Origin of the sequence: Mariniflexile sp. AS56 (assembly GCF_030552475.1) — a bacterium.
Lineage (GTDB): Bacteria > Bacteroidota > Bacteroidia > Flavobacteriales > Flavobacteriaceae > Mariniflexile.
This window is the reverse complement of record NZ_JAUPED010000008.1, coordinates 1-57,671: the sequence shown is the minus strand read 5'-3', so window position 1 is coordinate 57,671 and position 57,671 is coordinate 1. Positions and strand designations below refer to the sequence as shown.

Annotated in this window: 58 protein-coding genes and 1 pseudogene (1 of these 59 running past the window's edge); 50 read left to right on the top strand and 9 right to left on the bottom strand. The window is 32.1% G+C overall.

Annotated features, from left to right (window positions below; genetic code table 11):
• The 26 genes from Q5N74_RS11060 to Q5N74_RS10935 all read left to right on the top strand — a co-directional run.
• Nucleotides 1-480, top strand: the 3' portion of a protein-coding gene (locus tag Q5N74_RS11060) for a glycosyltransferase family 2 protein (RefSeq protein WP_304388869.1). The gene continues 300 nt to the left of window position 1, outside the view; the window shows 480 of its 780 coding nt (coding positions 301-780); its start codon lies off the left edge, out of view; its stop codon occupies nucleotides 478-480.
• A 15-nt stretch (nucleotides 481-495) separates the two neighbouring features.
• Complete coding sequence (locus Q5N74_RS11055) at nucleotides 496-1,539, top strand: acyltransferase (RefSeq protein WP_304388868.1); 1,044 nt, start codon at nucleotides 496-498, stop codon at nucleotides 1,537-1,539.
• 78 nt (nucleotides 1,540-1,617) lie between these two features.
• Complete coding sequence (locus Q5N74_RS11050; RefSeq protein ID WP_304388866.1) at nucleotides 1,618-2,478, top strand: glycosyltransferase family 2 protein; 861 nt, start codon at nucleotides 1,618-1,620, stop codon at nucleotides 2,476-2,478.
• Nucleotides 2,462-3,550, top strand: a complete 1,089-nt coding sequence (locus tag Q5N74_RS11045) for a glycoside hydrolase family 99-like domain-containing protein (RefSeq protein WP_304388865.1) — start codon at nucleotides 2,462-2,464, stop codon at nucleotides 3,548-3,550. The genes Q5N74_RS11050 and Q5N74_RS11045 overlap by 17 nt, the downstream gene beginning before the upstream one ends.
• A 14-nt stretch (nucleotides 3,551-3,564) precedes the next feature.
• On the top strand, nucleotides 3,565-4,479 hold the full coding sequence (locus Q5N74_RS11040) for a glycosyltransferase (RefSeq protein WP_304388864.1): 915 nt from the start codon (nucleotides 3,565-3,567) through the stop codon (nucleotides 4,477-4,479).
• Nucleotides 4,476-5,543, top strand: coding sequence for a glycosyltransferase family 2 protein (locus Q5N74_RS11035; RefSeq protein ID WP_304388863.1), 1,068 nt, complete (start codon nucleotides 4,476-4,478; stop codon nucleotides 5,541-5,543). Before Q5N74_RS11040 ends, Q5N74_RS11035 begins: the two co-directional genes overlap by 4 nt.
• Entirely contained in the window at nucleotides 5,540-6,691 is a 1,152-nt protein-coding gene (locus Q5N74_RS11030; RefSeq protein ID WP_304388862.1) for a glycosyltransferase, read from the top strand. Before Q5N74_RS11035 ends, Q5N74_RS11030 begins: the two co-directional genes overlap by 4 nt.
• Nucleotides 6,692-6,894: 203 nt before the next feature.
• On the top strand, nucleotides 6,895-7,953 hold the full coding sequence (gene gmd / locus Q5N74_RS11025) for a GDP-mannose 4,6-dehydratase (RefSeq protein ID WP_304388861.1): 1,059 nt from the start codon (nucleotides 6,895-6,897) through the stop codon (nucleotides 7,951-7,953).
• 3 nt (nucleotides 7,954-7,956) lie between these two features.
• A complete protein-coding gene (locus Q5N74_RS11020; protein ID WP_304388860.1) occupies nucleotides 7,957-9,003 on the top strand; it encodes a GDP-L-fucose synthase in 1,047 nt (348 codons plus the stop codon).
• A 98-nt stretch (nucleotides 9,004-9,101) separates the two neighbouring features.
• A complete protein-coding gene (locus tag Q5N74_RS11015; protein WP_304388859.1) occupies nucleotides 9,102-10,256 on the top strand; it encodes an acylneuraminate cytidylyltransferase in 1,155 nt (384 codons plus the stop codon).
• A gap of 15 nt (nucleotides 10,257-10,271) precedes the next feature.
• Entirely contained in the window at nucleotides 10,272-11,147 is an 876-nt protein-coding gene (locus Q5N74_RS11010; protein ID WP_304388858.1) for an N-acetylneuraminate synthase family protein, read from the top strand.
• A 2-nt stretch (nucleotides 11,148-11,149) separates the two neighbouring features.
• Nucleotides 11,150-11,971: a polysaccharide pyruvyl transferase family protein gene (locus tag Q5N74_RS11005; protein ID WP_304388857.1), complete on the top strand. Its 822-nt coding sequence runs from the start codon at nucleotides 11,150-11,152 to the stop codon at nucleotides 11,969-11,971.
• Nucleotides 11,972-11,977: 6 nt separating this feature from the next.
• Nucleotides 11,978-13,372, top strand: a complete 1,395-nt coding sequence (locus Q5N74_RS11000; protein WP_304388856.1) for a UDP-glycosyltransferase — start codon at nucleotides 11,978-11,980, stop codon at nucleotides 13,370-13,372.
• A gap of 30 nt (nucleotides 13,373-13,402) precedes the next feature.
• Nucleotides 13,403-14,863: an MBOAT family protein gene (locus tag Q5N74_RS10995; protein ID WP_304388855.1), complete on the top strand. Its 1,461-nt coding sequence runs from the start codon at nucleotides 13,403-13,405 to the stop codon at nucleotides 14,861-14,863.
• Between the two features lie 20 nt (nucleotides 14,864-14,883).
• The gene (locus Q5N74_RS10990; protein ID WP_304388853.1) at nucleotides 14,884-15,834 is read left to right on the top strand and encodes a hypothetical protein; all 951 of its coding nucleotides are present in this window, start codon (nucleotides 14,884-14,886) and stop codon (nucleotides 15,832-15,834) included.
• A gap of 1 nt (nucleotide 15,835) precedes the next feature.
• The gene (locus Q5N74_RS10985; RefSeq protein ID WP_304388852.1) at nucleotides 15,836-16,981 is read left to right on the top strand and encodes a glycosyltransferase family 4 protein; all 1,146 of its coding nucleotides are present in this window, start codon (nucleotides 15,836-15,838) and stop codon (nucleotides 16,979-16,981) included.
• Nucleotides 16,978-18,504 carry a glycosyltransferase family 2 protein gene (locus Q5N74_RS10980; protein ID WP_304388851.1) on the top strand — a complete coding sequence of 509 codons (1,527 nt, stop codon included), beginning with the start codon at nucleotides 16,978-16,980 and terminating at the stop codon, nucleotides 18,502-18,504. Before Q5N74_RS10985 ends, Q5N74_RS10980 begins: the two co-directional genes overlap by 4 nt.
• A 3-nt stretch (nucleotides 18,505-18,507) precedes the next feature.
• The gene (locus Q5N74_RS10975) at nucleotides 18,508-19,308 is read left to right on the top strand and encodes a glycosyltransferase family A protein (protein ID WP_304388850.1); all 801 of its coding nucleotides are present in this window, start codon (nucleotides 18,508-18,510) and stop codon (nucleotides 19,306-19,308) included.
• Nucleotides 19,309-20,334, top strand: a complete 1,026-nt coding sequence (locus Q5N74_RS10970; protein WP_304388849.1) for an exostosin family protein — start codon at nucleotides 19,309-19,311, stop codon at nucleotides 20,332-20,334.
• A gap of 1 nt (nucleotide 20,335) precedes the next feature.
• A complete protein-coding gene (locus Q5N74_RS10965; protein ID WP_304388848.1) occupies nucleotides 20,336-21,343 on the top strand; it encodes a glycosyltransferase family 2 protein in 1,008 nt (335 codons plus the stop codon).
• Nucleotides 21,344-21,895 (top strand): serine O-acetyltransferase, encoded by a 552-nt coding sequence (locus tag Q5N74_RS10960; protein WP_304388847.1) that lies wholly within the window; start codon nucleotides 21,344-21,346, stop codon nucleotides 21,893-21,895.
• Nucleotides 21,895-23,010 carry a glycosyltransferase family 4 protein gene (locus Q5N74_RS10955; RefSeq protein ID WP_304388846.1) on the top strand — a complete coding sequence of 372 codons (1,116 nt, stop codon included), beginning with the start codon at nucleotides 21,895-21,897 and terminating at the stop codon, nucleotides 23,008-23,010. The genes Q5N74_RS10960 and Q5N74_RS10955 overlap by 1 nt, the downstream gene beginning before the upstream one ends.
• The gene (locus Q5N74_RS10950) at nucleotides 23,007-24,083 is read left to right on the top strand and encodes a glycosyltransferase (protein WP_304388845.1); all 1,077 of its coding nucleotides are present in this window, start codon (nucleotides 23,007-23,009) and stop codon (nucleotides 24,081-24,083) included. Before Q5N74_RS10955 ends, Q5N74_RS10950 begins: the two co-directional genes overlap by 4 nt.
• A gap of 1 nt (nucleotide 24,084) precedes the next feature.
• The gene (locus Q5N74_RS10945; protein ID WP_304388844.1) at nucleotides 24,085-25,467 is read left to right on the top strand and encodes an O-antigen ligase; all 1,383 of its coding nucleotides are present in this window, start codon (nucleotides 24,085-24,087) and stop codon (nucleotides 25,465-25,467) included.
• A gap of 19 nt (nucleotides 25,468-25,486) precedes the next feature.
• Nucleotides 25,487-26,497: a glycosyltransferase family 4 protein gene (locus tag Q5N74_RS10940; protein ID WP_304388843.1), complete on the top strand. Its 1,011-nt coding sequence runs from the start codon at nucleotides 25,487-25,489 to the stop codon at nucleotides 26,495-26,497.
• Nucleotides 26,498-26,554: 57 nt separating this feature from the next.
• Nucleotides 26,555-27,946, top strand: a complete 1,392-nt coding sequence (locus tag Q5N74_RS10935) for an exopolysaccharide biosynthesis polyprenyl glycosylphosphotransferase (protein WP_304388842.1) — start codon at nucleotides 26,555-26,557, stop codon at nucleotides 27,944-27,946.
• A 74-nt stretch (nucleotides 27,947-28,020) separates the two neighbouring features.
• Here Q5N74_RS10935 and Q5N74_RS10930 read toward each other — a convergent pair whose 3' ends face one another.
• Nucleotides 28,021-29,196: a DUF4105 domain-containing protein gene (locus tag Q5N74_RS10930; protein WP_304388841.1), complete on the bottom strand. Its 1,176-nt coding sequence runs from the start codon at nucleotides 29,194-29,196 to the stop codon at nucleotides 28,021-28,023.
• Between the two features lie 10 nt (nucleotides 29,197-29,206).
• Nucleotides 29,207-30,193, bottom strand: a complete 987-nt coding sequence (locus Q5N74_RS10925) for a PorV/PorQ family protein (RefSeq protein ID WP_304389041.1) — start codon at nucleotides 30,191-30,193, stop codon at nucleotides 29,207-29,209.
• Between the two features lie 198 nt (nucleotides 30,194-30,391).
• Between Q5N74_RS10925 and Q5N74_RS10920 the strand changes: the two genes are divergently transcribed.
• Both Q5N74_RS10920 and Q5N74_RS10915 read left to right on the top strand, forming a co-directional pair.
• The gene (locus Q5N74_RS10920; RefSeq protein ID WP_304388840.1) at nucleotides 30,392-31,135 is read left to right on the top strand and encodes a phosphatidylcholine/phosphatidylserine synthase; all 744 of its coding nucleotides are present in this window, start codon (nucleotides 30,392-30,394) and stop codon (nucleotides 31,133-31,135) included.
• A 12-nt stretch (nucleotides 31,136-31,147) separates the two neighbouring features.
• Nucleotides 31,148-32,023 (top strand): DUF808 domain-containing protein, encoded by an 876-nt coding sequence (locus Q5N74_RS10915; RefSeq protein ID WP_304388839.1) that lies wholly within the window; start codon nucleotides 31,148-31,150, stop codon nucleotides 32,021-32,023.
• Nucleotides 32,024-32,101: 78 nt separating this feature from the next.
• On the opposite strand, the gene lptB is transcribed toward Q5N74_RS10915, so the two are convergent.
• The 3 genes from lptB to Q5N74_RS10900 form a co-directional block, all read right to left on the bottom strand.
• Entirely contained in the window at nucleotides 32,102-32,842 is a 741-nt protein-coding gene (gene lptB, locus Q5N74_RS10910; protein WP_304388838.1) for an LPS export ABC transporter ATP-binding protein, read from the bottom strand.
• A 114-nt stretch (nucleotides 32,843-32,956) separates the two neighbouring features.
• A complete protein-coding gene (gene tatC / locus Q5N74_RS10905; protein ID WP_304388837.1) occupies nucleotides 32,957-33,790 on the bottom strand; it encodes a twin-arginine translocase subunit TatC in 834 nt (277 codons plus the stop codon).
• The gene (locus Q5N74_RS10900; RefSeq protein WP_304388836.1) at nucleotides 33,790-34,755 is read right to left on the bottom strand and encodes an SIS domain-containing protein; all 966 of its coding nucleotides are present in this window, start codon (nucleotides 34,753-34,755) and stop codon (nucleotides 33,790-33,792) included. The genes tatC and Q5N74_RS10900 overlap by 1 nt, the downstream gene beginning before the upstream one ends.
• 202 nt (nucleotides 34,756-34,957) lie before the next feature.
• Between Q5N74_RS10900 and Q5N74_RS10895 the strand changes: the two genes are divergently transcribed.
• The 5 genes from Q5N74_RS10895 (at nucleotide 34,958) to Q5N74_RS10875 (ending at nucleotide 39,949) form a co-directional block, all read left to right on the top strand.
• Nucleotides 34,958-37,162 carry an ATP-dependent DNA helicase RecQ gene (locus Q5N74_RS10895; protein WP_304388835.1) on the top strand — a complete coding sequence of 735 codons (2,205 nt, stop codon included), beginning with the start codon at nucleotides 34,958-34,960 and terminating at the stop codon, nucleotides 37,160-37,162.
• 159 nt (nucleotides 37,163-37,321) lie between these two features.
• A complete protein-coding gene (locus Q5N74_RS10890) occupies nucleotides 37,322-38,254 on the top strand; it encodes a peptidylprolyl isomerase (protein ID WP_304388834.1) in 933 nt (310 codons plus the stop codon).
• Nucleotides 38,255-38,472: 218 nt separating this feature from the next.
• On the top strand, nucleotides 38,473-38,895 hold the full coding sequence (locus Q5N74_RS10885; RefSeq protein WP_304388833.1) for a hypothetical protein: 423 nt from the start codon (nucleotides 38,473-38,475) through the stop codon (nucleotides 38,893-38,895).
• Between the two features lie 19 nt (nucleotides 38,896-38,914).
• Entirely contained in the window at nucleotides 38,915-39,460 is a 546-nt protein-coding gene (locus Q5N74_RS10880; RefSeq protein ID WP_304388832.1) for a YfiT family bacillithiol transferase, read from the top strand.
• Nucleotides 39,461-39,949 carry a GNAT family N-acetyltransferase gene (locus Q5N74_RS10875; protein ID WP_304388831.1) on the top strand — a complete coding sequence of 163 codons (489 nt, stop codon included), beginning with the start codon at nucleotides 39,461-39,463 and terminating at the stop codon, nucleotides 39,947-39,949.
• 30 nt (nucleotides 39,950-39,979) lie between these two features.
• Here the strand turns inward: Q5N74_RS10875 and Q5N74_RS10870 are convergent, their stop codons facing one another.
• Nucleotides 39,980-40,543: a thioredoxin family protein gene (locus Q5N74_RS10870; RefSeq protein ID WP_304388830.1), complete on the bottom strand. Its 564-nt coding sequence runs from the start codon at nucleotides 40,541-40,543 to the stop codon at nucleotides 39,980-39,982.
• 47 nt (nucleotides 40,544-40,590) lie between these two features.
• Here Q5N74_RS10870 and Q5N74_RS10865 point away from each other — a divergent pair, with 47 nt between their 5' ends.
• Entirely contained in the window at nucleotides 40,591-40,926 is a 336-nt protein-coding gene (locus tag Q5N74_RS10865; RefSeq protein ID WP_304388829.1) for a tRNA-binding protein, read from the top strand.
• A 55-nt stretch (nucleotides 40,927-40,981) separates the two neighbouring features.
• On the opposite strand, the gene Q5N74_RS10860 is transcribed toward Q5N74_RS10865, so the two are convergent.
• Both Q5N74_RS10860 and Q5N74_RS10855 read right to left on the bottom strand, forming a co-directional pair.
• A complete protein-coding gene (locus Q5N74_RS10860) occupies nucleotides 40,982-41,371 on the bottom strand; it encodes a PUR family DNA/RNA-binding protein (RefSeq protein WP_304388828.1) in 390 nt (129 codons plus the stop codon).
• 143 nt (nucleotides 41,372-41,514) lie between these two features.
• A complete protein-coding gene (locus tag Q5N74_RS10855; protein WP_304388827.1) occupies nucleotides 41,515-43,278 on the bottom strand; it encodes an ABC transporter ATP-binding protein in 1,764 nt (587 codons plus the stop codon).
• Between the two features lie 227 nt (nucleotides 43,279-43,505).
• On the opposite strand from Q5N74_RS10855, the gene nusB reads away from it, so the two are divergent.
• The 8 genes and pseudogenes from nusB to Q5N74_RS10810 all read left to right on the top strand — a co-directional run bounded on the left by nusB (nucleotide 43,506) and on the right by Q5N74_RS10810 (nucleotide 49,233).
• Entirely contained in the window at nucleotides 43,506-44,450 is a 945-nt protein-coding gene (nusB, locus tag Q5N74_RS10850; RefSeq protein WP_304388826.1) for a transcription antitermination factor NusB, read from the top strand.
• 78 nt (nucleotides 44,451-44,528) lie between these two features.
• Nucleotides 44,529-44,993 (top strand): DUF1573 domain-containing protein, encoded by a 465-nt coding sequence (locus Q5N74_RS10845; protein WP_369686031.1) that lies wholly within the window; start codon nucleotides 44,529-44,531, stop codon nucleotides 44,991-44,993.
• Between the two features lie 48 nt (nucleotides 44,994-45,041).
• Nucleotides 45,042-45,323, top strand: a complete 282-nt coding sequence (gene yajC, locus Q5N74_RS10840; protein ID WP_304388825.1) for a preprotein translocase subunit YajC — start codon at nucleotides 45,042-45,044, stop codon at nucleotides 45,321-45,323.
• A 190-nt stretch (nucleotides 45,324-45,513) separates the two neighbouring features.
• A complete protein-coding gene (locus tag Q5N74_RS10835; RefSeq protein WP_304388824.1) occupies nucleotides 45,514-45,960 on the top strand; it encodes a hypothetical protein in 447 nt (148 codons plus the stop codon).
• Between the two features lie 398 nt (nucleotides 45,961-46,358).
• Nucleotides 46,359-46,799 (top strand): GNAT family N-acetyltransferase, encoded by a 441-nt coding sequence (locus Q5N74_RS10830; RefSeq protein ID WP_304388823.1) that lies wholly within the window; start codon nucleotides 46,359-46,361, stop codon nucleotides 46,797-46,799.
• Between the two features lie 252 nt (nucleotides 46,800-47,051).
• Nucleotides 47,052-47,879 (top strand): annotated as a pseudogene (proC, locus tag Q5N74_RS10820) (pyrroline-5-carboxylate reductase); the annotation flags it as partial.
• A 4-nt stretch (nucleotides 47,880-47,883) separates the two neighbouring features.
• Nucleotides 47,884-48,654, top strand: a complete 771-nt coding sequence (gene proB / locus Q5N74_RS10815) for a glutamate 5-kinase (RefSeq protein ID WP_304388821.1) — start codon at nucleotides 47,884-47,886, stop codon at nucleotides 48,652-48,654.
• Nucleotides 48,655-48,774: 120 nt separating this feature from the next.
• The gene (locus Q5N74_RS10810; RefSeq protein ID WP_304388820.1) at nucleotides 48,775-49,233 is read left to right on the top strand and encodes a hypothetical protein; all 459 of its coding nucleotides are present in this window, start codon (nucleotides 48,775-48,777) and stop codon (nucleotides 49,231-49,233) included.
• Between the two features lie 39 nt (nucleotides 49,234-49,272).
• Here the strand turns inward: Q5N74_RS10810 and Q5N74_RS10805 are convergent, their stop codons facing one another.
• On the bottom strand, nucleotides 49,273-49,872 hold the full coding sequence (locus Q5N74_RS10805; protein WP_304388819.1) for a YdeI family protein: 600 nt from the start codon (nucleotides 49,870-49,872) through the stop codon (nucleotides 49,273-49,275).
• Between the two features lie 228 nt (nucleotides 49,873-50,100).
• On the opposite strand from Q5N74_RS10805, the gene Q5N74_RS10800 reads away from it, so the two are divergent.
• The 8 genes from Q5N74_RS10800 (at nucleotide 50,101) to Q5N74_RS10765 (ending at nucleotide 57,449) form a co-directional block, all read left to right on the top strand.
• Nucleotides 50,101-51,759, top strand: coding sequence for a tetratricopeptide repeat-containing sensor histidine kinase (locus Q5N74_RS10800; protein ID WP_304388818.1), 1,659 nt, complete (start codon nucleotides 50,101-50,103; stop codon nucleotides 51,757-51,759).
• Nucleotides 51,760-51,763: 4 nt separating this feature from the next.
• On the top strand, nucleotides 51,764-52,429 hold the full coding sequence (locus tag Q5N74_RS10795) for a response regulator (RefSeq protein ID WP_304388817.1): 666 nt from the start codon (nucleotides 51,764-51,766) through the stop codon (nucleotides 52,427-52,429).
• A gap of 263 nt (nucleotides 52,430-52,692) precedes the next feature.
• Nucleotides 52,693-52,830, top strand: coding sequence for a hypothetical protein (locus tag Q5N74_RS10790; protein WP_304388816.1), 138 nt, complete (start codon nucleotides 52,693-52,695; stop codon nucleotides 52,828-52,830).
• A gap of 292 nt (nucleotides 52,831-53,122) precedes the next feature.
• The gene (gene msrA, locus Q5N74_RS10785; RefSeq protein ID WP_304388814.1) at nucleotides 53,123-53,629 is read left to right on the top strand and encodes a peptide-methionine (S)-S-oxide reductase MsrA; all 507 of its coding nucleotides are present in this window, start codon (nucleotides 53,123-53,125) and stop codon (nucleotides 53,627-53,629) included.
• A 15-nt stretch (nucleotides 53,630-53,644) separates the two neighbouring features.
• The gene (locus Q5N74_RS10780; protein WP_304388813.1) at nucleotides 53,645-54,604 is read left to right on the top strand and encodes an aldo/keto reductase; all 960 of its coding nucleotides are present in this window, start codon (nucleotides 53,645-53,647) and stop codon (nucleotides 54,602-54,604) included.
• Nucleotides 54,601-55,113 carry a peptide-methionine (S)-S-oxide reductase gene (locus Q5N74_RS10775; protein ID WP_369686030.1) on the top strand — a complete coding sequence of 171 codons (513 nt, stop codon included), beginning with the start codon at nucleotides 54,601-54,603 and terminating at the stop codon, nucleotides 55,111-55,113. Before Q5N74_RS10780 ends, Q5N74_RS10775 begins: the two co-directional genes overlap by 4 nt.
• A gap of 5 nt (nucleotides 55,114-55,118) precedes the next feature.
• Nucleotides 55,119-56,339, top strand: coding sequence for a bifunctional alpha/beta hydrolase/OsmC family protein (locus tag Q5N74_RS10770; RefSeq protein WP_304389037.1), 1,221 nt, complete (start codon nucleotides 55,119-55,121; stop codon nucleotides 56,337-56,339).
• 285 nt (nucleotides 56,340-56,624) lie between these two features.
• The gene (locus Q5N74_RS10765; protein ID WP_304388812.1) at nucleotides 56,625-57,449 is read left to right on the top strand and encodes a hypothetical protein; all 825 of its coding nucleotides are present in this window, start codon (nucleotides 56,625-56,627) and stop codon (nucleotides 57,447-57,449) included.
• The last annotated feature ends 222 nt before the right edge of the window (nucleotides 57,450-57,671 follow it).

Below are 57,671 nucleotides of genomic sequence, written 5' to 3'. Positions count from 1 at the left end.
TTTAAAAAGAATTCAAATCTAGCAGGCTTAAGATGTTTACATAGTACGAACGACTATAGAAATTATATTAATAAAGTCCCAGCGACGGTAGATCCCAATAAATCAGGATTAATTTTTTCAGGCTCCGCTTTCAGTAAAAAAGTATGGGGAAAATACCCCTTCAAAGAGGATGTGGCTACTTTTGAAGATAAAGAATGGACTGTAAGGGTTTTAAAAGCAGGGTTTGATATTGAGTTTGTGCCATCTATTTTTTGTTATCAAATTAGGAGAACCAAGAAGCAACTTTTTTTTAGGTTTAAGAATGATGTGGTTGGTAATTACCAGTTATGGCACCAAGATGTTAATTTATATAGTGCAACCAGAGCCATTTTTGGAGCCATTTTAAGCGCGGTTAAAACCTTTTTGTCTGATTTGAAATATGCTTTATTAAGGTATTTTTATCTTATAAAGTTTGTTTTCAACAAACCCAAAAAGTTTTAATAGCGAATTATAAGCATGCATAAAAATAATAATTTCGACTTTTTAAGATTTCTATTCGCGGTATTTGTTGTTATATCACATGCTTACCCATTATCTGGCGTAGATGAAGGTTCACAATGGGTTTACCAAGTTTCAAACGGGCAAATAGTATGGGCTCAATTAGGCTTAAGTGGCTTTTTCGTTATTAGTGGTTATTTCATATTTCAAAGTTTACAGCGTAGTAAAAGTGTTTTGAGTTATTTTAAAAAGCGCTTTTTAAGATTGTTTCCAGCTTTATTTTTTGTTTTACTACTAACTGTCTTATTAACTCCCTTTGTCTATCATGGAAATGTGTCTTATTTCTACAATACCGAAGTATATACATATTTACCTAGAAATATAGTACTGTACGGGTTTCAGTCTGGAATTAAAGGTGTTTTTGATTCAAATTTTTATCATGCTATAAATGGCTCCTTGTGGACGATCCGTTATGAATTTTCCTTATATATAGCTATTGGTTTTTTATATATTTTCAGAAAAAACATTAAAGTCGTTAGACTTCTTCTTTCACTTGTTTTTATAATATTATTTGTTACCTATAATTTTTTTATTGACAGATTTGCTGGATCGTCTATTTTAGGAATGCAGGGGTATCATATTTTAAACTTGGGTACATTTTTTATTTGCGGTAGTTTATTTGCGTCTTTCAGCTTTGAAAAAATAATTAGTAAATTTCATCTAATTATTGCAATAGCCGTTTTTATACTGGCAATTTACTTTAACTTTTTCAATGCCATAAAGCATATCCCGTTCCCTGTTATTGTTTTACTTATAGGTTTTAATGCATTACCATTTTTTAGTACTTTTGGCAAAATTGGTGATATGTCTTATGGTATTTATATCTACAGTTTTCCAGTTCAGCAAACTTTAGTGTATTTTTTCAAATTAAACACGTACCAATTAATGATTTATTCGCTACTTATTTCGATAATATGTGGTTTTTTATCATGGCATTTAATAGAAAAGAAAGCATTAGTGTATAAAAATAAAAAGCTATTTAACCTATCGTTTAAAAAATAGAAGTGCACCTTAAATGGGTAAACTAACTATGGTTACTTAACCTGTGAACTTTTAATGACTATTTAAAATGATTAGTTAATGAAAAAAATATCCGTAATTATACCTTGTTTTAACCAAGGGCCGTATTTAGATGAAACACTGCAATCGGTTTTAAATCAAACTTATCCTAATTGGGAATGTATAATTATAAACGATGGAAGTACAGACAATACAGAAGTAATCGCAAAAGAGTGGATAAATCAAGATCAACGTTTTGTATATGTTTATAAAGTTAATGGAGGTTTAAGTAGTGCTAGAAATTCGGGGTTAAATGTTGCTACAGGTCATTATATCCAATTATTAGATGCAGACGATTTAATTAAACCTACTAAGTTTGAATTGCAATTACAAGATTTGCAGAAGGCTCAAATATCAATTTCAAACTATTTTTCTTTTATAGACGGTAATAAAGAACAACCGGCGAAACACAGATATTTATCACCTTTTCTTTCTGAAATTGATTTTAAAAAGGAAGTCATTTTAGACTGGGAGTATCGAAAGTCAATTCCCTGCCATGCAGTATTATTTGAAAAGCAGTTAATAGACACACATCGTCTTAGATTTGATGAAGATTTACCAAACCATGAAGATTGGGTGTTTTGGGTTAAACTGTTTTATTATTCAAAGGGGATTAAAAACAGAAAGGAAGTATTGGCGCTTTATAGAATAAGAACAAATGCCATGAGTGTAGATTTTAAATTAATGAAATCTGGATTTTTAAAAGCAGCTAAAAACTTGGAAGCTTTTTTTAAAGTAGAAAAACAACAGGAGTTACTTAGGCTCACTAGAGAAAAACATAAAGAAGTTTATAATAAAAACAGAACCTCAATTCAAGAAAAAATAAAATCTAAAATTTATTCTAAACTTGCTTATTTTTACAAATATGTCAAAACAAATTAAACCCATTGCAATATACCTTCCTCAATTTCATCCCATACCGGAAAATGATGAATGGTGGGGAAAAGGCTTTACCGAATGGACCAATGTAACGAAAGCGAAGCCACTTTTTAAAGACCATTACCAACCTCATTTGCCAGCAGATTTAGGTTTTTATGATTTACGTTTAGAAGAAGCGAGGTTAGCACAAGAAGAACTTGCAAAATCCAAAGGAATACATGGTTTTTGTTATTATCATTATTGGTTTAATGGTAAACGTGTTCTGGAAGAACCTCTAAAACGAAAGCTAAATAACCCTAAGGAAGATTTACCATTTATGATGTGTTGGGCAAATGAAAACTGGACACGTATTTGGAATGGTGGTGAATCTGATGTATTGCTAAAACAAGAGTATTCAGCAGAAGATGATTATACTCATATTCAAGAACTTATAAAGCATTTTAAAGATTCACGATATATTAAAGTAAATGGTAAACCCATGTTTATAATATATCGTCCTAATTTGTTTCCTGATATTAGAAGCACCATTGCGCTTTGGAGGGCTGAAGTTAAAAAAGCGGGTTTCCCTGATTTGTATATTGGTTGTACAAAAACTACAGATTATGAAAATTTGTTAAATGAATCGGGTTTTGATTTTGCATTTGAATTTCAGCCAAGTTTTAGCAACAGACCTGAATCTATTAAAAATACGCTGTTAAGACGTTATTTCAATGAGTTCTTAAGAAAAATAAAAGCAACCGTAAAAAATAAATATGAATTGGTTTATGATTATGAAGCATTTTCTAATCTACAAATTAACAGGGGGTTTAAAGCCAATTGTTATCCAACAATTACCCCAATGTGGGACAATTCCTCTAGAAGAAAAGTAAATTATTTTATCCTTCATAATTCAACGCCAGATAAATATAAACATTGGTTAAAGCATATAAAAGAAAATTACCCTTGGGAGGAAATGCCCGAGCCTTTTTTGTTTATAAATGCTTGGAACGAGTGGGCCGAAGGGAATCATATAGAGCCTTGTCAAAAATGGGGGACTGCCTATTTAGATGCCACTAAAGAAATACTTTCTAAATAGCATATTTGTTTTAAATGAATCAAATTACTGTCAGCATCTTTTTGCTCACCTATAATCAAGAACACTTTATAGCACAAACTATAGAGAGTATATTGATGCAAAAAACAAACTTCAATTTCCAAATTGTAATAGGTGAAGATTGCAGTACAGATAGCACGAGAGCCATATGCGAAACTTACGCTAATAAGCATTCAAACAAGATTAAATTATTACCTGCGTTAGAAAAGAACATCGGGTTAATTGCTAATTATATGCGAACCATTAAAGCATGCGATGGTAAGTATATCGCTATTTGTGATGGTGATGATTATTGGATTGATGAGGATAAACTACAAAAACAAGTCGATTTTTTAGAGGAAAACTCAGATTATTCTATAGTTTATTCCAAACTACAAAAACTTTTTCCTGATGGTACATTTAGAGAGTCTGTTGCAAAACATTCTAGGCTATCCAATGGTTTCGATGATTTAATTTTTGAAAATGTTATTCCATCAGTAACAGCTTTATTCAGAAATAAACAAAATAGTGGAGATCTACCGTCTTGGATTTTAAATTTTCCGTATGGTGATTGGCCTACCTATTTATGGACTCTAAAAGATGGAAGTAAAATTCATTTTATTAATGACGTAACAGCGGTTTATAGAATGCAAATTGGGGTTTCAGCTAAAGTCAGGAAATCAGGCAGTAATACCTTATTGGTGAATTTAGGTGTATTAAAAAGTATTTGGAAGGATCCTGATTTTTATCACAAAAAAAGCATCGTGCTAAAAGCCATCCAAAAACATGAATTAGGGCTAATGACCAGCTATAACAGAGAAAAAAAATATCTAAAAGCACTGAGGCAATATATATTCAATCTAAAGCATGAGACGCTAAACTTTAAATTAACAAAGCTATATTTGTATTCAATCTACAAAAGTGTTGCATGATAACCATCGTATTAACTTATAGAAATAGAGATTTAAATAGTGTTGAAACTTGTTTGAATTCTTTAAAAGCACAAACTAATAGCGGGTTTGAGGTTGTTTTTGTGGATTATGGTAGTCAAAATAGATATAAAGTCCAACTTAATACATTGGTCCAATCCTATAACTTTGTTAAGTTGCTAAGGTTCGAAACCGAGCAGCAACTTTGGTGTAAATCGAAGGCTATAAATATGGTTTTAAAACAAACGGATACCCCATATTTTTTTGTGGGTGATGTTGATATGATTTATCATCCCAATTTTATTGAAACTCTCGATAGTTTAAAGCAAAGTAAAGAAGTTGTATATTTTCAAGTGGGCTTTTTAGGTGAAGAAGAATCAAGAATAAGCAAAGAATTTGATGCTTATAAGCTGAGCTTTAAATCGAATGCAGAAGCAACTGGTATGACTTTGTTTAATACTAAAATTTTAAAGTCCATAAATGGCTATGATGAATTTTATCATGGTTGGGGAGCTGAAGATACCGATGTGCATATGAGATTAAATAATGCAGGTTATAACGTTTCTTTTTACACGGATTCTATTTTAATGTTGCATCAATGGCATCCAAAACATTATAGAGAAGTGAATGATTTAACACCGTTTCACTCATCATTAGAGCAAATAAATCATCAATATTTAGAATTATCTAAGGAAACGAAGAGAGTAAAAGCTAATGAGAATTTTAATTGGGGAGTATATAGAGAACTCGATTATTTAGCTTTAAAATCGGTTGATTTAAATTTTAAACTCACAAATAAGGAGGCAGAAATAAAAGCGTTTATAAGTAATGTTTTATTAACTCTCACAGGTAAAGTACTAACAGTTGCCATAACGCATGATGTAAACTACAATTCCATTAAACAAAAAACAAAGAAATTACTAGGTAAAAAAACGGTGTCGTTTTTAACTATGCAAATTATAAACAATATACTTTTAGAATGTATTGTGAATAATTTGAGGACTAATGCCTATATATTGCAGTATAACTCCAATAATCAAACCATTCATTTTACCATTAAGTTATGAAGATATTAATGGTTTCTATGAATTCGATTCACTTTGTAAGGTGGACAGAACAATTAAAGGATTCTGGTCATGAGGTGTTTTGGTTCGATATTCTAGATGGTGGTAGGGCAGAAGGTTTGCCTTGGGTGCATCAAATTACAGGATGGAAACAAAAGTATCCCAGTTTTAAAGGCCGCTATTTTTTGAAAAAAAGGGTGCCTTTTTTATATAAAAAATTAAGTTTTTTATTCGAAAACAATACAGAGAAAGTGTTTGAAAAGGTATTACAAGACATTAAACCGGATGTGGTTCATAGTGTGGTCATGTATATTTCATGCACTCCTATTTTAAACGTTATGCAGAAACACAGTCATTTACCTTGGATATATTCTTCATGGGGAAGTGATTTGTATTATTTTAAAAACATCCCTTCATATAAAGAGGATATTTTAAGGGTTTTGCCAAGAGTAAATTATTTAATTACAGATTGTAAACGTGATATTTCGATAGCACGAGAGTTAGGTTTCAAAGGGCAAGTTTTGGGGACCTTTCCTGGCGGCGGCGGATTTGATTATAATGAAACGGATGCGTATATAAAACCAATTACGGAACGAACTACAATTCTTGTAAAAGGGTATCAAGGACGTTCTGGTCGAGCTATTGAGGTTATCAAGGCTTTGGAATTAATTAAAATTGAATTAGAACTATATCAAATTATAGTATTTGGAGCCGATAAAGAGGTTGAAAATTATATTACGGAGCATGGCATTTCGCAGAAAGTGGCTGTTAAGGTACTTCCTAGAAGTAATTTTTTAACTCATGCTGCTATTTTAAAACTTATGGGAGAGGCATTGGTTTATATTGGAAATAGTAATTCCGATGGTATGCCTAACACTCTTTTAGAGGCGATTGCACAAGGTGCATTTCCCATTCAGTCTAATCCTGGAGGCGCATCATCAGAAGTTATTAAACATGGTGAAAATGGATTTTTAATTGAAGACTGTAATGATTCAGAAGCGATCAAGGAATTAATTGTTAAAGTGGTTTCAAATTCAGGTTTAATAGAAAAGGCTTTTATAAAGAATCAAAACAATATCAAGCCTCGCTTTGAAATAACACGTATTAAAACTCAAGTTTTGAATGCTTATAATGAAGTTTTAAAAAGTTGATTTGACAAATTTTTCAAGGTTTCAAATACAAAAAGTGTATTTTAGCATATGCTTTTAAACTGTTAAACTTAACTGATTTGTAGCTGTTATAAATTAGTCCTTAATTTTTTTATAATGCGTAAATATAATTTGAAATAAGGGTCATATATAATTGTATTCAGTTTTAAAAGGTATTTATATAGATTAATTACTAAAATGTTTCAATGAAAATAGCCTTAATTACAGGTGTAAATGGACAAGATGGTTCATATTTAGCAGAATTTTTACTTGATAAGGGGTATATAGTGCATGGTATTATTAGACGAAGTTCTACGTTTAATACCGAGCGAATTGAACATTTATATATAGATAAAGTTCTTAAGGATATTCATAAAAAGCAAAATATAAAATTGCATTATGGAGATATGACAGATGGTTCGAATCTTATTCGCTTAGTTCAAGAAATACAACCAGACGAGATATATAATCTTGCTGCTCAATCGCATGTCAAAGTTTCTTTTGATATGCCAGAATATACGGCAGAAACTGATGGTGTTGGCACTTTAAAAATTTTAGAAGCTATTCGGATTTGTGGTTTAACACATAAAACAAGAATATATCAAGCATCAACATCCGAATTATTCGGTAAAGTTCAAGAGACACCTCAAACGGAAACGACACCATTTTATCCGCGTTCTCCTTACGGAGTTGCCAAATTATACGCTTTCTGGATTACTAAAAACTATAGAGAATCTTACGGGATGTATGCTGTTAATGGTATTTTGTTTAATCATGAGTCAGAGCGCAGAGGTGAAACTTTTGTTACCAGAAAAATCACATTAGCAGCAGCAAGAATAGCTCATGGTATTCAAGATAAATTATATTTAGGAAACTTGGATGCTAAAAGAGATTGGGGATATGCCAAAGATTATGTTGAGTGTATGTGGTTGATGCTGCAACAAGACATTCCTGAAGATTATGTTATAGGTACAGGAGAGCAACATTCGGTAAGGACGTTTTGTGAACTCGCTTTTAAGGAAGCTGATATTATTATAGAGTGGCAAGGCCAAGGGGCAGATGAAAAAGGCTTATGTAATAAAACGGGTAAAACATTGATTGAAATAGATTCAAATTATTACCGCTTGGCGGAAGTAGAAACGCTTTTGGGAGACCCAACAAAGGCAAAAACCAATTTAGGCTGGAATCCACGAAAAACATCGTTTAAGGAGTTGGTTAAGATTATGATGAATCACGACTTAAAACACGTATTAAATAAAGCTTAGTTTATGGACTTAAATGCCAAAATATTTGTGGCCGGTCATAATGGTTTGGTTGGAAGTGCTATTTTAAAGACTTTGAATAGAGAAGGTTATTTAAATATTGTTGTAAGAAATAGGGCGGACTTAAATTTAATGGATTACAATGCTGTTGCTGATTTTTTTGAAAAGGAACAACCAGAATTTGTGTTTTTGGCAGCTGCAAAAGTTGGAGGTATTTTAGATAACAATATTAGAAGGGGGGCTTTTATTTATGAAAATTTAATGATTCAAAATCATGTAATTCATCTAAGTCATATTCACAAAGTTAAGAAACTACTTTTTTTAGGAAGTACCTGTATTTATCCTAAAGACTGCCAACAGCCCATTAAGGAAGAGTATTTATTAACAGGGCCATTGGAGTATACTAATGAACCTTATGCAATCGCTAAAATTGCAGGTATAAAACTATGCGAAAGTTATAATATACAGTATGATACTAATTTCTTATCAGTTATGCCAACAAATCTGTATGGTCCAAATGATAATTTTGATTTAGAAAGATCACATGTGCTTCCTGCATTAATCAGGAAGATTCATTTGGCTAAGTTATATCAGGAATCTAATTTTAACGGGTTGATTGCAGATTTGAGAATTCCTGATATTGACGAAATTCATAGTGTTTTATCGAACTATGGCATTACTAAAACAAGTGTTGAAATTTGGGGGAGTGGCAAACCAATGCGAGAGTTTTTATGGTCTGAAGATATGGCAGCAGCATGTGTGTTTGTTATGAAAGAGGTGAACTTCAAAGCTTGTGTTTCAAATTCTAAAGATATTAGGAATACTCATATCAATATTGGCACAGGTGAAGATATCTCTATAGAAAATATGGCACAATTAATTAAGAGTGTTATTGGTTATAAAGGCAATTTTACTTTTAATTTATCTAAACCTGATGGCACCTTTAGAAAGTTAACGGATTGTTCTAAAATTAATACTCTAGGTTGGAAGCATACTGTAAATTTACAAGATGGTGTAAAAAGGTTGTATGATTGGTATTTACAAAATAAATAATAAATTCTGTTTTACATTTCAGTTTTATTTCTTAACCTTTCTTTTCAAAAAGTGTATTTTAGCACATGCTTTTAACCAGCTAAATGATATTAGAATAGATGAAAAAAATAGGTTTTATACCACTTAGAAAAAATTCCAAAGGAATCCCTAATAAAAATAAACGAAAAATGGTTGGTAGACCCTTGTTTACTTGGGTTTTAGCGGAAGCTATTTTTTCAAATTTAGATACCGTGTTTGTTTATACAGATGATTCTGATATTATTGATTTTATAAATAAAGAATACTATTGGACGCCTAAAGTAAAAGCTGTTTTACGTAGTGACGAAAGCGCTACCGATACGGCTTCAACGGAATTCGCCATGCTCGAATTCTGTGATAAAATAAATTATGATTTTGATGTGTTTTGTTTACTTCAAGCCACATCACCTTTTACTAAAAAAGAGGATATAAATACCTGTTTAGAGAAACTTGACACGGGGTTCGATTCGGCATTAACGGTCGTAAATACACATCGTTTCTTATGGAATGAAAACGGAACGGCTATTAATTATAATCCACATGAACGACCTAGACGTCAAGATTTTGAGGGGTTGTTGGTTGAAAATGGAGCCGTTTATACTACAACAAAGGAAGCTTTACAGAAACATAAAAACAGAATAGGAGATAAAGTGGCGGTAGTTAAAATGCCAGAAGATACTTTATTAGAAATTGACTCGGAAAACGATTGGATGGCTGTTGAAACGTTACTAATTGAACGCCAAAAACGAGCTAAAGAGTCTAAGAAAATCACTCATATTGTTCTTGATGTAGACGGTGTTTTTACCGATGGAACTATTACATATACCAAAGACGGCGAGCATACGAAAGGTTTCGATATGCGTGATGGTATGGGACTAGAAATACTCCGTCAATTTAATATTGAGGTGATGATCATGACGTCGGAGCAGTCTGAATTGGTAGCAAAACGTATGCAGAAACTAAAAATTAATCATGTGTTTTTAGGAGTTAAAGATAAATATAGTTTATTACAGCATGTTTTAAAGGACCAAAATATATCACTTAACAACGTAGCCTATTTAGGTGATGATGTTAACGATTTAACCAATATTTGTAGTGTGGGATGGTCATTAACCCCAAATAATGCGACTGATGTTGTGAAACAGCATGCGGATATTGTGCTTTCTAAAAATTCGGGAGCAGGTGCTATTCGTGAAGCTTGTCAGTTCATTTTTAATTATAATAAACGGTTTTAATAGCCTCCAATAGTCATGAACACTTATAAAAAACCCTACATCATTGCTGAAATTGGCTGCAACCATAAAGGTGATATGGAAATAGCTAAAGAACTTATTAAAGTAGCAAAAATATTTTGTAATGCTGATGCCGTCAAGTTTCAGAAGCGAAATAATAAAGAATTATTAACTGAAGAACAATACAACCAACCGCACCCGAATCCCGCTAATTCTTATGGCGACACCTATGGGGAGCATCGCGAGTATTTAGAGTTTGATGTAGATCAACATCAAGAATTGAAATCATATTGTGAAGAAATAGGAATTACCTATTCTACATCCGTTTGGGATGTTACTTCGGCTAAAGAAATAGCGTCTTTAAATCCTGAGTTTATTAAAATTCCTTCTGCATGTAATAACAATATGAAAATGCTGGAGTGGTTGTGTGAAAATTACCAAGGAGAGCTTCATATTTCAACCGGTATGACTACCAAAAATGAAATTGAAGATTTGGTGCAGTTTTTTAAAAAATTCAACAGAAATAAAGATTTAGTATTATACAATTGCACATCAGGGTATCCAGTACCGTTTGAAGATGTGTGCCTTTTAGATATTAATTTATTGATTGATAAATATCAAGATGAGGTAAAGCATATTGGTTTTTCTGGCCATCACTTGGGGATTGCTGTTGATATTGCTGCCTATACTCTAGGGGCAAACATTATAGAACGTCATTATACAATTGATAGAACTTGGAAAGGAACCGATCACGCAGCCTCTTTAGAGCCTATGGGGTTACGTAAATTGTCAAGAGATTTAAATGCGGTTTATAAAGCGCTTAGCTACAAAGCGCAAGACATTTTACCTATTGAACAAGTGCAACGGGATAAATTAAAAAATCAAAAAGGCTAGGCATGTTATTTTCAAATAGAATTAGATTGTTTTGGTGGAATGAGATAAAAATCCAAAAAAAATCTAAAGAAAATTATGGTGATCTTTTAGGGAGGTATCTGGTTGAAAAAATATCTCAAAAAAAAGTGGTTTGGGCGAAACCCGCAACGTTTTCAATTCACAATTTGTTATCCCCCATTTATGTAACCATTGGTAGTATTTTAGCCCACGTAAATAGCAAATGTATAGTTTGGGGAAGTGGGATTATATCAAAAGAATACACCGTTAATAACGCAACGTTTTTAGCAGTTCGAGGCCCGCAAACACGGCAACATTTATTAAACCAAGGGTACAACGTTCCTGAGGTGTATGGTGATCCAGCCTTGTTATTGCCAAAGTATTACAATCCAGAAATAGATAAAGAATTTAAAATAGGTGTGATTCCGCATTACAGAGATTTTAAAAAAGTGGAAGCATTTTATAAGGATGAACGATCTATTTTATTGATAGATTTAATGACGAATGATGTTGAAAAAACCACCAATGAATTTTTGAGATGTGAGAAAATCGTATCATCATCATTACATGGTGTTATTGTGGCACATGCTTATGGCGTTCCTGCTGTTTGGCAAAAATTTTCTAATGATGTTTTTGGTGACGATATAAAATACCAAGATTATTTTGAATCGGTTGAAATTCCTAATTATAAGTTAGAAATGAAAGAAGAGAAAATGAATATAGAGGAGTTACTTGGCCTTTTTACTGGCGTAGAATCCATTCCTAAAAGTGGTAAAATAGAATCATTGTGTTCTAACTTAATGTCGGTTTGTCCATTTAAAGCCTAATAAAATATGAAAAAGAAAGTATTCGTTTTTTTTCCTGATGGTGTTGGTTTAAGAAACTTTGCATTTACAGATTTTAAACAGATTGGTGAAAACATGGGGTATGACATCCATTATTGGAATAATACTGTTTTTTCACTTAAAGATAATTTGGGTTTTAATGAAGTTAAAATTGAAAATCATAAAATTCATCCATTAACGCCTTTATATTCTAGAGCTCGAAAGCGCATTGAATTAAACGTGTCTGAAAAGAAGTTTAATGATGAAGTATATCCAACTTACAAGTTTCCGTTTAATTACAACGGACTGAAAAACACATTCAAAAGTGTTTTTACCAAAGTTTTAATAGGTTTAAATAATTCTGAAAAAGGCATTGAACGTATTCGAAAAAAGATAAATGATTTAGAGCGTTCAACATCTAAATACAACTATTGTAAAGCGCAGTTATTGGAGCATAAACCAGATTTGGTGTTTTGCACGACGCAACGTTCAACACAATCTATAAGTGCTTTGTTGGCAGCAAAAGATTTGGGAATACCAACGGTAGCCTTTGTTTATTCGTGGGATAATGTCCCAAAAGCGATGCAAGTAGTAGAAACCGATTATTATTTTGTTTGGAGCGATTTAATGAAACAACAAGTGCTACAATATTACCCATTTGTGAAAGCTGAACAAGTTTTTGTTACAGGTACGCCCCAGTTTGAACCTCATTTTGATACTAGTTTAAAGGATAGTAGAGAAGCTTTCTTTAAACAGTATGGACTTGATATTAATAAAAAATATATCTGTTATTCTGGTGATGATGAAACAACCTCACCATTAGATCAATATTATTTAGAAGACTTAACAAATGCAGTTCGAGGCTTAAACTCTAAAGGATATAATTTAGGTGTCATTTATAGGAAATGTCCAGTAGATTTTACGAAAAGGTACAATGCAGTTATTGAGGCAAACAAAGACATTATTGAAGTTTTAGACCCTATTTGGAAACAAGTTGGTACCATGTGGAACGAGGTATTGCCAGCAAAGGAGGATTTTAGAATGTTGTATAATGTGTGTGAACATAGTGAGTTTGTTACTAATGTTTGCTCATCTACCGTATTTGATTTTGTAGCACATAATAAGGCCTGTATATATTATAATTATGAACAACCTCAGTTACAAAAAGGCATCCGGGATATTGGTCAGAATTATAAATATGTCCATTTTAGAAGTATGCCAAGTGATAAAGCCGCTGTTTTTTGTACAGATAAAAATGACTTAGAAAATTTAGTAAAACAAATTCTAGATGCTAAATTATCCAATGTAAAAGAAGGGTTAAAGTGGTTTGAAGTTGTGGCTGGTAAAACACCAACAAAAGCTTCAGGAAATATTTGGGAATCTTTAAATAAAATTTTAAACTAAATTATTTTTTTAAGATTAATAATATACTGAATGCTTTTTAATTCCCTTGATTTTGCGATTTTTTTACCAATAGTATTTATACTTCACTGGTTTGTTGCCAAAAAAAGTTGTAATCATCAAAACCTTGTATTGCTACTAGCAAGTTATGTGTTTTATGGTTGGTGGGATTGGCGATTTTTGTTTTTAATATCGTTTAGCACTGTTGTCGATTTTTTTATTGGAATTTACTTATCAAAAGAGTCCCATTTAAGAAAAAGGAATGCTTTATTGCTAATAAGTGTATTTGTTAATTTAGGATTATTAGGTTTCTTTAAATATTACAATTTCTTTATAGATAATTTTATAACGGTATTTTCATTTTTCGGACATCCAATTAGTTCTAGTTCGCTTCATATTATATTACCCGTTGGAATTAGTTTTTATACGTTTCAAACATTGAGTTATACTATCGATGTTTATAGAAAAAAACTGGAACCTGTAAAGAATTTTATAGCTTTTTCAGTATTTGTTTCTTTTTTTCCTCAGTTGGTAGCTGGACCAATTGAGCGAGCAACAAAATTGTTGCCTCAGTTTTATAAAAAGCGGAAATTTGAATATAATAAAGGTATTGAAGGTGTTCAACTTATTTTGTGGGGTCTGTTTAAAAAAATTGTTATAGCAGATTCTTGTGCACCTTTTGTTAATGACATTTTTGCTAACTATTCAAATAGCTCGGGAAGTGTTTTAATAATTGGAGCAGTTCTTTTTGCCTTTCAGATTTATGGAGATTTTTCTGGGTATTCAGATATGGCAATAGGTGTTTCTAAATTTTTTGGTATTGATTTAATGACTAATTTTAGAACACCCTATTTCTCCAAGAATATTCCTGAATTTTGGAGACGATGGCATATATCGTTATCAACTTGGTTTAGAGATTATCTATATTTGCCATTAGGTGGTTCAAGAAAAAAAACAATTATTGTAATTAGAAATATCTTTGTTGTTTTTATCGTTAGTGGGTTTTGGCATGGTGCTAATTGGACTTTTGTTTTTTGGGGAGCACTAAATGGAGTTTATTATTTACCTTCATTTTTTATTAAATCTTTGGAATTAAATAAAATTGTTTTATTTAAAAATTCATTTTTTAGCAGACTGCTAGATTTTTTAGGTATACTTATAACCTTTTCGCTAACTGTTTTTGCTTGGGTGTTTTTTAGGTCAGACAATATATCCATGGCTTTTATATATATTAATAATATCTTTAAAAAATCTAATTTTTTTGATTTAGGTCATCTACAATTAAGTGGTCATAGCATTAAAGTGTTGTTTTTTTATCTTATATTTTTTGTTATTATTGATTGGATTTATAGAAATAAATCGCATGTTTTTGTGGATAATAATAACTTTTTACATGATAGAATATTTAAACCATTTATTTATCTAATTGGAATTCTAGCTATAATTTTATCAACTAATAATAATGCTAATTCGTTTATTTATTTTCAATTTTGAGAGATTTTCTTGTTAAAATAGTGGTTGGCTTTTTATTGTTTTACTCCGTATTATTTATAATTCAATTGGTTTTGGACAGGGTTTTAGATAATGAAAGTGTATGTGATAATACTTGGAATAAAGTATTTAATGGAAAGATAAAATCAGACATTGTTATTTTAGGGAATTCAAGAGCCGAAGCACACTATAGCCCGATAATTATTGAAAATAAAACGAAGCACTCAGTTTATAATTTAGGATTAAGTGGAACGCCTCTAAACATTTTAAAAATAAGATGGCAAGCTTATGTTAATAGAAATAAATTACCAAAGTTATTAGTAATTGATATAGATAAAAGTGTTTTAGGAACTTCAAAAAATCTATTTGAAAAATTTCAATATTTACCTTATTCAAATAAGCATGAATATCAAGAAGTAGCAAAAGAAGTTGATAAGGATTTTTATCATGAAAAATTAATACCCATGTATAAATACCGTGGTTATGAAATGCAGATTATTAAAAAAATTAAACTAATTGCAGGTGAATCGAATTGTAAGAACTCTTATAATGGATATAAACCACAAGATAAGCCATGGGATGAAAATAATTGGAATATATTCAGAAAACGTATCCTTGCCGATAATGCAGTTGAAAAAGCATATTCGATAGCTTATTTTAAAGGGATTGATGAATTAAATGAAATTATTCACTTTTGTAAACTAAATAAAATAGAAGTTTGTTTAGTTTGGTCTCCTCAATATTATGAAATGGATAATTATAAAAAAGAGCAAAGAAAATTTGTAGATAGTATTGTTTCAGAAATAGCAATTAAAAATAATATTTATTACGTTAACTTTTTAAGAGATAGCCTGTCTTTTGATAAAACTAATTTTTATGACAAATCTCATTTGAATTTAAAAGGATCAATGGCTTTTTCTGAAAAAATGGGAGATTATATTATGAAGTATTTTTTATTAAATGTAAATCATTAAAATGAAGCTAGGTTTTATTACTTCCGAATACCCACATCCTAAGATATCCCATGCGGCGGGTATTGGCACAAGCATTAAAAACTTGGCCATTGCTTTAGTCGAAAAGGGCGTTCAGGTTATAGTGTTTGTATACCATCAAGAAGAAGATGTGATTGTTATAGATGAAGGAGTTACTATTCATTTAATTTCAAAAAAAAGATACAAACTATTTACTTGGTACCATTACAGAAAACAGCTTAATTGGTATGTAAATAGTGTCGTAAAAGAAGAAGGTATTGATTTATTAGAAGCTCCAGATTGGACAGGTATCACTGCATTCATGCGTTTTAAAGTACCATTAGTAATACGGTTTCATGGTAGTGACGCCTATTTTTGTAAACTCGATAAGCGCAAACAAAAATTTAAAAACTTTCTATTTGAGAAGTTGGCATTAAAAGGTGCTTCGGCTTATATAGCACCCACAACATACGCGGGTATCGAAACACAGAGAATTTTCGGTTTAAACAAAAAGAAAATTAAAACCATTCACTATGGTTTGCAGTTAAAAGACTTTGAAAACGAAACCCCTTCGATTTACAACAGAAACACCATACTTTATATAGGGACTATTATACGAAAAAAAGGCGTTTTAGAACTGGTTGCAATATTCAATAAAGTAATAGCATCAAATCCTGATGCACAATTAATATTAATAGGAAATGATGCCCCAGATTTAAAAACCGGATCATCATCAACCTATGCCTTGGTAGAAAATTTGTTTTCCAATGAAGCTAGAAAGCAAGTCAATTATTTAGGAAAAGTGCCTTATTCCGAAGTCAAAAATCATATTAAAAATGCACATGTGTGTGTGTTTCCTAGTTTTGCTGAAACTTTAGGAATGGTTACAATCGAATCGATGGCTATGCAAAAACCAGTGGTGAATACGAGTATTGGTTGGGCGCAAGAATTAATTGATGATGGCGTGAATGGCTTTTTAGTAAATCCATCCAATATAGAATTATATGCACAACGTATTTTAGAAGTATTAAATGATACATTGTTGACAGAGAAACTAGGTAGTGGAGCAAGAGAAAAAGTAGAAGCCTTGTTTGATATCAATAAAATTGCAGACATTAATATTGATTATTATAAATCTATAATAGAATGATTTATTTAATACACAGAGATAATACAATATTAAAAGTCCTTAACAGTGAGTTTAAGGAGGTTGCTTTTGAAATAAAGGCATCTATATCAATTACTTTATTCGAGCTCGCTATAAAGCATCCTGAAGAATTAATTCTTTGGTGCCATGAAGCCTATGTGTCGTATATAAATAAAGTTGATTTAGATGTTATTTTTCATCATAAACAGATTTTGGCATCCTTTTCAGTAAGTGGAAAATATTATATTTCGGATGATATTGGATATATCGACCAGTCCGTTTTTGTTAATGTGAATAAGGAGGTATGTTATCCAACTTGGTTGATGAGTAGTGATGTTGGTGGCGTTTCTGCTCAATTTTTAAATTCAATTACTAAAGAGGTAATCAAATTTGAAAATTTTGATTATTTTCTAACTTCCATGGCGAAATTAACAATGTCCGAAGGCGTGTTTTGTTATTCGGAACCTAAATTGTTGATAGAAAAACCTTCTGTTTTAGTGGAGGTTCAAGAGATTTCAAAACATGAATTATTCAAATTTGTAAAGCAACATTATAAATGGGTTTGGGTATGGATGCTTTTTTTATGTTATGCTATTTTTGAAAGAAAAGTGATTTTGTTGCCGTTGCTAAAATCAATTTTTTATAAAAGAATCATTTTAAAATTAAAGGAAGCTACTATTCAATCAACAAATAAAGTTGTTTCTAAAAAAGAGATGGATATTATTATCCCTACCATTGGAAGAAAGAAATATTTATATGATGTTTTAAAAGATTTATCAAATCAAACCGTACTTCCAAAAAACGTAATTATTGTTGAACAAAACCCGTTACCTGAAAGTGTTACAGAATTAGATTTTTTAACTACGGAAAGCTGGCCTTTTAATATCAAGCATACTTTTACGCATAAAACGGGCGTTTGTAATGCTAGGAACATCGCGCAAAAACAAGTGGAAAGTGAATGGGTTTTTCTTAATGATGATGATAATAGGTTTGTCGAAAATTTAATAGAATCTGTATTTGATAAAGCCAATCAGTTTGGTATTGTTGCTGTTACAACCGCATGTCTTCAGGTGGGGGAAGAACCTACTTTGAGTCAGGTTCATCAAACAGGAATTTTTGGTTCTGGAAGTAGTTTTGTGAAAACCGAATTTTTAAATCAAGTAAGCTTTAATTTAGCCTTAGAATTTGGCTATGGCGAAGATTTCGATTTTGGTATGGCATTACGTAATAAAGGGGTTGATGTTGTTTACTGTCCAGATATTAGAATTACACACCTTAAAGCGCCATTTGGTGGGTTTAGAACCAAATTAAAGCAGTTGTGGGATGATGAGGTAATTCAGCCTAAACCGTCACCAACAGTAATGTATGCTTTCTTGAAACATTATACCAAAAAGCAGCTTTTAAATTATAAGTTAGTTTTGTTTTTAAGGTTAATTAAAAAGGAATCTATCTTTAATTATTGGAGTTTTGTAAAAGCATTCAAAATTAAGTGGAGTGCAAGCCTTTATTGGGCTAAAAAGTTATAGTTTATGGAAGAACGCAGGCCACTAATAAGTATCTTAATTACCCATTACAACAGGCCAATAGATTTGTTGCAGTGTATTCAGGCCATTCGTGACGCCCATTTTGAAAATGTAGAAATTGTAGTAAGTGATGATGGCAGTGAAATGGATACGGTGAAGTTAATTCAATCTTATGGAATTGATACCTTGGTTTTATCAGATGTAAATAAGGGTTTGGCATCAAATATTAATAAAGGTCTTAAAGCTTGTAAGGGAGAATATGTTATTTATTGTCAGGAAGATTTTAAGCTGAATCTCCAAATTAATACGGTTTTACCTGAATGTATCGAGTTGCTTAATGCTAAACTGGTTGATATAGTAAGGTTTACGTCAAATTTCAAATTTAATAAGCTTATTAAGTTAACGGAAGCTGTTTCCTTAATTCCAAGGTTCTCGTTTAAGAATTTTAAGCAAAATTATTATAGATATAGCGACCATCCGTTTATAACAAAAAGGCAGTTTTATAACGAGTTTGGTTATTATCTTGAAGGTACATCGGGACGTTATGGTGAAACCGAGTATAGTATCAGAATTTGTAATTCCAAGGCTAAAATAGCGATTACCAATACTTCTTTTGCTTCAACTATAGAAGGTAGTCAGTCTATTTTGGTTAATGAATTTCAAACATCGAATTCAAAAGTGAAAGTTAATAAATCTATAATCAAATTAGCTAGAGCTTTTAGGTTGTATTTTGAATGGGCTTTTTATAGTAACAGCAAAAGAGGGTTGATTTCATATGAAAACGGTAGAAAAATTAAGACACACTAAATGCTGAAAATTTACACCGATACTAATTTTTTAACTGAAGAATTCCGCAAAAGCGTATTTCCGTTATTATTCGATTTACACTTTTTAAAAAACGCGGAGTTATTAAAATATTATAAGTTAGTTGATGAGGTTGTAGAATGTGAGATTGTTGTATTACCTATTGATTATTCTCAGTTTATAAAGCACGCAAAACCTTTTAAAAACTTACTTGAATTAGCAAAAAAGCATGATAAACCTATTTGGATTTACACTGCTGGCGATTACGGTTTTACAACCTATATAAAAAACAGTTATACGTTTAGGTTAGGGGGTTTTAATAGTACGTTAACCAATTCGACCTTAACAATGCCTTCTTTTGTAAACGACCCTTATTTGAGTTATTTGCCTAATGGGTTTTCTGCTTTAAAAAAGGAACCAAGTATAGGTTTTGTAGGGCATGCAAAATCTGGGTTTTTAAATTACATGAAAGAGTTTTTTAACCATTTGAAATATAAAGTTAAAAGAAGTGTGGGTTTCATTTTGGCAGACGTGCAACCATTCTATCCGTCTAGTATAAAACGAGGACGGTATATAAATAAATTAAAGCGATCTGAAGTTTTAAAAACCAATTTTATTTTGCGGAATAATTATAGAGCTGGTGCACACACTGAAGCAGATAAGCAAAAATCTACTCAAGAGTTTTACAACAATATATTTAATAATGCCTATACATTTTGTAGTCGAGGCGTTGGCAATTTTTCAGTGCGATTTTATGAAACCTTGGCAGTGGGGCGTATTCCTGTTTTGTTGAACACCGACTGTAGGTTACCTTTAGAAGATAGTATCGATTGGTCAAAACATATTGTAGTTTTAGACGATAGAAAAAAGGAATCTTTAGAACAACAAATACTAACGTTTCATAATTTATATAACCATGAAGGGTTTCAAGAACTTCAAATAAGCAATAGAAAACTTTGGGAGTCTTATTTTAGGCGTCCGTCTTATTTTATTGAAATACACGATACGTTTCTAAAAAAGATGAATTAACATGGATAAAATATTTTCACTTATCATCTGTACTTATATGCGGCCTAAGTCCCTCATTAAGTTACTGGAATCAGTTCTAAACCAATCTGTTTATCCTAATGAAATTTTAATTATTGATGGGTCTACCAATAACGAAACAAACATTATTTTAAAAGAAAATTCATTTAAAAATTTAAAATATTTTAAAGTTGATGATGAAAATAGAGGATTAACAAAGCAGCGTAATTACGGTGTTAATTTGATTCAAAATGAAACGGAGATTGTTTGTTTTTTGGATGATGACACGGTTTTAGAAACAGACTATTTTGAAGCGGTAATAGCTGCTTTTAATAGTAATCCTGATGTTGTGGGAGTAGGAGGTGTCGCTATTAATGAAAATAGATGGAAGTTAATGGATAAAAAAGTTACTTATCCAAAAAGCAAGTATTACAAATTTGAGAATTATGTTATTAAGGAAAGTTTACGGAATATAGTAAGGAATTATTTTAATTTACAGTCATATGCTAACCCTAGTGTTATGCCTTCTTTTTCACATGGTAGAACCTATAGTTACCCATTAACTGGAAAAAATCATGAAGTTGATTTGTTGGTAGGCATGTCATTTAGTTTTAAAAGAATTGTTTTTAAGAATATAAAATTTTCAACTTATTTTGAGGGATATGGTTTATATGAAGACGCAGATTTTAGTATTCGTGCTTTAAAATTCGGAAAAAATGTGATAGCAACAAACGCTAAATTATTTCATTATCACGAACCATTAGGTAGACCAAATCAATATAAGTATGGTAAAATGGTGGTTAGAAATGGTTGGTATGTATGGCGTGTTAAATATCCAAATCCAGAAATGAAAGCCATTCTAAAATGGAATGCTACAGTTATATTATTAACACTTATTCGTTTTACAAATATTCTAAATACAACAAAAAGGAAAGAAGCCTTAACTGAAAGTTTGGGGAGAGTTGTAGGATGGTTATCTTTAATTTTTAATAAACCTAGGATTGAAAATTAGATGGGAAAGTTTTATTCTGATATAAAAAAGTATAAAAAATATAGTGGCAACAAACTAGCTATTGTTTTAGTACTATCTCATCAAGGGCTTTGGGCTTTATGTGTTTATCGTATATCTAATAGTATTTATAATAGTAGAACACCCCGTTTTATAAAGCAGCTACTTTTAGTATTTGCCGTTATTTGGCAAAAAATAATAGAAATTCTTACTGGTATTTCTATTTCTTATACAGCTCAAATTGGTTCTGGTTTTTATATAGGGCATTTTGGTGGTATTATTATCAACGCATCGGCCATTATAGGCGATAATTGTAATATTTCACAAGGTGTCACTATCGGTGTAAGTGGAAGAGGCGAAAAACGTGGCGTTCCAGTAATTGGTGATAACGTTTATATAGGGGCTAATGCTGTAATTGTAGGGAAGATCGTTTTAGGAGATAACTGCGTTGTTGCAGCGAATTCATTGGTTGTTAGCTCTGTTGAACCAAACGCAACCGTTATGGGCGTACCCGCCATTGTAATTAATAATAATACATCTAAAGACTATATTTAATGAGGTTTTTAGTAATAACGAATGCTCCAACTTTACAACAGAATCATCTGTATGCTGCCTACGCACCCTATGTGAAAGAAATGGATATTTGGTTCAAGTATGTTGATGATGTAGTGATAGTATCGCCTACAACATACCATCACAGGTTATTATTGCAGACGTTTAAAAAGCAACCAACGGTTATTTCTATTCCATCAATAGCTTTTACTTCATTAAAAAGTGTTTTTTCATCTATAATAAAAATTCCAATAATTGTTTGGGCTATTTTCAAAGCATGTAAAAAGGCCGATCATATTCATTTACGTTGTCCAGGAAATATTGGGTTGTTAGGGTGTTTTGTTCAAATTTTATTTCCTAAAAAGCCAAAAACAGCGAAGTATGCTGGTAATTGGGATCCCAATGCCAAACAGCCTTTCAGTTATAAACTTCAAAAATGGATTTTAAGTAATACCTTTTTAACGAAAAACATGCAGGTTCTTGTTTATGGAGACTGGCAAAATCAATCTAAAAATATAAAACCTTTTTTTACAGCTTCTTATGCTAATTCTGAAATTGAAGTGTCATCACTTAAAGATTATTCTAATGAGTTGAAGTTTGTTTTTGTAGGCACATTGGTAGAAGGAAAAAGACCTTTATTAGCCATTCACATAGTTGAAACCTTGCAAAAAGAGGGTAAACAAGTGCGGTTAGACTTGTATGGAGAAGGTGTTCTAAAAGAAGTACTTCAGGAATATATTAGCAATAATCATTTAGATGATTTTATATCATTACATGGTAATCAGGAAAAATCAATAATAAAAGAAGCTTTAAAAGGTAGTCATTTTTTAATATTACTTTCAAAATCTGAAGGTTGGCCAAAAGCCGTTGCTGAAGCTATGTTTTTTGGAACGATACCTATAACAACCTCTGTTTCATGCATTCCTTTTATGTTAAATGAAGTAGACAGAGGGATTCTAGTTAAACCTGAATTAACCGCGGCTTTAATTGATATCAATAAAGCTATTAATAATGTAGCATCTTTAAAAAGGATGAGTAATTTAGCATCAAATTGGTCTCAACAATACACATTAGAAGTTTTTGATGCCGAAATTTCTAAGTTGTTACATAAAATATGAAGGTTTTACAATTAATAGATTCTTTGGAAGTTGGTGGGGCAGAGCGTGTGGCAGTAAATATGGCCAATGCATTGTCGACAAAAATTGAAGGTTCTTATTTATGTGTAACTCGGGCTGAAGGATTATTAAAAGACAGTATAAATGAAAGTGTGAATTTTTTGTTTTTAGGTAAAAAATCTACAATCGATTTAAAATCTATTTTGACGTTTAGTAATTATGTAAAAGCGGAAAAAATAGACATTATCCACGCACATTCATCATCGTTTTTTTTAGCGACTATTATTAAAATGTTTCATAGTAGTGTACAGGTTGTTTGGCACGATCACTATGGAAACAGTGAGTTTTTAGAAAATAGAAAGTTTAAAATTTTAAGAGTATGTTCTTCATGTTTTGCACATGTGTTCAGTGTTAACAGGCGATTAGAGAAGTGGGCAATATCAAATCTTAAATCTAAAGATGTTAGTTACTTACCAAATGTTGCTGTCATTAACAATGAATTTTCTGAAACAACATTATATGGTGAAAAAGGAAAACGTATAATTTGTTTGGCTAATTTACGCGCACAAAAAGATCATCTTACTTTATTGAAAGCATTTAAAGTAATTTTAGAAAAGCACAGTGATTGGAGTTTGCATGTAGTTGGTAAACATTTTGGTGATGATTATTCGGAAGCCATAAAGTCATTTGCGTTAAATAATACACTAGAAAATAATGTTTTTATATACGGAAGCAAATCTGATACGTTTCATATATTATCTCAATGCGACATAGGGGTGTTAGCATCAAAATCTGAAGGTTTACCTTTAAGCTTGTTAGAGTATGGGCTAGCTAGACTTGCAGTTGTTACAACTTCTGTTGGAGAATGTTCAGAAGTTATTACGAATGATTTTAATGGATTATTAGTTGAACCAGGAGATTTCGAAGCACTTTCAAAAGCATTAATTCTGTATATTGAAAATAAGGAATTAAGAGATGCTTTTGCTAAAAAATATAACCAACACATACAAAACAATTATTCCGAAGCATCACAAATAAAGACCATTTTAAACGTTTACAATACCATTTGCAATTAATTTGAAGAACAGTAATTACATAAAAGCTATAGGGTTACATATTTTAATAGGAATTATTATTTATGCCTCTACTTCTTTATCAAAAATTTACTTTCTAGGTATTTTGGTTTATTTCACAAACCAGATATTTAAAACTAAGCCATCAAATCGAGCATTAAAGGTTTTAATGGCTTGTGCTTATGTCGTAGGGGCAGAGGTTTTAGTGCGAATGACAGGCGGTAGTTTTTTATATGAAGCATCTAAGTACGCTGTAATCGTGTTTTGTTTTATAGGGTTGTTTACTATAAGGCAGCGTAGTCAACCAATTGTATATATAATCTATCTTTTACTGCTTATTCCAGGCATATTTGTTGCAGCGTTTAATGTGACTGAAAGTACGACGTTACGAACGGCAATTACTTTTAATCTAAGTGGTCCTGTTTGTTTGGGTATTGTTGCAATTTTTTGTTATAAGTTGAAAGTGAGTTATAATAACATTCAAAAAGTGTTTTTCACAATGGCTCTACCATTAATTGCAACCACAACTTATTTGTTTTTATTTAATCCGAGTATTCGTGATACCATTACAGGTACAGGCTCTAATTTTGCAGCTTCTGGTGGTTTTGGACCAAACCAAGTGGCTACTGTTTTAGGCTTGGGAATGTTTGTTTTTACCGTGCGTTTTTTTTCGCAATCACCTTCCATGTTTTTTAAAGCTATAAATGTAGGTTTTTTCTTTATTATGAGTTATAGGGCGATTATAACCTTTAGTCGTGGAGGTGTTATAACGGCCTTGTTTATGATTGCAGCGTTTGTTTTTTTTTACTTTAGAAAGGTTAATGTTTTTAATAAATTAAGAATTAGTAGAATGTTACTAATTTTCGTTGGGGTTATTTTTTCCATTTGGTTATATTCGTCGCTACAAACCAGTGGTTTTATCGACAAGCGTTATGCGAACCAGGATGCATTGGGACGAGAGAAAGAAGATATTACTACGGGACGTACCGATTTGGTTTCTTTTGAATTAAACGAATTTTTAAACAATCCATTTGTAGGTATCGGGGTAGGTAAAATAAAAGAGTTACGAGAAAAAAAGGAAGGTGTTTTGGCGGCTTCTCATAATGAAATGAGTCGTATTTTATCAGAACATGGTTTACTTGGTGTCTTTGCTTTGTCAATAATGCTTTTAACACCCCTAATATTACGTTTACGAAATAGGAGTAACATGTTTTTTTATTCATGTTATTTGTTTTGGTTGCTCACCATTAATCACTCTTCAATGCGTATTGCAGCGCCTGCTTTTTTGTACGGACTTTGCTTATTAAGTATAACTTATGAAACGGGTAAACCTAAAAATATTAAGGATAAAAATGGAAATTCAAAAGAAGTGAGGTCTAACAATTAAAAGGTTTAAATAAAAGCTGATGAAAAACCTCCTATACATAGGGAATAAATTGTCGAATAGTGGTAAAACAGAAACCACTATTGAAACTTTGAGCAAAAACTTAAACTTAGAAGGGTATACGGTTTTTGCTTATTCAAACCAAAATAATAAGCTGTTACGCCTTATTGATATGCTTTTGGCTATTCTAAAATATGCTACAAAAGTAGATTACGTTTTAATAGATACTTATAGCACATCAAATTTTTATTACGGGTATTTGTGCAGTCAATTATGTCGAATTTTAAACCTAAAATATATACCGATTTTACATGGTGGGAACTTACCAAATCGATTAAAAACAAATACAAAATTATGTAAATCTATATTTCGGTATGCACATATAAATGTGGCACCTTCTCTATATATTAAATCTGAATTTGAAACCCACGGATATTCCAATTTAGTGCATATTCCTAATTCAATTAATATTGAAAAATACTCTGTTAAGAAGCGTAAATATGAATCTGTTAAATTGCTTTGGGTGCGTTCATTCTCAGATATTTATAATCCGATTTTAGCAGTAGAAATTTTAAAATCACTTTTAGATGAAGGCATTCAAGCATCGCTTTGTATGGTTGGGCCAGATAATGATGGTTCACTTTTAAAAACTGAAAAATATGCTAAAAAATTAAATGTACCTGTTAATTTTACAGGGAAATTGTCTAAGTTGGAATGGATAGAACTTTCTAAAGATTGTAACGTTTTTATTAACACCACTAATTTTGATAATATGCCAGTCAGTGTCATAGAAGCGATGGCCTTAGGCTTGCCCGTTATTTCTACAAATGTAGGTGGTATGCCATTTTTAATTGACCATAATCAAGACGGTATTTTAGTAAACCCCAATAGCCAAAAGGAATTTGTATCAGCCATTAAAAACTTTCAATTAGACCCCATTAAAACAGATCAATTAGCCGTGAAAGCTAGAAAAAAAGTAGAAAGTTACGATTGGGAGATTGTTAAAAACTTATGGATTAGTGTCTTGGAATAAATAGTAGTTTAGTTAATTTACTTACTATCTTTATCATCTCTCAAATCAAAATTATTCATGTCAAAAAAAGGGATTCATTTCGAAATTTCAGAACGTAAAATTTTATTACGAATTTTCGATGTCGTTTCTATTTTTGTTGTTTTATACTTTGTAAGTAATACGTTTGAATTTGATTATTTCACCATTACCAAGGAAAATTGGCGTTGGGCCTTTGTGCTTTTTGTGTACATTTCAGTATTTGGAACTATTTTCGAACTATACGATTTACAAAAATCCAGTAAAATTGAAAAAATAGCGACAAGCATTGTTTTTACAGTGTCTATCACTGTTTTGTTTTATTTTTTAACACCCTTTTTTACACCTGTTTTGCCCGACAATAGGTTGCAAATTCTTTATTTCTACTTCGCAATCTTGTTCGCTTTATTTGTATGGCGAATTGCTTATTTAACGTTTATTGTGTCGCCTCGTTTTTACAAAAAGGTGCTTCTTGTAGGAGAAACAGCGAATATCCAAAGTATTACAGAGGCATTTAAACATGCCGATCCTAATTATAAAATTGTAGGGTTTATTAATTGTGAAAAGAAGAAATCAGATAAAATTAAGTTTAAAGGTATTATTGAATACAGTCCGAAGCAAATTTATCAAGTAATTAAAGATGAGAATATATCTGAAATTGTAATTGCAAGTTACAATTCACAATCCATCACAGCAGAAATCTATAGGGATCTTATCACTCTTTTAGAAGGCGGTTTTCCTATTAAGGAATATACTCAGGTTTATGAAGATATGATGCAACGTGTACCTGTTCAATTTGTAGGTAAAGATTTTTATAAATATTTTCCCTTCAGTAGAAGTAACCATAATAAACTTTATTTATTTTTCCAGCGTTTGTTCGATATCCTTGTTTCAATTTTAGGGATTTTTATAGGGTTTCTGTTCTTACCCTTCGTTTTATTAGGAAACCTTATAGGGAATCGGGGATCCCTTTTTTATGTACAAGAACGCATAGGATGCAATGGGAATATTTTTAGTATAGTTAAGTTTAGAACCATGGTTAAAAATGCTGAAGTATCGGGAGCTGTTTGGGCGAAAAAGAATGACTCCAGAATAACGCCATTCGGTAAGTTTCTTAGAAATTCTAGATTGGATGAGTTTCCTCAATTCCTTAATATTTTAAAAGGTGATATGAGTTTGATTGGCCCTAGACCAGAAAGACCACATTTTGTAAGACAGCTATCCCAAATCCTTCCTTTTTATGAAACCAGGCACATTATAAAACCAGGGCTAACCGGTTGGGCACAAGTAAAAACACGCTATGGATCATCGGTTGATGATAGTTTATTAAAACTACAATATGATCTATATTATATTAAACATCGAAGTTTTTTGTTGGATGCCAATATTCTTATTAAAACCTTGAGTACAATGATATTCTATAGAGGGCAATAATTTAGTGCTAAACACCTTAGAACAGTCGTCGTGTATTCGGTTTTAAAGATGATAATTAATTGATAAATTGGAGTTTACAGTCTTTGAGAGTGAATTTTAATCAAATAAATATACCGAACAAAAAGTGCTATTAATAAAGGAATTAAACCTATTGCAAATACTTGTACACCCATAAACCAATGAAGGGTTAGTAAGCATAAAAGAATTACTAGAAGCTTTAAGTATTTAACAAACCATCTACTTGGTTTTTGTTTAAATAATTGCCCTATTACTAAAATATTCAGTGCAAATGCCCAAAGTAAGTTATAATTTTGGTGTGTCCCTTTATGGTCTGTAGCAAACCAAAGTAACAGAATAAGAACCCCTATAAGCCCGGTAATACTAAATAAAGTAACATCCAACCAAATAGTCTGTTTTTGCTTTTTAAAGTCGTTGTAGGTTATATAAAGAATGAATAGACCAAAAATACCAAACACAAATATTGGGCTCCCTAAAAATTGAGTGGGAGTGGGGATTTCCATTTTTTTATAAAGTACGTTGCTTTTTTTAACCAACGATTCGTTATTACCTTTTATAGTTGCGACTTCAAAGAATTTATAAATGTTTTCTGGTAAAAACATATGGTCTTCCGTTTTTGCTTTTCTATCTATTACAGACCCTAATGCGATATCAATTCCAAAACTTCCCCAAGAGTTATTATTTAAATTATTTTGAATCAACGTTCTAAATGTTTGCTCTTTAAAATCTTTGGGTTCTTTGAAAACAATTGCGTTGTTTAAAGGAATATTAGTAACATCTTTTATTTTAGTTGCACAGTTATCATAAAAGAAATCATATAAATAACCTCGGTTTTCTGGTTTTATATTGTTTAATAAATAGTCGAATAATTTTTGTTTTTCAACTGAAGAAAGGTTTAAAACCTGTTCTTGAATGGTTCTGTTTTGTGAAATATAAGCTTCAAAAAAGTCTTCATAATAATTGAAACCAATTAAATAATTTAGTTTCCCTTGTGCAAATTTCAAATAGAAATTAGGGGTTTCAAAGTCGTACACGCCATAGTTAAAAACCAAATCAGCACCTTTAACGGGGTCTTTTACTCGAAAAGCGCTATGTCCAAAGGCATCATTCAACGAAGTACCAGCGCCAATGGTTAGAACGCTAATTTCGGCTTGTTCAGAAAGTATGTTTTGTTGGCCTTGTATTATTTCAACAAATAAAAAGAGACATAAAAAGAGTAGTTTTTTTTGCATAAAATTCAGATTATCTAAAATAGCTGAAATCAAGTTTTAATGAAAACACATTTGAATATAAAGCCACACTTTGGTCGCCAATATCAGTGAAAGCATAGTCAATTTGAATACCATTGTACTTAAAACCTACACCAAAACTAGGTTGAAAACTAAGTTGTTGTGAATTATCAATTTGTGTTTCATTTTGAAAATTACCAAGGCCAGCTCGTAAATATACCATATCAATATACCCAAATTCAAAGCCTAGAGCAGGATTGATACTTGCGACTGATGATGAAAACACATCATTATTCTCTTCAAACCTTACATTTAAATTGGCGGCGGCTAAAAGGCTGTAATCATAATGAAAATCGAATAATTTAGAAACGCCAATTTGTAGTTTCGGGATGGTAATTTCAGTAGTTTCGGGTAGTTCTTGATTTTGTCCTTCAACAGCATCTTGTACTTTTTTAAACGCTTCTTTATTAATTGCCCAAGCATTAAACGTGGTTGTGATATCACGTGCCATGATACCAATTTTCCAGTCGTTATCAGTTTCAAATTGAACACCAGCATCAAATCCAAATCCCCAAGAGGAGGCAAAATCACCTATAACTCGGCGTATTATTTTGGCATTTACACCATAATTTAATCCTTCAATAGGCAATGCGCGTGCATAGGAAATGGTTAATCCATAATCGGCAGTAGAGAATAAACTAATTCTATCGTAATTTATATTGCCTTGTTCATCAATAAGTTGGGTGGTGTTTAGTATGTCGTCTACCGCAAATCGAATTAATGAAACACCAATACTACTTCTATCATCTAAAGGTTTTGCGAATGCTATATAATCGTAATTTGCAATACTAGCGAAATAGCTGGAATGCATTAAAGCTAATTGATTGTCTTCTAGTTTTAATAAACCAGCGGGGTTCCAATACCCAGAATTGACATCGGATGTGTTTGCCGTAACAGCACTACTCATACCCAAAGCTGCAGCGTCAACACCAATATTCATGAACTCGTTGGAATATTTTCGAACGGTTTGGCTAAATACAGATGCGGTTATAACGCAAAGCAAAGCAGTAAAATAAGATCTCAATCGCAATTTTTTTACAAAGATGCACATAATTTATAAACCTATAAACTTGAATTTATAATAGATATTGCTTTAGACGAAAATTGTTTGCTATTTTTACAACATTAAAAAAATACTATGAAACACTATATACCTAACGCCTTAACCTTATTAAACCTTTTCTGTGGTTGCATTGCTGTGATTTTTGCAGTTAATAACAATTTTATTGCTGCAGCCTTATTTGTGTTTTTGGGTATATTTTTTGACTTTTTTGATGGGTTTGCTGCCAGAAAACTGAATGTACAAAGTGAATTGGGGGTTCAATTAGATTCTTTGGCAGATATGGTAACGAGTGGCCTCGTACCAGGACTTATTATGTATAAACTGCTTAGTTTGACCGTTGATGCTCCAGAGACATCAGATAGTTGGGGAACATCAAGCTTTGGATTCGATTTGCCGCTACTACCCTTAGTTGGTTTATGTGTTACACTGGCATCAGCATATAGATTAGCGAAATTCAATATAGACGAAGATCAACAAACCTATTTTAAAGGCTTGCCAACGCCGGCGAATACACTTTTAATTGTTTCATTACCGTTAATTTTAGAGTTTCAAAATAGTGATGTAATAAATTCCATTATTATTAATAAATGGTTTTTAATAGGTTTAACAGCATTAAGTTGCTACTTGCTAAACGCGGGTATTAAGTTATTCGCTCTCAAGTTTAAAGATTGGGGTTTTAAAGCCAATGCTACTAGATATATTTTTATCATGCTTTGTGTGGTACTTTTAATTGTACTTCAATTTGCAGCAATACCCGTTATTATACTACTTTACATAGGCATGTCTGTTTTAGACAATGTTTCTTCCAAATTAAAATAATTTACAGATAGAATGGCTTCAGGATTTTTTGCATTATTAGATGATATTGCTGCACTTATGGACGATGTAGTGGTAATGAGTAAAATAACCACTAAGAAAACAGCAGGTATTTTAGGTGATGATTTAGCGGTGAATGCTGAAAAAGCCACTGGTTTTGTGTCATCCAGAGAATTACCTGTTCTATGGGCTATAACAAAAGGGTCATTTTTAAATAAGGTGATAATTTTACCCGTTGCTTTTTTACTGAGTTCCTTTTTACCTTGGGCTGTTACCTTAATTTTGATTTTAGGTGGGGTTTATTTAGCCTATGAAGGTGTTGAGAAAATAGTAGAGTTTTTTGTGCCTCATAAACACGATGTTGCAACGATTAAAGAAGCTAGTCTTTCAGAAGAAGAGGTGTTGTTGCTAGAAAAAAAGAAGATTAAATCGGCTGTTTTTACTGATTTTATCTTGTCTATTGAAATAGTTATAATTGCTTTAGGAACCGTTTTAGGTCGCCCTATTTTGTTTCAAGTGTTGGTGGTTTCTATTGTGGCTATCATTGCAACTATTGGCGTTTATGGTATTGTTGCGTTGATTGTTAGGATGGATGATTTAGGTTACCGACTTATAAAAAAGAGCAATTCTGAAAAAGGGCTATTTTTTGGCATTGGAACGGTTTTAGTAAAAGCGCTTCCTTTAGTTATTAAAAGTTTGTCTGTAATAGGAACCGTTGCTCTTATTTTGGTTGCAGGAGGTATTTTTACTCATAATATTGAGTTTTTTCATCACTTGATGGAATCTATGCCTGCTTTTATAAAAGATGCGATTGTAGGACTTCTGGTGGGGCTTTTGGCGCTTATAGTTGTTAAAGTTTTCAGTAAGATTTTTGAAAGTTTTAAAAAATAAGACGATTCAATCAGAATGAAAGTATCTGAATGCAGTTCAATTATGAATAAAATTTAGTCAATTTACTGAGGCCGAGAATTACTCTCTAATTTTCTTTTTACGCAATTCAAAATTCTGACCTAAATATACTTTACGTACCATTTCGTCGTTGGCTAATTCTTCCGGTTCACCCGCTTTAAGAATGCTACCTTCAAACATTAAGTAGGTTCTATCAGTAATGGCCAATGTTTCCTGTACGTTGTGGTCTGTAATTAAAATACCTATATTCTTTTTGGTAAGTTGTGCTACAATACGTTGAATATCTTCAACAGCAACAGGGTCAACTCCTGCAAAAGGCTCATCTAATAAAATGAAACTTGGATCGGTTGCTAGGGCACGAGCTATTTCAGTACGTCTACGTTCACCACCCGATAATAAATCACCTCTACTTTTACGAATATGCCCTAAACCAAATTCTTCGATAAGCGATTCCATTTTATGTACTTGTTCTTTTTTGCTAAGTTTGGTAAGTTGCAATACACTTAAAATATTATCTTCAATACTTAATTTTCTAAAAACGGATGCTTCTTGAGCCAAATAACCAATACCGTTTTGTGCACGTTTGTACATAGGGTATTGTGTAATTTCAGTATTATCTAAAAAAATATGACCGCTATTAGGTTTAATTAACCCAACCGTCATGTAGAAAGAAGTAGTTTTACCAGCACCATTAGGACCTAAAAGTCCAACAATTTCGCCTTGCTCCACTTGTAAAGAAACATCTTTAACCACTTTTCGTCCACCATAGGACTTCATTAAATTTTGAGCTCTTAAAATCATATCTTATATACTGAACGTCAAAAATAGTGAAATCATATACACTATCGCAACAGATGTTTTAATTTATATTTTGTTTAACGCAGGTCTTTTTTTAAGTATTCCAAAACGTAATACCTATTTATTTCGAACCTGTTTTTTTAGTTTTCTATTTTGGTTCCGTATTACAATTTTAGAAATAAAAATACTTACTTCATATAAAATTAAAATAGGAATAGCTACAATAACTTGGCTTGCAATATCTGGAGGCGTTATAATAGCCGATAAAACCAATACAAGTATTAAGGCATATTTTCTGTATTTTCTTAAAAATTCAGGGGTTACTAAGCCTATTTTAGTTAAGAAATAAATGATAATAGGTAACTCGAAAATAATACCCGATGCCAATACCGATGAACGCACTAAGCCTATAAACGAACTGATATCTATTTGATTGTCTACGCGTGTTGAGATGCTGTAGTTTGCTAAAAAGTTAATAGATAGTGGCGTGATAATGTAGTAACCAAATAAGGCACCTGTAAAGAATAGTAACGACGAAATAATTATGAAACCACGAGAATGTTTACGTTCATTTTCATGTAAACCAGGACTAATAAATTTCCATAATTGGTAAATAATATACGGAAATGAAATAATGAATCCGGCTAAAATAGCAGTCCAAATATCAGCGGAAAATTGTCCAGCCATGGTTCTGTTTTGCAAAATAAGCGGAATTTTATCATTACAGAAACTAGTGTCTAGACTCATGTATGTTGCCATTTTGCACAACCATTCATAGGTTGGGAAATTCATGTCTAAGGGCGCGAAAATGATGTCATCAAAAATGAATCGGCTAAAAATAAATGCCAAAGTACCCACAATCGTGATTGCTAATACTATTTTAATTAAATGCCAACGTAAGTCTTCAAGATGGTCTAAAAAAGACATCTCGTTTATATTCTTTTTCGCCATTATATAATGCCTTCTTTAATTAAATCGTGAATGTGTACAACCCCTGCGTAAGCACCGTTTTCTTCTACTAAAAGTTGAGAAATGCCATGAGTTTCCATAATTTCTAAAGCATCAATAGCCATAGCTTCTGCTTCAATGCGTTTTGGGTTGGCGCTCATAATATCTTTGGCGGTAAGCTTTGAAAAGTTGTCAACCTTGGTTAACATTCTACGTAAATCGCCATCGGTGATGATGCCTATAATTTTATCATTTTCAACAACCGCTGCAACACCCAGCATTTTCTCTGTTATTTCAATAATAACATCTCTAATACTAGTTGAACCATCAACTCTTGGTTTTTGGTTTACTGATGAAATATCGTTAACTCGTAAATATAATTTTTTACCTAAAGCACCGCCTGGGTGGTATTTTGCAAAGTCGGTACTAGAAAAACCACGTAATTCTAATAAACATACCGCAAGTGCGTCTCCAATTACTAATTGGGCAGTGGTGCTTGTGGTTGGCGCTAAATTGTTCGGGCAAACCTCTTTTTCAACGTATGCGTTTAAAATATAATCGGCATGTTCTCCTAAAAAGGATTCTGTATTACCAGTAATGGCAATCATTTTGTTTTTAGCTCTTTTGATAAGAGGAATAAGCACTTTTATTTCAGGAGTATTACCACTTTTTGAAATGCAAATCACAACATCATCGTCAAGAATTAGGCCTAAATCGCCATGAATAGCATCTGCAGCGTGCATAAAAACAGAAGGAGTTCCCGTCGAATTTAGGGTCGCAACTATTTTACTTGCTATAATGGCGCTTTTCCCAATACCCGTAATTATTACCCGTCCTTTAGAATTGTAGATGAGAGTAACGGCGTCGGCAAAATCCTCATTCACTAAACTAGATAGGTTTAAAATGGCTTTACTTTCAGATTCAATCGTTTGCTTTGCGATATTGATAATTGAACTTTTACTATTCAAAATTTATTAATTTTTTAGTTGATGCTTTTAAAGAAATTGTTATCTTTAAATATAAATCCAAATTGATTTTATCGTAATTTCGAATTTCGTTACAAAACTAACGAAAAAATCACGAGGGTTCTCTCTATACACTTTAAAAATAATAAATAGTGTTTTGATATTTTTATATTTTTTAATGATTAAATAAATTTTAGTATAATTCATGTTAATAGCAAAAAACGACTTGCATTCTGCACTAAAAAAACATTTTGGATTTGGTAAATTTAAAGGACTCCAAGAAGGAGTTATTCAAAGTTTATTATCTGGTAATAATACATTTGTAATTATGCCAACAGGTGGTGGTAAATCACTCTGTTATCAATTACCAGCTTTAATGCAAGAAGGAACAGCTATAGTGGTCTCACCATTAATAGCTTTAATGAAAAATCAGGTAGATGCCATTCGTGGTATTTCGAATGAAGAAGGCATTGCACATGTTTTAAATTCATCATTAAACAAAACGGAAGTAAAACGTGTTAAGGAAGATATCGTTAACGGCGTAACCAAATTACTTTACGTAGCTCCAGAATCCCTAACCAAAGAAGAGAATGTTGAGTTTTTACGCTCGGTAAAAGTGTCTTTTATGGCTATTGATGAGGCGCACTGTATAAGTGAGTGGGGGCATGATTTTAGACCAGAATACAGAAATTTAAAAAACATTATAGGTCGTATTGGTGATAATATTCCCATTATAGGGTTAACCGCTACGGCGACACCTAAAGTACAAGAAGATATTATTAAAAACTTAGGTATAAATGGTGCTAAAACATTTAAAGCCTCCTTTAATAGACCTAATTTATATTATGAAGTACGCCCTAAAACAAAAAATGTAGATGCAGATATCATTCGGTTTGTTAAGCAAAACGACGGGAAATCTGGAATTGTTTATTGTTTAAGTAGAAAGCGCGTTGAAGAATTGGCACAGGTTTTACAGGTTAATGGTGTAAAGGCCGTACCATATCATGCGGGTTTAGATGCGAAATCGAGATCGAATTACCAAGATCAGTTTCTTATGGAAGATGTTGATGTAGTGGTGGCAACCATTGCTTTTGGTATGGGTATCGATAAACCTGATGTGCGTTTTGTAATTCATCACGATATTCCTAAAAGTATAGAAAGTTATTACCAAGAGACTGGTAGAGCAGGTCGTGATGGTGGCGAAGGCCATTGTTTAGCCTATTATGCCTATAAAGATATTGAAAAATTAGAAAAATTCATGTCTGGGAAACCCGTGGCAGAACAAGAAATAGGGCATGCCTTATTACAAGAAGTTGTTGGGTTTGCAGAAACGTCTATGTCTCGTAGAAAGTTTATTCTGCACTATTTTGGTGAAGAATTTGATAATGCAACGGGAGAAGGTGGAGATATGGATGATAATGTAAGGCATCCTAAAAAGAAAATAGAAGCCCAAGACGATGTTAAATTATTGCTTGAGACTATTGATAATACAAACGAAAAATACAAATCCAAAGATTTAGTAAATGTGGTTACAGGTAAAGAAAATGCCTTAATTAACTCGCATAAAACTAACGAACAAGCATTCTTTGGAAAAGGAAAAAACAAAGATAAAAAGTATTGGATGGCCTTATTAAGGCAAGTTCTAGTATCTGGTTTTCTTAAAAAAGATATTGAAACCTATGGTGTTATTAAGTTAATAGACGGTGGTAAAGAATTTATAAAAAATCCAACGTCGTTTATGATGACGGAAGATCATATTTTTGATGGTGAGCAAGAAGATGGTAGTATTGTAACAGCTGCTAAAAGTGAAGGTGCTGTTGCAGATGTGTTGCTAATGAACCTTCTAAAAGACTTACGTAAAAAGAATGCCAAAAAATTAGGTGTACCTCCTTTCGTTATTTTTCAAGATCCTTCGCTTGAAGATATGGCATTGAAATACCCCATAACCATGGTCGAGCTAGCGAATGTGCATGGTGTTGGCGATGGAAAAGCAAAAAAATACGGTAAAGATTTTATTCAACTTATTGAATCTTATGTTGAAGAGCATGATATTATTCGTCCAGACGATTTAGTTGTTAAATCTACGGGTACTAATTCTGCTAATAAGCTTTATATCATTCAAAATATAGATAGAAAATTACCTTTAGATGATATTGCTTCATCAAAAGGGATGACAATGGAAGAGTTTATTAAAGAAATGGAAGCCATTGTGTATTCAGGAACTAAACTGAATATAACTTATTGGATTGATGAGATTTTAGATGAAGACCAGCAAGAAGAAATTCATGACTACTTTATGGAATCTAAAACCGATAGTATTGATACCGCTATTGACGAATTTGATGGCGATTATGATGATGAAGAGCTTCGTTTATATAGAATAAAGTTTATTAGCGAAGTCGCTAATTAGGGGTGTAAAACGCGAAATAATAGATTGAATTAAAGTTCCAAAGTTTAAAATGTTTTTACATTAAACTTTGGAACTTTGTTTATTATAAACTTTGTCATTCTTAGAATAAACAATTGTTAATCATTTCATATATTTGCATCCTCATTAAAAAAGAATAGAATGCAAGACGGATTATACGCAAAATTCAACACAACAAAAGGAGAAATTCTTGTTGCTTTAGAATTCAAAAAAACACCAGGTACAGTTGGTAACTTCGTAGCTTTAGCCGAAGGAAACTTAGAAAATAAAGTAAAACCTCAAGGAACTCCTTATTACGATGGTTTAAAATTCCATAGAGTAATTCCAGATTTCATGATACAAGGTGGTTGCCCACAAGGAACAGGTACTGGAGATGCAGGTTATAAATTTGACGATGAATTTCATCCAGAATTAAAACATGATGGTCCAGGTGTATTATCTATGGCTAATGCAGGTCCTGGTACTAACGGAAGTCAGTTTTTTATAACACACATTGAAACATCATGGTTAGATAATAAACATACTGTTTTTGGTAAAGTTGTTAAAGGTCAAGATATCGTTGACGCTATTTCTCAAGGAGATAAAATTGATACTTTAGAGATTGTAAGAGTTGGTGCAGATGCTGAAGCTTATAATGCAATTGAAGCTTTTAGAACTTTTGAAGGTTCAAGAGAAAAAAGATTGGCAGATGTAAAAAAGGAAGGCGAAGCAGAATTAGATAAATTAGCGACCGGTTTTAGTAAAACTGAAAGTGGTTTACGTTACCAAATTATTCAAAAAGGAACTGGAGTTAAAGCCGAAAAAGGTAAAAACGTATCGGTACACTATAAAGGACAATTGGCTGATGGTACTGTTTTCGATTCATCATATAAACGTAACCAACCTATCGATTTTCCAGTAGGTGTTGGTCAAGTAATCTCAGGTTGGGATGAAGGGATTCAATTATTAAACGTAGGTGATAAAGCACGTTTTGTAATTCCTAGCCATTTAGGATACGGAAGTAGCGGTGCAGGTGGTGTTATTCCTCCAGATGCTATTTTAATTTTTGATGTAGAATTAATGAATGTTAAGTAATTAAAATTCTGTTTTTAGTTAAACAAAGAATAATTACTTTTTACATATACAGCTTGAAAAGAGGCTATTTTGATTTATCAGAATAGTCTCTTTTTTTTGTTATCTAATTAAAAGGTAGGTGTCTATGAAATATAAGGAAACTGTCCTTTCGCCGAAGCATTTTTATCAACTCGTCGAAATCTTATAATGTGAAATTAATTAATATTTAGTTTTACAACATGGTAAGCATTAAAGAAACAATTTTTTACGACGATGTTATAAAGGAACTTAATTATCCTTTTGGAGATGTATTTATTTTTGAAGGTATAGTTGTCTCCGAAATAGGGGAAGGTGTCATTTTTAGTTGGAGTAAATATGGTAAATTAATATCTGAGGATATAGCCATGTATTTAGGAACTACAGGAAAAGAGTTAATTTATATCTCGAACAGAATTAATTCCTATTCGGTTTTGGCTACAGATTGGTTGAAATATTATAAAAATAATTACTGTTTAAAAAGCTATTATGTGGTATCAAGTCATAGATCAGGCGATTTAAATTACATTATTGAAAACTTGTTTTTTAAGGATAAAATAAAAAGGTTTACCGATTTGTATGTTGCCATGAATTGGGTTAAAAACGGTTTACTAGAAACCGGTTAAAAATTCTATATTTGCTTTTATGACAGAGCAAGAATTACAAAAATTTAAATACCCAATTGGGCCATTTGATTGCCCAAATAATATTTCTACTCAACAAATAGAAGGTTGGATTTCTATATTAGAACATTTTCCTTTACGTTTAGAAAACCTTGTTAAAAATTTGTCTGATGCACAATTAGATACACCTTATAGACCAGAAGGTTGGACGGTAAGGCAAGTTGTTCATCATCTATCCGATAGTCACCACCATAGTTATACACGATTTAAATGGGCTTTAACCGAAGATAAACCGGTTATTAAAGCGTATCATGAAGATAGGTGGGCCGAATTATTTGATAGTAAATTTACGGCTATCGATATGTCTTTACTTCATTTAAAAGCCATTCACGCTAAACTTGTTTATTTATTAAAAGGTTTATCCGAAGATGATCTGGAGAGATGTTTTGTGCATCCAGAAACGCAAAGTGAGGTTGTTTTAAAAAAGAATGTGGGTACATATGCATGGCATAGCAACCACCATTATGCACATATAGAAAATTTAATGAAACGTAATAACTGGATTTAGATGGATTCGATTAGACCTGTAACCCTTGCAGATGCGCAACAACTTGTAGATATCTATAATTATTATGTAATGCATTCTATTGTTACATTAGATTTGGTTCCTTTTTCAAAAGAAGATTTTGAAGAAAAAATAAACACTATTTCAGCCTGTTTTCCTTTTATAGTTTTTGAAGAAGAAAATGAAATTTTGGGTTATGCCTACGCGAATACATTTCGAACGAAACCTGCTTATAAAAATACCGTTGAACTAACTATTTATTTAAAGCACACCGCATTAGGGAAGCAAGTGGGGAAAAAAATGTACACCGAGTTATTACAGCAACTTAAACAAAGAAATTTCCATGTGGTTATTGGTGGTTTAACATTACCCAATGACGCGAGTATAAAACTTCATGAAAATTTTGGATTTGAAAAAGTGGCACACTTCAAAGAAGTCGGTTTTAAATTTGATAAGTGGCATGATGTAGGCTTCTGGCAACTTACCCTTTAATTATAAAAAGTGATTGCTTTAAAGCCGAGTTTAGGAAGGGGTTTTCCATTTAATATTGCAGCCAATACTTGGTTTTTGGATGGCAGTGTTTGCTGTGTTTTCTAAAAGGCAGTCTAAAGCATTCTTCAAGTCGTTGCCTGTAGCAGGTTTATTATTTCCTGGCCTAGAATCGTCTAATTGGCCTCTATATGTTAATTTTAATTCAGCATTAAATACATAAAAATCGGGCGTGCATGCCGCATCATAGGCTTTTGCTATATCTTGATTTTCATCATATAAATAAGGGAAAGGATAGTTTTCATTTATACCATGTAGTTTCATTTCATCAGGACCATCTTGCGGGTATTTTACAGCATCATTACTTGAAATGGCAACAAAACCAATTCCTTTTTTTGAATACGTGTTCGCTAAGTCAGTAAGCGTTTTGTTTACATGAATTACAAAAGGGCAGTGGTTGCAAATAAACATAATAACCGTAGCTGTATTACCTTTTATAGTTTCTAAGTTTACCAGCGTATCGCTAATAGTATCAGGTAATTCAAAATAAGGAGCTGTGGTACCTAAAGGTAGCATGTTGGAAGGCGTATTGGCCATATTGAAAAGTTTTATTCAAAGTTCGGGATTATTTATATTTTTGAAGAATGAATGATACAATAACTTTTGAAGATTTTTCTAAAGTAGACTTACGGGTTGGAACTATTATTGAAGTAAACGATTTTCCTGAAGCACGTAACCCCGCTTACCAATTAACCATTGACTTTGGTGATTTCGGTATTAGAAAGACATCGGCACAAATTACCACGCTTTATAAAAAGGAAGATTTGTTAGAAAGGCAAATCGTGGCGGTTTTAAACTTTCCCAGAAAACAGATAGCGAAATTTATGAGTGAGTGCTTGGTTTTAGGAGCTGTGAATGGTAAGGATGTTATGTTGCTAAACCCAGAACAGCCAGTGAAAAATGGCAGTGCTGTAAACTAAAAAAAACCGCTACTAAAAGTAACGGTTTTTATATATGTTTTTTTTGAATGTTCTACTAAATATCGTCAAAATCGATATCGGTAAAACTTTCGGTTGATGTTGTAGTTTCATCATCACCTTCACTAATAGTTTCAGTATCGTATTCTTTTTTGAAATCTTTTTGGTGGCGCTCACTAATTACTTCATCGCCTTTTTCATTAATAATATAATCTGTCATTTCAGCTAAAATATCTTTAAACTCATTAAAGTCTTCTTTGTAGATATAAATTTTATGCTTTTTGTAATGAAACGAACCATCGTCGTTGGTGAATTTTTTGCTTTCAGTAATTGTTAGATAATAATCGTCTGCTTTTGTAGATCTTACATCGAAAAAATATGTGCGTCTTCCTGCTCTTAATACTTTAGAAAAAATCTCCTCTTTCTCCATCATGTCATTGTTGTTCATATTTGTATAGAAATTTATTATATTATCAATTTATATCAAAAATCTAAAAAAAACCGATACTAACCAACATTTTATGATATTTCTTTTTAAAGTATCCGTATTCGTTGCATTTAATGCAAGCTACCCGTTTGCAAACAAAGCGTTTAGTCTTTATTAGAAGCCGTTTCGCTTAATTGTTTTAAGTAAAGGTGTTGGTAATATCCATCAACATTTATAAGTGTTTCGTGTGTGCCTTCTTGAACGATTGCACCATTTTCTAAAACAATAATTTTATCAGCGTTTTTTGCCGATGATACTCTGTGGCTCACTATAATAGAGGTTTTTCCTTTGGTTATTTTCGTTAAATTATTCAATATTTTCTCTTCAGTTTCGGTATCTACAGCCGATAAACAATCATCAAATAATAAAATTTCTGGTGCTTTTATAATGGCACGTGCAATGGAGACACGTTGTTTTTGTCCACCCGAAAGTGTGATACCCCGTTCACCTAAAACAGTATCATAACCATTATTGAATTTGATGATGTTTTTATGAACTTGTGCGTTCTTAGCAGCTTCAAAAACCGCTTCATCACTAGCTTCTTGATTCCCGAATTTTATATTGTTTTTAATAGTATCTGAAAACAAAAAGGCATCTTGAGGTACGTAACCAATGCTGTTTCTTAAACTGGTTAAATTATGATCTTTAATAGTAATGCCGTTTATTAAAATTGCCCCTCCATCAATATCATACAAACGCCCAATTAAATCTAAAATAGTCGATTTTCCAGACCCCGTTTTTCCTAAAATAGCCAAAGTTTCACCTTGTTTAATATGGAAGTTAACACCTTTTAATGCTTGTATATTGGTGTCATCATAAGTAAATCTCACATTGTTAAAAACAATATCTCCCGTAATTTTGGTAGGCCCTTCGGTGGTGTTGTTAATCTCTGGTTCTAACTTTAAAAACTCATTGATACGTTTTTGAGAAGCTTCAGCCTGCTGTACAATAGAGGTAACCCAACCCACAGTGGCAACGGGCCATGTAAGCATATTTACGTAAATAATAAACTCGGCAATGGTTCCTAAACTTTCAATTTCACCATTAATGTATTGCATACCACCTACGTAAATAACAAGTAAGTTACTGGTACCAATAAGTAAAATCATCATAGGGAAAAACCATGCTTGTACTTTCGCTAGGTTTATCTGTTTTTCTTTACTTTCTTTAGCCAACGATTCAAAATTAGCTGAAGTTTGTGGCTCTATACCATAGGCTTTAATAACCGAGATACCACTAAACGATTCTTGTGTATATGTAGATAATTTCGATAAAAATTGTTGCACGATGGTGCTTCTATGGTGTATTTCTTTGCTTAATTTATAAATAACTAAGGATAATATTGGTAAGGGCAACACGGTGTATAACGCGAGTTTTGGTGCTTCATTAAACATGTAAATAAGCGCAATAACAAAAAGGGTAATGGTGTTTATGCTGTACATAATGGCAGGACCCGCATACATACGTACATTACCAACATCTTCACTTATACGGTTCATTAAATCGCCGGTTCTGTTTTGCTTATAAAAGTTTAAAGAAAGTTTTTGGTATTGGTTGTAGATTTCATTTTTTAAATCGAATTCTACATAGCGCGATACGTTAATAATGTACTGGCGCATAAAGAAAGTGAAGAGGGCAGCAATTAATGCCGCACCAATAATATAGATAATTACTTCGGTTAATTCTGCCTTTACAACCTGTTCTGAAACACCTCCTTTTAAATATTTTTCAATAATTACGAAAATTTCTCGAACGTAACGCGGTGTAAATAATAAAAACATTCGGGCTATGATCGTAATTACAGTACCTATTAAAAGTTGTTTTTTATATTTTAAAAAGTATTTGTTTAAGTGCTGTAATTCTTTCATTTAAAGGTGTAATCTATATGGGGAAATAGTACTAAATTAGTTAGCAAATATAAAGTTTTAAAAACAGAAATAGCTTTATTCACTGTTTAGTAATTGTTAAAAATAGTATAAAGTATTTAGTGAATAATAAAAGCAGAAAATATGAAGTAACTTTTTAAAATAGTGTTATTTTTGCACCACGAAATAATAAAATTTTCGTTTTTATAAATTTTAAGTTCATTGTAATTATGCTAAACAGAAGACATATCCGTGTAAAAGTAATGCAAACCATGTATGCCTTTAAAGGGGGAGAAAGTGATGATTTTAGTAAAGATCAAAAATTTTTACTGTTTAGTATAGACAATATGTACAACTTGTACTTATTAATACTATCGTTACTTATTGAAGTTCAAAAAAGAGCTGAGAACGATCTACAAAAAAAGCAAAACAAACATTTAGCTACTAAAGAAGATAAAGACCCAAACAAAAAGTTTGTGAACAACCAACTTCTTGCACTTATCTCAGATAATTTCCAATTAAAGAACCAATTAGAGGTTTATAATATTTCGAATTGGGAATTAGATAGCGAATATGTAGATGTTATTTTTAAAGCCATTACGTCTAGTGATTTGTATAAAGAATATATGACCACTAAGGTGTCTGATTTTAAGGAAGATAAAGATTTTATCGTAGATGTGTTTAAAGATATTATTGCACCAAACGAGAAACTTTACGATTATTTAGAAGACAAAAACTTAACTTGGTTAGATGATTTGCCAACGGTAAACACAACCATTTTAAAACTTTTAAGAAAAGCTAAAAATACATCGGCTGAAGGTTATTTTACTCCGAAACTTTATAAAGATGCAGATGATAAGCAGTATGCCATCGATTTATTCAGAAAAACGCTTTTAAATAGAAGTGTTTTAAACGCGGAAATAGGAAAGAAAACACAAAACTGGGATTCAGATCGTATTGCAAGTGTTGATTATGTTTTGCTTCAATTAGCTATTAGCGAGTTAAAGCATTTCCCATCCATACCTGTGAAAGTAACCATTAATGAGTATTTAGAGATTGCCAAAGAGTATTCTACGCCAAAAAGTAGTGTTTTTATAAACGGTATTTTAGATAAATTGGTAAAAGAGTATGAAGGGGAAGGCACTCTAAAAAAAGTGGGTCGCGGATTGATGTAAAATTGTGTTAACAAGCTGCTAAAAATTTTTAATAGATTAAATAATTCCTATTTTTACGCTTGAACAAAAAATAGTTTAATGATGAAAAAATTAATATTAGGATTAAGTGTACTAAGTGTAATTGCTTTTACATCTTGTAAAGAAGATGCTTCTAAAAAAGTTGAAGAAGCTAATGTAACGGCAGCAGCTCTTAGAGATGCGAAGTCAACTAAATTTCCTGTACTTGAATTTGTAGAATCTGAGCACGATTTTGGTGTGATACAAAAAGGTAAATCTGTTGAAACGGTATTTAACTATAAAAACACTGGAGATGCTCCGCTTGTGATTACTGATATTAAAAGTACATGTGGTTGTACGGTACCAGAAGATTGGAGTAGAGAACCTTTAGCTCCTGGAAAAACAGGAAAATTTACCGTGAAGTATAACGGTAGTGGTGCTAATAAAATATCAAAAACGATTACAGTAACAGCAAATACCGAAAAGGGATCTGAGGCAGTTAAAATTTCTGCATTTGTGCAAGAACTTAATCCAATAGCAAATTAATTCCGCTGCAAGAGCAGCACACTAAATAACTAATTAATAACGAGAACAATGGAAGGAATCGGTCAATTTTTACCGTTTATACTAATGTTTGTGGTTGTGTATTTCTTTATGATTGCACCACAAATGAAACGTGCCAAAAAAGAGAAAAAATTTAATTCAGAATTATCAAAAGGTGATAAAGTTATTACCAAAAGTGGTTTACACGGTAAAGTTTTAGAACTTAATGATAAAGACCAAACTTGTGTTATTGAAACCATGTCTGGAAAAGTTAAGTACGAACGTTCTGCCATTTCGATGGAATTGAGCTCTAAAGCTAACGCACAAGCATAAATTATACTTTTAAGTATGTTAAAAAAGCTTCCAATTTTGGAAGTTTTTTTTATGCTTAAAACTCAAATAGCCTGTAATATTTTAGGATATTTTATTTAAAACTAAAAAATAAATTAATTTAGGAAGGTAGGGTAAGTAACTAATTGGTTGTCTAATAATTGAATTGCTTATTAATTTAATTTTTTCAATTATGGATTTACTTTTAGTTTGTTTAGTGGTTTCAATCACCAACAGTATAATGTTTTTAGCTTACCAACAGAAGGCTTTTTTTATTAATTTGTGTTTTAGTTTATATACAGAAATGTGGGTTAAAAACGGGTCCTCTCATAATCAATTGGTTATAGAAAAAACGAAAAATGGTGCTTCCAGTTCAGTTAAAAATGTATTTACGATCATGAATAAAAATAGTAAAATGCTGGAAGTAAAGCGTTTGCATGATTTGCGTATCGAGAAATCACAATTAAAAAGTAAACTTAAAACTTTAGAATTCATTACAAATTTTGAAATGTATTTAAATGAAAACCATATTGATGTTGAAAAATTTAATCAATTTAAAGAGTTCAGCGATTTAAAATTACTAACACAACAAGGTGTTTTAGAGTCTACAAAACGAGTATCTGGTTTAAGCGCCGCTTAACGGAAATAAATAAATTTTGAATTTATATTTAGCCGGGTAATTATCTCTGGATCTGGAAGATATAAATTCACTTAATGCGTTTTTAATAGTTTATTAACGTAGGTTATTTGCTATTGGCAGTCAGTTTTTGTAAATTTGCACCATGAGTAAAGGACTTCATGAAAGGCAGAACTGTAGAATATTTAACTTTAACTTTTTAATTTTTAGGAATCAATCCGATAAATTTATTCCTCCTAGCACTTCCTATTAAGAGCTTATACCCAGCTATAACTCTTTGCTAATTATCAGTTTTACCAAGGCACTAATGTACGATAGTGTTTATTTCCTCTAATTGCATATTTTGAATTTTTAAATGACATTGCTTTTAATTTTGATGTCCTTTAAAACAATACTTTTTAATGACTATAAAAACCTTTGACGCATTTTCAAAGCCATCATTTATTGACATCAATCGAATAACGAATTTTTTATTTGAAAATTCTTCCGAGGCACGAGATACTAAAAGTGCCATAAGAAAATCTATTTTATACGCAGCAAAAGAGATACCTGGTTTAGGTGGGTATGTGTTTGTTATGGAGCATAATAATAGCATTTTAGGAGCTGTTGTAATAAATAAAACAGGAATGAACGAGTACATACCAGAGAATATATTGGTTTATATAGCGGTTAAAAAGGAGTTTAGAGAAAAAGGAATTGGTAAAGCATTAGTTAAGCATACTATTACGTATTGCAATGGCGATATTTCAACCCATGTAAATAAAGATAACCCAGTGGTTAAATTATTTGAAAAGCAAGGGTTTAAATCTAGAAACATTGAATTGAGATTGGTTAGAGAATAACCAATATTTTTAACAAATTAAAGACAAAACACAATGAAAATTTTATATATAAAAAGAGAAACAACATACGAAAAAAGGCACAGTATAAAAATGGGCGAGTTAACCACAAAGGTTACTTATATTAGAAAGTATCTGTTTGGCTTACCTGTTAAAACACTTCATAAATATAGAGAGACTTATTATGGAGAAGTAAAAGACTGTAGTGATTGTATGTTATTCGTTTAGTAGTAAAAAAAGGAATTAAACAATAAATATACCAATAAACAAAAACAAATGAAAGTACTAGTAATTGGAGCAGGTAACATGGGGCTTACTTATGCAGAAGGGATGTCGAAATCAAAATTGTTGAAGAAGAAAAACATCATGGTTTTAGACAAGTCTGAAGAAAAACTTGCAGAATTAAACGATATATCTCATTTTGATGCTTTTAGCGAGTTGAAAGATTGCGTTCCACAAGCAGATATTATATTTATAGCCGTAAAACCATACCATGCAGAAAGTGTTTTTAAGGCGATTAAAACTTTGGTGCAACCTCAACAAATTATAGTTTCTATTATGGCAGGTGTTTCTATAGCCTCAATAAAAGAAATAACAGGATTGAACAAGATTGTTAGAGCGATGCCTAATTTACCAGCACAAATAGGAAAAGGCTTAACATCATACGTTATATCTCCAGAGGTTTCTAGAATAGAAATGTTAACTGTAGAAAGCTTATTAGATACCACCGGGAAATCGATGCGTGTAAGTAGTGAGAATTTTATCGATGCCTCTACAGGTATTTCAGGAAGTGGGCCAGCTTATGTTTTCTACTTTATGCAAAGTATGATGGAAGCTGCTTTACAAATGGGCTTTTCAAAAAATGATTCTACCGTTTTGGTAAGTCAAACGTTTACAGGAGCTGTCGAGCTTTTTAACCAGTCTAATTTATCACCAAATTCTTGGATGGAAAAAGTGGCTTCTAAAGGAGGAACTACGCGCGCAGCGTTAGATTCTATGCAAGATAACAATGTAAACGTATTAATAAAAGATGCAGCATTTGCGGCGTTTAATCGCGCTGTAGAATTAGGAAAAGAATATTAAAATAATGTATAAAGAAAGAATAGTTATTAAGGTTGGTACAAATGTAATGACCAACAAAGACAATAGAATTGTTAGACCCGTTTTACGTAATTTAGTAAAACAAATAGCCGAATTATATGAACGCGATATTATTTGTGTTCTAGTTTCGTCTGGATCTGTAATTGCAGGAAAAGAAGTTTTAGGTAAGTCTAAAATAAAAAATAAAACACAACGTAGACAAGTATATTCAGCTATTGGGCAACCAAGAATGATGCGTTTGTATTACAATATATTTAATGATTTTGGGATGAAATGTGCCCAAGTGTTACCAACTAAACGTGATTTTAGCCCTGGTGTACACAGACAAAACATGATTAATTGTTGTGAAGGTTTATTGCAAGAAGGCGTAATTCCTATTGCAAATGAAGATGATGCCGTATCGGTTACCATGTCTATGTTTTCTGATAATGATGAGCTAGCAAGTTTAATAGCACAATTAATTGGTGCCGATAAGCTTATTATTTTAACCGATATTGATGGTGTTTTTACAGGACATCCAGATTCAGCAAGCAGTGATTTGATTACTAATATTAATCCTGAAGAAAATTTAGATAAATATATAAAGGATAGTAATAAGCAAGAAGAAGAAGGAAGAGGCGGTATGGGCTCTAAATTAGACTATGCTCAAGAAGCAGCGGCCAACAACATTCCAACTTTTATTGTTAACGGTAAAACGGATAACGTTATCATCGATATTATTGATGGTAAGGCTGTTGGTACAAAAGTATCGTTATAATTATCTGTTATTTTAAAAATAATTAGATGTTGTGGTAGGGTCATTTAGTTTTTAGTTGTCTTAATAATGAAAGGAGCTTTAAAAAGCGCTTATTAAGTATAACTTAAAAAATGACACATCATGAAATTATTTAAAATAGTAGTATCAATTGTAGCCGTTAGTTTGGTTTCTGTAGGATATGCACAAGAAACCAAAATAGCAAGTGAAACCAAAGTAGATAAGCAGTCGTATTACCAAAACCGGGCTTATGAAGACGCTAAGTATGAACAACAATTTGTTGCAGAGACTAAAGCAGAAGAGGAGGCCTTTTGGAAAGAACAACAAGCTTATGAGAAGGATTTAAAGCGCCAAGACAAAAAAGCGCATAAAGCCTATGTAAAAGGTAAAAAGGACGCGTACAAATCGCATTATAGCCATTGTGATTCACATTGTCACCATAGTGCAAGTTATTACGGTCATGCATCCTTTTACTATTATGGTTATCATGAACATTACAATCAAAGATATCCAAGACGCTCTAGCAGTGTTAGCGCGGGTGTAAGAGTAGCAACTCCTAATGTACGCGTCGGATTGTTTTAAACATAAAAAAAGTTCCGAGACATCGGAACTTTTTTTTATTTAGCAGTTTTTATATTTATCGTGTAAGCCAACTCCTTGTAAAATCATGGGTGTTATTTTTTCTAAGCGGGTTTGTTTTGTAGCATCTCGTTTGGCATCGGTAATAAAGGCGCAATATTCACGCTGTTTACTAGGTGATAGTGACTTAAAGGCATCCCGTAATGCTACATGGTCTTTGAAGCAGTTTCCAAGTTCGGGCGGCACTATAATATCCTTTGGAGTTGTTTTGCTTGGTTTTATCTCCTTTCCTAATTTTTGATTTTCAATGGCTTCTTTTATGTAAGCCAACACTGTGTTTTTATCAATATTATCTATAGATTCAAAGCGCATTTGTCGTAAGGCTTTTGTTTTTTCTTGAGCCTTTTCTAGGAGTTTTTTTTCATCTTTTAGAAACACACCATTAAAAAACCAAATTCCAAAATGCTGTTTGAATGCGCCTAAACCCATCACGTTTTTTCCGTTAAGTGCATAAACGGGTGCATTCCATTTAATAGATTCCTCTAACTCGGTACTGGTAAAAAGACCTCGCAAAAGAGTTAATGCTTCGCTAAAATGGTTGTTTTCCTCAATGTATTCTTCAACTGAACTTACTTTTTTCATCTGTATTTGGTGCTTCAACCTGTTGTATACGAATTTAATTATTTTTTCAGCCAATATCAACAGAAAAGTATCATGTTGTTTTTTGAACATTAAATGACTCTGAATAATGAGAATTGTTTCAACTCATCAACTTGAATGCTAGTAGTTTGATTTTTCCGAAAAGATACCCATCCAAAAATTGGGAATAACAAGGCTCATTGTAGAAAAAATAGTTAGTATTTTGGAGGCATGAAGTTAAATAAAAAGTCGCGACTCTTTTTTTGTTTTATAGTTATTCATTGCATGTTTAACGTTCCTGTAGTATCTCAAAATATAAAAGATAGTACGCTCATTTATTATAATTCTATAAATGAAATAAAAAACATGGAGGTTACTAGTAAAGCCTTCGGTTTTTTTGAGAACAAGTCAAAAGAAGCCTTGAAACGGAATGATACTATTGGTGCAGCCTATTATCTTGAACTTATAGCTTTAGGCCAGTTTAAAATGGGGTTTCCTTATGAAAGTGAGGCAACAACCATTAAGGCGTTCAAACTTTTAGATCCTATAAAAAACAACCCCAAAGCCATAGAGCCTAGACAGCGTTTATTAAACCAATTAGGGATGCTTTACAGAAAAATTGAAGACTTTAATAATGCCTTGCGTTATTATAAGCAGGCACTCGTGTTAAATGCGCATTTGGTTGATAAAGTAGCTATTGTAAATAATATGGCCAACATCTATGCAGACCAAGAACAGTATGATAGTGCTATCACCGAATTGGATTCATATTATAAGGAAGTATTAAATTTAAAAGACCCATATATTCAGGCAACTTATTTAGATAATTTAGGCTATTTTCAATCGAAGGTTGGTAATGCAATGGCTATTAAGAATATGATGTTGGCTCTAGATATTAGAAAGAAAACAGAAGATCTACCTGGTCTTTTTTCTAGTTACAGGCATATGGCTTTATACTATTTTGATCGTGATATGTTACCTGAATCTCGGGAGTATTCACTAAAAGTTCAAACTATTGCAAATACCTTAAATAGTCCTATATACCAATTAGAGGCTATGAAGTTGCTATTAAAACAAGATAAAAATCCTGTTATTGAGAATTACTTAAAACTAAGTTTAGAATCAGAAAAAACGAAGCAGTTACAAGAAAACAAGTTTGCAGCAATTAAATACAATATAGGCGAAAAGGAAAAATTAGTAGTAGAGAGCGAACTTCAACAAGAAAAGCAAAGAAAGCTAAAATTGGTATATCTGTTTTTAATGTTTGTTGTTTTGTTAAGTGCGCTGTTTTTATGGATTATACTTAAATCTAAACACAGAAAGGATAAACTTCAAGTCGTTTACACGACTGAATCTAGAATTTCTAAGAAAGTGCACGACGAGGTGGCTAACGATGTGTATCATGCCATGACCAAGCTTCAAAATAATTCAAATAACAAAGACGATTTACTGGACGATCTGGAAAAAATATATACACGTACCAGAGATATTTCCAAAGGGATTAGTGCTATTAATGTGAAGGGGAATTTTAACGACTTACTCTACGATTTATTAATTAGCTACAAATCTGAAGAAGTGGGAGTTATAGCGAAAAATCTATCGGCTATAAACTGGCAAGGTGTTCCCGATTTAAAAAGAGCTACAATTTACAGGGTTTTGCAAGAATTAATGACGAACATGCGAAAGCATAGTAAAGCATCTATTGTACTTATAAGTTTTAGTCTAACTAAGAATAAAATAGTAATCGATTATAAAGATAATGGTATTGGATGCAAGGTTTTAAAGCACAATGGTTTACTGAATACGGAAAACCGTATGGCATCTATAAATGGAACAATTATCTTTGATTCTGAACCCAATAGTGGATTTAAAGCAACAATTACAATTTAAGAGCATGTTTACAAAAGTTTTGGTTTCTGAAGATATGGACGATATACATAAAGGCGTTTATACATTACTAACAGATTTGGGTATATCAGAAATACAGCAAGCGCAGTACTGCGATGATGCTTATTTGAAAATTAAGAAAGGAGAGTTAGATGCAGCACCTTACGAACTTCTTATTACCGATTTATCTTTTAAACAAGACCATCGCACGCAGAAATTCGAGTCGGGTGAAGATCTGGCAAAAGCCATAAAAAAGGAATACCCTCATATAAAAGTAATTGTGTATTCTGTAGAAGACCGCCTGCAAAGGGTACGCACTTTAATAAACGACTACCATGTGGATGCTTATGTATGCAAAAGTAGAAGAGGTTTAACCGAATTAACAAATGCCGTCCATGCGGTTTTTAATAACGAAACCTATTTGTCGCCCGAAGTTATCGCAGCCTTGAGTCCTAAAAACGAGTTGGAAATAGATAATTTCGATATAGAGTTAGTAAGGCAATTATCAAAAGGTTTATCTCAAGATGAGATTAGTAAATATTTAAAAACACAGCACATATCACCAAATAGTTTAAGTTCTATTGAAAAACGTCTAAACAAATTACGTGTCCAGTTTAAGGCCAATAACGCCATTCACCTAGTGGCGATTGTAAAAGATTTGGGACTTATTTAAAATAATTTAAACCATTACGGATTTCCGTAAAAAGTAGCAACCAATAGTGTCTACCTTTGGTATGCTATTAATACCTTTTTTGCATGTTAGCAAGAATTTGGGGGGGTAAACTCAAGAGCACGCTTTTTAAGCGTGCTCTTTTTTTTTGTCGTTATGGTTAACCGTAAAGATTAAAACGATAGTGGGGTTACATTTGTTCTTTAGTCAGAACAAACCGAAAAGGGACTTTAAACGGAAGTAGGTGCTTATAAAAAACAAAAACCATGACACCAATTGCTATAGCCATGCCACAAGTAGTTTTAATGTTATTAGTACCTATTGTTATGTTTTTAATAGGTTATTTCTTCGGTAAGCATGTGGGGTACTCAAAAAGGGCTAAAGAGATTGATGGTAAGTATTAAGTTACTCGCTGCATATTTTTAGTTTTATTCCTCAAAAAATAACTCTTATCTTTAAATTTACATAAGTCAAAAGGATTCATTGTAAGTTCAATCTAAAATTACGGACTATAATTTAGAGAGTACATTAGTGTCACAATTCATTTAATTACACTTCTAATTTATTTGGAACACGATGTTGTTCTTATTCTATGAATTGGAGCATATCAAAGGTGCTTTTTATTATTAATTAATGGACTAATGCCTAACTTTGACTCTTAATTTTAATAGAATTATAATTTTAAAACAATACAAAATGAGCAATTATAAAAAAGTATATATAGCAGGTGGCTGTTTTTGGGGAATGGAAGATTTATTTAGAATACGACCAGGTATTAAAGATACAGAAGTAGGTTATCTTGGTGGTGAAAACGACAACCCAACGTATCGCAACCACCCGGGGCATGCTGAAGGTCTAGAATTAACCTATGATGAGAATGAAACTAATTTTAGAGATATTCTAGACTATTTCTATAGAATTCACAATCCAACAACGCTAGATAGGCAAGGAAATGATTTAGGGTCTAGTTACCGTTCTGCTATATTTTTTCAAAATGAAGAAGAAAAAGCGATTGCAGAAGAAATTATAAAAATTGTTGATGATTCCAATAAATGGGAAGGAAAGATTGTAACAACGTTAGAGCCTTTTACAACTTTTTGGGCAGCAGAACCAGAACATCAAGATTACTTACTTCGAAAACCAGATGGATACACCTGTCATTTTGAACGTTTCGATACTTTTTTAAATGAAACAGCTTCTTGAACATAAAAAGTCTAAATGAAAGAAAAAAGTAAGATAGGGTTTGGAACAGCAGCCATTGGGAGGCCACTTTACATAAACCTGAAGCAAAATAAGGAAGAAGAGCCATTCTCGCTACCAGCATTTAAAGCTAATGGTTTAGAAGTACTTGAAGACGCCTATAACAAAGGAATCCGTTTTTTTGATACTTCTCCAGGCTACGGTATTGCAGAAGAGTTACTAGTCGATTGGGTACATCAAAAAAATGATCCTTCCATAGTTGTGTCAACAAAATGGGGTTACACTTATGTTGCAAATTTTAATCCTGATGCCACACAACATGAAGTTAAAGAGCATTCCTTAAATAAGTTGAATGAGCAGTGGATATTCTCAAAAAAATTAGCACCTAATTTAAAAATATACCAAATACACTCGGCTACTTTGGATACCGGAGTTTTAGAGAATGAGGCCGTTTTACGACGTTTACATGAGTTGAAAATTGAAAACGGACTTATTATTGGCTTAACAACTACGGGGTCGAATCAAGTAGAAGTGCTTAAAAAGGCATTAAAAATTGAGATTGATGGTGAAAAATTATTTCAATCTTATCAATGTACTTTTAATGTATTAGATCAAAGTGTAGCAATTTTAAAAGAAGCATTACAGGAATTAGAAGGTCCGTTTATAATAAAAGAAGCCTTGGCTAATGGACGCTTAATACCAAATGATAACTATTCAAATTACACCAATTTATATAGTTTTATGAAGGTTTTAGCAGAAAAACACCAAGTTGGTATCGATGCAGTAGCCTTACGTTACTGTATGGATTATTTTTTAGGAGCAACGGTTTTAAGTGGTGCAAACAACTCCGAGCACATGGCATCAAATCTTAAAGCGGATACATTTATGCTATCAACTTCAGAAGTGGAGCAATTAAGTGCCTTTGGTATATCTGCGGAAGCGTACTGGCAAGAGCGTAAAGAACTAGCCTGGAATTGAAACCTATACAAAAAATAGGGTTTGGAGGTGGCTGCCATTGGTGTACCGAAGCTGTTTTTCAAATGTTAAAAGGTGTTTCTGTTGTAGAGCAAGGGTGGATTGCTTCAGAAGGTGAAGCTCAAGAGTTTTCAGAAGCAGTGATTGTTACATATAATGCGGAAGAAATTTCATTAGAAATTCTAATAGAAATTCATTTATATACACATAAGAGTACATCTCAACATAGTATGCGTGAAAAATACCGTTCTGCCGTTTATTATTTTAATGCAGAAGATTCAGAACCTATTAAAGAAACCATTAGAAGTTTACAATCGAAATTTAACAATGAGATAATCACACAGACTTTGGCATTCAAAAATTTTAAAGCGTCTCATGAGGCTATTAAAAATTATTATTTAAAAAATCCACAGAAACCGTTTTGTGAAACATACATCAATCCAAAATTGAAACTGTTAATTCAGCAATTTACTTCTGTAACTATAATAGAAGCATTGACACATATAAAATAAAGCTAATTATGAATACAAAACTGAAAATAGAAAATAGAAATGGTTACGAACTTCATGCGCTTTTAGAATTACCCGCTAATCAAAAACCTTCACAATACGCCATATTTGCACATTGTTTTACGTGTAATAGTACCTTAAATGCAGTGAAGAATATTAGTAGGGCTTTAACTAAACATGGTTTTGGTGTGATTCGGTTTGATTTTACAGGATTAGGCAGGAGTGAAGGCGCGTTTTCTGAAAGTCATTTTTCGTCAAATATTAATGATTTGTTAGATGTGAGCAAGTATCTAGAGACACATTATAAAGCACCAAGCCTTTTGGTGGGGCATTCCTTAGGTGGTGCCGCTGTAATTGTCGCAGCTTCAAAATTGAATACTATTAAAGCAGTAGCTACTATTGGGGCTCCAGCAACTTCAAATCATGTCACGCATTTATTTTCACACAGTGTTGCTGAAGTTCAAGAAAAAGGAGAAGTTGAAGTTCATATTGGTGGACGGCCGTTTAAAATAAACCAAGAATTTGTAGACGATTTTGGTAAAACCGATTTAGCGGAAATCACTAAAAATTTACGCAAACCTCTTTTAATAATGCATGCGCCTTTTGACGAGGTTGTGGGCATTGAAAACGCACATAAATTATACCACGAAGCCCACCACCCAAAAAGCTTCGTGAGTTTAGACCAAGCCGACCACCTATTAAGTAATGAACGCGATAGTGTTTATGCAGGTAATATGATTGGTACCTGGGTACAGCGATATTTTGAACCTGCTGATAATGATATGTTACAAACAGGAGGAGAGCAGTTGGTTGCGCATCTCGATATAACCGAGAATAACTTCACAACCCAATTACAAACCAAGAAACATAGTTTTATTGCCGATGAACCCGTGAGTGTTGGTGGTGACGATTTTGGTCCATCGCCCTACGAGTATCTTAATGCCGCCATTGCAAGCTGTACCGTTATGACCTTGAAATTATATGCTGAACGTAAAAAATGGGATTTACAGGAAGTATTTGTTTACATATCTCATGCAAAAAAACATAGTGATGAATTGCAATTGGATGTTGAAGAGCCTGGGTATTTGGACCATATTTCTAAAAAATTAAAATTTGTTGGAAATCTAGATGACGCACAAAAAAAACGTTTAAAGGAAATTGCTTCCAAATGTCCAGTGCATAAAACAGTTGCAGGCGAAGTAATTTTTGATACCGAACTTTTGGAATAAAACGAGCTATTCTTTAAATGAATATAAGAAACGGTGAGCTTTATTTAGTAGGTTTATGTTTATAAGATGATATAAAAGTGTTAGAAGAAAACCGGAAATTACAGTATTCGCTCCTAATGTATTAGAATTAGAGGTGTCTACAAAGTATGGAGTTGAGCAAAGGCCAAAGTTATTTGATCTAGGTCTCTATTATTATTATCAATACCAGTCTATTTAATTATAAAATTGAGACCTCTAGCTTAAGTTGATTATAAAAAAATATTATCTTATCTAAAATTAATTAAAATGAAAAAACACATAACAACTTTCCTGTGTCTACTAGCGTTGACACTTTCTGTGTATAGCCAAGAAATTCCTATTGAGAATTTAGAAACACAATTACATACAAACACACAGCAATATTCCAAATCAATTTTAGACAACGAAATTAAAGGAATTCATGTTGCCCATGTAGCTATTACAAGTGAACATGCATTACTAGATTATTCTAAAGAAGGCTATAAAACAATATACTTGTTTGTAAAAGGTAAAGGAAATGTAATGGCGGCAAATAACACTTATGAAATAGTCCCAGAAACTATTTTATTACCAAATTCAGCTAAAGAAATTACTATTAAAACAGCAAAAAACGATACCCTACATTACTTAAAAATATCGAGTAAGTTAACAACTCAAGACCTATTAGACTTAAAAGAGTTCCCTGCAGAACACACACAAAATGTATATTATGCAAAATTCACAGATTGTAAGTCATATACAGAGCCTATTAAAAGCCCCAATACAGTAAGTCGGACTATACTGCCTAATAAGTACATACCTAGAATAGCCATGGGAACAGTTCAAACAAAGGGACCAGATAAAGTAGGTTTCCATGAACACCCTATGCTTGAACAATTATTTTTAGGGCTTTCAGAAAATGATTGTGTTGTTTATGCAGATGATGCTAAAGTGGGTTTCCCAGAATATTCTGTATTGCACATACCACTAGGTTCAAGTCATTCGGTTTCTGTAGAAAAAGATAAAATCATGTATTATGTTTGGATGGACTTCTTTTTAGATAAAAAGGGGGAGGAATGGTTGAATACTCATAATGTAGAAGACGATAATTAGTTACTAAGCGTAGATTAATATAAAATAGCCACTATTTACTCCTGTTAAGGCGGAATTAGTGGTTATTTTTATTATTTAAAAACATGAACTATCCTTCAAGTAAACAGAAAAAAAACCTAAAAACAATCTGTTTTAGGGGTTATCTTGTAGGCTTCCCCTGGTTAGAACTGTTTAAATTTCCAAAACTTCTATAAAGTTATCTTTTTTTAATTTAATATTATT

What these genes read in the sequence shown, in the direction of transcription:
- Q5N74_RS10765 (WP_304388812.1), top strand. Translation starts at nt 56,625, where the DNA reads ATGAAAAAACACATAACAACTTTCCTGTGTCTACTAGCGTTGACACTT.
- Q5N74_RS11040 (WP_304388864.1), top strand. Translation starts at nt 3,565, where the DNA reads ATGAATCAAATTACTGTCAGCATCTTTTTGCTCACCTATAATCAAGAA.
- Q5N74_RS10925 (WP_304389041.1), bottom strand. Translation starts at nt 30,193, where the DNA reads ATGAATATTGGTGTTGACGCTGCAGCTTTGGGTATGAGTAGTGCTGTT.
- Q5N74_RS10800 (WP_304388818.1), top strand. Translation starts at nt 50,101, where the DNA reads ATGAAGTTAAATAAAAAGTCGCGACTCTTTTTTTGTTTTATAGTTATT.
- Q5N74_RS10950 (WP_304388845.1), top strand. Translation starts at nt 23,007, where the DNA reads ATGAAGGTTTTACAATTAATAGATTCTTTGGAAGTTGGTGGGGCAGAG.
- proB (WP_304388821.1), top strand. Translation starts at nt 47,884, where the DNA reads ATGTATAAAGAAAGAATAGTTATTAAGGTTGGTACAAATGTAATGACC.
- Q5N74_RS10995 (WP_304388855.1), top strand. Translation starts at nt 13,403, where the DNA reads ATGCTTTTTAATTCCCTTGATTTTGCGATTTTTTTACCAATAGTATTT.
- Q5N74_RS10980 (WP_304388851.1), top strand. Translation starts at nt 16,978, where the DNA reads ATGATTTATTTAATACACAGAGATAATACAATATTAAAAGTCCTTAAC.
- Q5N74_RS11000 (WP_304388856.1), top strand. Translation starts at nt 11,978, where the DNA reads ATGAAAAAGAAAGTATTCGTTTTTTTTCCTGATGGTGTTGGTTTAAGA.
- Q5N74_RS10985 (WP_304388852.1), top strand. Translation starts at nt 15,836, where the DNA reads ATGAAGCTAGGTTTTATTACTTCCGAATACCCACATCCTAAGATATCC.
- nusB (WP_304388826.1), top strand. Translation starts at nt 43,506, where the DNA reads ATGCTAAACAGAAGACATATCCGTGTAAAAGTAATGCAAACCATGTAT.
- Q5N74_RS10805 (WP_304388819.1), bottom strand. Translation starts at nt 49,872, where the DNA reads ATGAAAAAAGTAAGTTCAGTTGAAGAATACATTGAGGAAAACAACCAT.
- Q5N74_RS11015 (WP_304388859.1), top strand. Translation starts at nt 9,102, where the DNA reads ATGAAAAAAATAGGTTTTATACCACTTAGAAAAAATTCCAAAGGAATC.
- Q5N74_RS10795 (WP_304388817.1), top strand. Translation starts at nt 51,764, where the DNA reads ATGTTTACAAAAGTTTTGGTTTCTGAAGATATGGACGATATACATAAA.
- Q5N74_RS10885 (WP_304388833.1), top strand. Translation starts at nt 38,473, where the DNA reads ATGGTAAGCATTAAAGAAACAATTTTTTACGACGATGTTATAAAGGAA.
- Q5N74_RS10940 (WP_304388843.1), top strand. Translation starts at nt 25,487, where the DNA reads ATGAAAAACCTCCTATACATAGGGAATAAATTGTCGAATAGTGGTAAA.
- Q5N74_RS10970 (WP_304388849.1), top strand. Translation starts at nt 19,309, where the DNA reads ATGCTGAAAATTTACACCGATACTAATTTTTTAACTGAAGAATTCCGC.
- Q5N74_RS10935 (WP_304388842.1), top strand. Translation starts at nt 26,555, where the DNA reads ATGTCAAAAAAAGGGATTCATTTCGAAATTTCAGAACGTAAAATTTTA.
- tatC (WP_304388837.1), bottom strand. Translation starts at nt 33,790, where the DNA reads ATGGCGAAAAAGAATATAAACGAGATGTCTTTTTTAGACCATCTTGAA.
- msrA (WP_304388814.1), top strand. Translation starts at nt 53,123, where the DNA reads ATGAGCAATTATAAAAAAGTATATATAGCAGGTGGCTGTTTTTGGGGA.
- Q5N74_RS10895 (WP_304388835.1), top strand. Translation starts at nt 34,958, where the DNA reads ATGTTAATAGCAAAAAACGACTTGCATTCTGCACTAAAAAAACATTTT.
- Q5N74_RS10930 (WP_304388841.1), bottom strand. Translation starts at nt 29,196, where the DNA reads ATGCAAAAAAAACTACTCTTTTTATGTCTCTTTTTATTTGTTGAAATA.
- gmd (WP_304388861.1), top strand. Translation starts at nt 6,895, where the DNA reads ATGAAAATAGCCTTAATTACAGGTGTAAATGGACAAGATGGTTCATAT.
- Q5N74_RS11030 (WP_304388862.1), top strand. Translation starts at nt 5,540, where the DNA reads ATGAAGATATTAATGGTTTCTATGAATTCGATTCACTTTGTAAGGTGG.
- Q5N74_RS10845 (WP_369686031.1), top strand. Translation starts at nt 44,529, where the DNA reads ATGATGAAAAAATTAATATTAGGATTAAGTGTACTAAGTGTAATTGCT.
- Q5N74_RS10915 (WP_304388839.1), top strand. Translation starts at nt 31,148, where the DNA reads ATGGCTTCAGGATTTTTTGCATTATTAGATGATATTGCTGCACTTATG.
- Q5N74_RS10975 (WP_304388850.1), top strand. Translation starts at nt 18,508, where the DNA reads ATGGAAGAACGCAGGCCACTAATAAGTATCTTAATTACCCATTACAAC.
- Q5N74_RS10875 (WP_304388831.1), top strand. Translation starts at nt 39,461, where the DNA reads ATGGATTCGATTAGACCTGTAACCCTTGCAGATGCGCAACAACTTGTA.
- Q5N74_RS11020 (WP_304388860.1), top strand. Translation starts at nt 7,957, where the DNA reads ATGGACTTAAATGCCAAAATATTTGTGGCCGGTCATAATGGTTTGGTT.
- Q5N74_RS11050 (WP_304388866.1), top strand. Translation starts at nt 1,618, where the DNA reads ATGAAAAAAATATCCGTAATTATACCTTGTTTTAACCAAGGGCCGTAT.
- Q5N74_RS10810 (WP_304388820.1), top strand. Translation starts at nt 48,775, where the DNA reads ATGAAATTATTTAAAATAGTAGTATCAATTGTAGCCGTTAGTTTGGTT.
- Q5N74_RS10955 (WP_304388846.1), top strand. Translation starts at nt 21,895, where the DNA reads ATGAGGTTTTTAGTAATAACGAATGCTCCAACTTTACAACAGAATCAT.
- Q5N74_RS10920 (WP_304388840.1), top strand. Translation starts at nt 30,392, where the DNA reads ATGAAACACTATATACCTAACGCCTTAACCTTATTAAACCTTTTCTGT.
- Q5N74_RS10780 (WP_304388813.1), top strand. Translation starts at nt 53,645, where the DNA reads ATGAAAGAAAAAAGTAAGATAGGGTTTGGAACAGCAGCCATTGGGAGG.
- Q5N74_RS11010 (WP_304388858.1), top strand. Translation starts at nt 10,272, where the DNA reads ATGAACACTTATAAAAAACCCTACATCATTGCTGAAATTGGCTGCAAC.
- Q5N74_RS10865 (WP_304388829.1), top strand. Translation starts at nt 40,591, where the DNA reads ATGAATGATACAATAACTTTTGAAGATTTTTCTAAAGTAGACTTACGG.
- Q5N74_RS10960 (WP_304388847.1), top strand. Translation starts at nt 21,344, where the DNA reads ATGGGAAAGTTTTATTCTGATATAAAAAAGTATAAAAAATATAGTGGC.
- Q5N74_RS10880 (WP_304388832.1), top strand. Translation starts at nt 38,915, where the DNA reads ATGACAGAGCAAGAATTACAAAAATTTAAATACCCAATTGGGCCATTT.
- Q5N74_RS11035 (WP_304388863.1), top strand. Translation starts at nt 4,476, where the DNA reads ATGATAACCATCGTATTAACTTATAGAAATAGAGATTTAAATAGTGTT.
- yajC (WP_304388825.1), top strand. Translation starts at nt 45,042, where the DNA reads ATGGAAGGAATCGGTCAATTTTTACCGTTTATACTAATGTTTGTGGTT.
- Q5N74_RS11055 (WP_304388868.1), top strand. Translation starts at nt 496, where the DNA reads ATGCATAAAAATAATAATTTCGACTTTTTAAGATTTCTATTCGCGGTA.
- Q5N74_RS11005 (WP_304388857.1), top strand. Translation starts at nt 11,150, where the DNA reads ATGTTATTTTCAAATAGAATTAGATTGTTTTGGTGGAATGAGATAAAA.
- Q5N74_RS10965 (WP_304388848.1), top strand. Translation starts at nt 20,336, where the DNA reads ATGGATAAAATATTTTCACTTATCATCTGTACTTATATGCGGCCTAAG.
- Q5N74_RS10870 (WP_304388830.1), bottom strand. Translation starts at nt 40,543, where the DNA reads ATGGCCAATACGCCTTCCAACATGCTACCTTTAGGTACCACAGCTCCT.
- Q5N74_RS11045 (WP_304388865.1), top strand. Translation starts at nt 2,462, where the DNA reads ATGTCAAAACAAATTAAACCCATTGCAATATACCTTCCTCAATTTCAT.
- Q5N74_RS10860 (WP_304388828.1), bottom strand. Translation starts at nt 41,371, where the DNA reads ATGAACAACAATGACATGATGGAGAAAGAGGAGATTTTTTCTAAAGTA.
- Q5N74_RS10890 (WP_304388834.1), top strand. Translation starts at nt 37,322, where the DNA reads ATGCAAGACGGATTATACGCAAAATTCAACACAACAAAAGGAGAAATT.
- Q5N74_RS10835 (WP_304388824.1), top strand. Translation starts at nt 45,514, where the DNA reads ATGGATTTACTTTTAGTTTGTTTAGTGGTTTCAATCACCAACAGTATA.
- lptB (WP_304388838.1), bottom strand. Translation starts at nt 32,842, where the DNA reads ATGATTTTAAGAGCTCAAAATTTAATGAAGTCCTATGGTGGACGAAAA.
- Q5N74_RS10830 (WP_304388823.1), top strand. Translation starts at nt 46,359, where the DNA reads ATGACTATAAAAACCTTTGACGCATTTTCAAAGCCATCATTTATTGAC.
- Q5N74_RS10790 (WP_304388816.1), top strand. Translation starts at nt 52,693, where the DNA reads ATGACACCAATTGCTATAGCCATGCCACAAGTAGTTTTAATGTTATTA.
- Q5N74_RS10855 (WP_304388827.1), bottom strand. Translation starts at nt 43,278, where the DNA reads ATGAAAGAATTACAGCACTTAAACAAATACTTTTTAAAATATAAAAAA.